At 57.6% G+C, this 54,875-nt stretch carries 61 protein-coding genes (2 of these 61 cut by a window edge); 38 read left to right on the top strand and 23 right to left on the bottom strand.

What is annotated here, in order from left to right; genetic code table 11:
* Positions 1 to 118, top strand: partial view of a MalY/PatB family protein gene (locus MED193_RS15795; protein WP_009810758.1) — the 3' end only. Its footprint begins 1,055 nt before the window's first position; 118 of the gene's 1,173 nt are visible here — the last part of the coding sequence; its start codon lies beyond the left edge, outside the window; it ends in the stop codon at positions 116 to 118.
* A gap of 5 nt (positions 119 to 123) precedes the next feature.
* On the top strand, positions 124 to 660 hold the full coding sequence (locus MED193_RS15790; protein ID WP_009810757.1) for a murein L,D-transpeptidase family protein: 537 nt from the start codon (positions 124 to 126) through the stop codon (positions 658 to 660).
* 128 nt (positions 661 to 788) lie between these two features.
* On the opposite strand, the gene MED193_RS15785 is transcribed toward MED193_RS15790, so the two are convergent.
* On the bottom strand, positions 789 to 1,157 hold the full coding sequence (locus MED193_RS15785; protein ID WP_009810756.1) for a hypothetical protein: 369 nt from the start codon (positions 1,155 to 1,157) through the stop codon (positions 789 to 791).
* 295 nt (positions 1,158 to 1,452) lie between these two features.
* On the opposite strand from MED193_RS15785, the gene MED193_RS15780 reads away from it, so the two are divergent.
* The 4 genes from MED193_RS15780 to MED193_RS15765 all read left to right on the top strand — a co-directional run bounded on the left by MED193_RS15780 (position 1,453) and on the right by MED193_RS15765 (position 5,671).
* Positions 1,453 to 2,427 carry a glutathione S-transferase family protein gene (locus tag MED193_RS15780; RefSeq protein WP_009810754.1) on the top strand — a complete coding sequence of 325 codons (975 nt, stop codon included), beginning with the start codon at positions 1,453 to 1,455 and terminating at the stop codon, positions 2,425 to 2,427.
* Positions 2,428 to 2,578: 151 nt separating this feature from the next.
* Positions 2,579 to 3,553: a threonine-phosphate decarboxylase gene (locus MED193_RS15775; RefSeq protein WP_009810753.1), complete on the top strand. Its 975-nt coding sequence runs from the start codon at positions 2,579 to 2,581 to the stop codon at positions 3,551 to 3,553.
* Positions 3,550 to 4,461, top strand: a complete 912-nt coding sequence (cbiB, locus tag MED193_RS15770) for an adenosylcobinamide-phosphate synthase CbiB (RefSeq protein ID WP_009810752.1) — start codon at positions 3,550 to 3,552, stop codon at positions 4,459 to 4,461. The genes MED193_RS15775 and cbiB overlap by 4 nt, the downstream gene beginning before the upstream one ends.
* A gap of 40 nt (positions 4,462 to 4,501) precedes the next feature.
* On the top strand, positions 4,502 to 5,671 hold the full coding sequence (locus tag MED193_RS15765) for a lytic murein transglycosylase (protein WP_009810751.1): 1,170 nt from the start codon (positions 4,502 to 4,504) through the stop codon (positions 5,669 to 5,671).
* Positions 5,672 to 5,768: 97 nt separating this feature from the next.
* Here the strand turns inward: MED193_RS15765 and MED193_RS15760 are convergent, their stop codons facing one another.
* The 4 genes from MED193_RS15760 to MED193_RS15745 form a co-directional block, all read right to left on the bottom strand.
* Positions 5,769 to 6,236, bottom strand: coding sequence for a YbjN domain-containing protein (locus tag MED193_RS15760; RefSeq protein ID WP_009810750.1), 468 nt, complete (start codon positions 6,234 to 6,236; stop codon positions 5,769 to 5,771).
* 183 nt (positions 6,237 to 6,419) lie between these two features.
* Positions 6,420 to 9,875, bottom strand: a complete 3,456-nt coding sequence (locus MED193_RS15755; protein WP_009810749.1) for a chromosome segregation SMC family protein — start codon at positions 9,873 to 9,875, stop codon at positions 6,420 to 6,422.
* A gap of 247 nt (positions 9,876 to 10,122) precedes the next feature.
* Positions 10,123 to 10,323 carry a hypothetical protein gene (locus MED193_RS15750; protein WP_254655460.1) on the bottom strand — a complete coding sequence of 67 codons (201 nt, stop codon included), beginning with the start codon at positions 10,321 to 10,323 and terminating at the stop codon, positions 10,123 to 10,125.
* A 166-nt stretch (positions 10,324 to 10,489) separates the two neighbouring features.
* A complete protein-coding gene (locus MED193_RS15745; protein WP_009810747.1) occupies positions 10,490 to 11,707 on the bottom strand; it encodes a PLP-dependent aminotransferase family protein in 1,218 nt (405 codons plus the stop codon).
* 206 nt (positions 11,708 to 11,913) lie between these two features.
* Between MED193_RS15745 and MED193_RS15740 the strand changes: the two genes are divergently transcribed.
* The 4 genes from MED193_RS15740 to MED193_RS15730 all read left to right on the top strand — a co-directional run bounded on the left by MED193_RS15740 (position 11,914) and on the right by MED193_RS15730 (position 16,429).
* Complete coding sequence (locus MED193_RS15740) at positions 11,914 to 12,684, top strand: FadR/GntR family transcriptional regulator (protein WP_039966267.1); 771 nt, start codon at positions 11,914 to 11,916, stop codon at positions 12,682 to 12,684.
* Positions 12,685 to 12,887: 203 nt separating this feature from the next.
* Positions 12,888 to 14,396 carry an FAD-binding domain-containing protein gene (locus MED193_RS15735; protein WP_009810745.1) on the top strand — a complete coding sequence of 503 codons (1,509 nt, stop codon included), beginning with the start codon at positions 12,888 to 12,890 and terminating at the stop codon, positions 14,394 to 14,396.
* Positions 14,397 to 14,404: 8 nt separating this feature from the next.
* Positions 14,405 to 14,530, top strand: coding sequence for a DUF2256 domain-containing protein (locus MED193_RS22625; protein ID WP_009810744.1), 126 nt, complete (start codon positions 14,405 to 14,407; stop codon positions 14,528 to 14,530).
* Positions 14,531 to 14,935: 405 nt separating this feature from the next.
* A complete protein-coding gene (locus tag MED193_RS15730; protein WP_009810743.1) occupies positions 14,936 to 16,429 on the top strand; it encodes a cryptochrome/photolyase family protein in 1,494 nt (497 codons plus the stop codon).
* Between the two features lie 201 nt (positions 16,430 to 16,630).
* On the opposite strand, the gene MED193_RS15725 is transcribed toward MED193_RS15730, so the two are convergent.
* The 5 genes from MED193_RS15725 to MED193_RS15705 all read right to left on the bottom strand — a co-directional run bounded on the left by MED193_RS15725 (position 16,631) and on the right by MED193_RS15705 (position 19,316).
* Entirely contained in the window at positions 16,631 to 17,191 is a 561-nt protein-coding gene (locus MED193_RS15725; RefSeq protein WP_009810742.1) for a F0F1 ATP synthase subunit B, read from the bottom strand.
* Between the two features lie 4 nt (positions 17,192 to 17,195).
* Positions 17,196 to 17,732 carry a F0F1 ATP synthase subunit B' gene (locus MED193_RS15720; RefSeq protein ID WP_039966265.1) on the bottom strand — a complete coding sequence of 179 codons (537 nt, stop codon included), beginning with the start codon at positions 17,730 to 17,732 and terminating at the stop codon, positions 17,196 to 17,198.
* Between the two features lie 87 nt (positions 17,733 to 17,819).
* A complete protein-coding gene (locus MED193_RS15715; RefSeq protein ID WP_008205040.1) occupies positions 17,820 to 18,056 on the bottom strand; it encodes a F0F1 ATP synthase subunit C in 237 nt (78 codons plus the stop codon).
* 85 nt (positions 18,057 to 18,141) lie between these two features.
* A complete protein-coding gene (locus tag MED193_RS15710) occupies positions 18,142 to 18,942 on the bottom strand; it encodes a F0F1 ATP synthase subunit A (protein WP_009810740.1) in 801 nt (266 codons plus the stop codon).
* A gap of 38 nt (positions 18,943 to 18,980) precedes the next feature.
* Complete coding sequence (locus tag MED193_RS15705) at positions 18,981 to 19,316, bottom strand: AtpZ/AtpI family protein (RefSeq protein WP_039966956.1); 336 nt, start codon at positions 19,314 to 19,316, stop codon at positions 18,981 to 18,983.
* 328 nt (positions 19,317 to 19,644) lie between these two features.
* On the opposite strand from MED193_RS15705, the gene MED193_RS15700 reads away from it, so the two are divergent.
* Both MED193_RS15700 and MED193_RS15695 read left to right on the top strand, forming a co-directional pair.
* Positions 19,645 to 20,364, top strand: coding sequence for a sulfite exporter TauE/SafE family protein (locus MED193_RS15700; RefSeq protein ID WP_009810738.1), 720 nt, complete (start codon positions 19,645 to 19,647; stop codon positions 20,362 to 20,364).
* A gap of 57 nt (positions 20,365 to 20,421) precedes the next feature.
* On the top strand, positions 20,422 to 20,775 hold the full coding sequence (locus MED193_RS15695) for a helix-turn-helix transcriptional regulator (RefSeq protein WP_009810737.1): 354 nt from the start codon (positions 20,422 to 20,424) through the stop codon (positions 20,773 to 20,775).
* Positions 20,776 to 20,785: 10 nt separating this feature from the next.
* On the opposite strand, the gene MED193_RS15690 is transcribed toward MED193_RS15695, so the two are convergent.
* Together MED193_RS15690 and MED193_RS15685 are read right to left on the bottom strand one after the other, a co-directional pair.
* Positions 20,786 to 21,691: a DMT family transporter gene (locus MED193_RS15690; protein ID WP_009810736.1), complete on the bottom strand. Its 906-nt coding sequence runs from the start codon at positions 21,689 to 21,691 to the stop codon at positions 20,786 to 20,788.
* Positions 21,688 to 22,566, bottom strand: coding sequence for a LysR family transcriptional regulator (locus MED193_RS15685; protein WP_009810735.1), 879 nt, complete (start codon positions 22,564 to 22,566; stop codon positions 21,688 to 21,690). Before MED193_RS15685 ends, MED193_RS15690 begins: the two co-directional genes overlap by 4 nt.
* Positions 22,567 to 22,716: 150 nt before the next feature.
* On the opposite strand from MED193_RS15685, the gene MED193_RS15680 reads away from it, so the two are divergent.
* A complete protein-coding gene (locus tag MED193_RS15680) occupies positions 22,717 to 23,298 on the top strand; it encodes an FMN-dependent NADH-azoreductase (RefSeq protein WP_039966955.1) in 582 nt (193 codons plus the stop codon).
* A 76-nt stretch (positions 23,299 to 23,374) separates the two neighbouring features.
* Here the strand turns inward: MED193_RS15680 and MED193_RS15675 are convergent, their stop codons facing one another.
* Positions 23,375 to 23,905: a prolyl-tRNA synthetase associated domain-containing protein gene (locus MED193_RS15675; protein ID WP_009810732.1), complete on the bottom strand. Its 531-nt coding sequence runs from the start codon at positions 23,903 to 23,905 to the stop codon at positions 23,375 to 23,377.
* Positions 23,906 to 24,108: 203 nt separating this feature from the next.
* Positions 24,109 to 26,079 (bottom strand): elongation factor G, encoded by a 1,971-nt coding sequence (locus MED193_RS15670; RefSeq protein ID WP_009810731.1) that lies wholly within the window; start codon positions 26,077 to 26,079, stop codon positions 24,109 to 24,111.
* A 350-nt stretch (positions 26,080 to 26,429) separates the two neighbouring features.
* Between MED193_RS15670 and MED193_RS15665 the strand changes: the two genes are divergently transcribed.
* The 10 genes from MED193_RS15665 (at position 26,430) to rimM (ending at position 32,219) form a co-directional block, all read left to right on the top strand.
* On the top strand, positions 26,430 to 26,795 hold the full coding sequence (locus MED193_RS15665) for a hypothetical protein (RefSeq protein WP_157041385.1): 366 nt from the start codon (positions 26,430 to 26,432) through the stop codon (positions 26,793 to 26,795).
* Positions 26,796 to 26,957: 162 nt separating this feature from the next.
* Positions 26,958 to 28,487 (top strand): signal recognition particle protein, encoded by a 1,530-nt coding sequence (gene ffh, locus MED193_RS15660; RefSeq protein WP_009810729.1) that lies wholly within the window; start codon positions 26,958 to 26,960, stop codon positions 28,485 to 28,487.
* 1 nt (position 28,488) lies between these two features.
* Entirely contained in the window at positions 28,489 to 29,031 is a 543-nt protein-coding gene (locus MED193_RS15655; RefSeq protein WP_009810728.1) for a GNAT family N-acetyltransferase, read from the top strand.
* Entirely contained in the window at positions 29,028 to 29,555 is a 528-nt protein-coding gene (locus MED193_RS15650; protein ID WP_009810727.1) for a GNAT family N-acetyltransferase, read from the top strand. The genes MED193_RS15655 and MED193_RS15650 overlap by 4 nt, the downstream gene beginning before the upstream one ends.
* Positions 29,552 to 30,154, top strand: a complete 603-nt coding sequence (locus MED193_RS15645; RefSeq protein WP_009810726.1) for a GNAT family N-acetyltransferase — start codon at positions 29,552 to 29,554, stop codon at positions 30,152 to 30,154. The genes MED193_RS15650 and MED193_RS15645 overlap by 4 nt, the downstream gene beginning before the upstream one ends.
* Positions 30,147 to 30,473 (top strand): chorismate mutase, encoded by a 327-nt coding sequence (locus tag MED193_RS15640; protein ID WP_009810725.1) that lies wholly within the window; start codon positions 30,147 to 30,149, stop codon positions 30,471 to 30,473. Before MED193_RS15645 ends, MED193_RS15640 begins: the two co-directional genes overlap by 8 nt.
* A 39-nt stretch (positions 30,474 to 30,512) precedes the next feature.
* Positions 30,513 to 30,872: a 30S ribosomal protein S16 gene (gene rpsP, locus MED193_RS15635; protein ID WP_009810724.1), complete on the top strand. Its 360-nt coding sequence runs from the start codon at positions 30,513 to 30,515 to the stop codon at positions 30,870 to 30,872.
* Positions 30,873 to 30,876: 4 nt separating this feature from the next.
* The gene (gene bluB / locus MED193_RS15630; protein WP_009810723.1) at positions 30,877 to 31,554 is read left to right on the top strand and encodes a 5,6-dimethylbenzimidazole synthase; all 678 of its coding nucleotides are present in this window, start codon (positions 30,877 to 30,879) and stop codon (positions 31,552 to 31,554) included.
* Between the two features lie 4 nt (positions 31,555 to 31,558).
* Positions 31,559 to 31,699 (top strand): hypothetical protein, encoded by a 141-nt coding sequence (locus MED193_RS23105; protein ID WP_009810722.1) that lies wholly within the window; start codon positions 31,559 to 31,561, stop codon positions 31,697 to 31,699.
* A 4-nt stretch (positions 31,700 to 31,703) separates the two neighbouring features.
* Positions 31,704 to 32,219, top strand: a complete 516-nt coding sequence (gene rimM, locus MED193_RS15625; protein WP_009810721.1) for a ribosome maturation factor RimM — start codon at positions 31,704 to 31,706, stop codon at positions 32,217 to 32,219.
* Between the two features lie 9 nt (positions 32,220 to 32,228).
* Here the strand turns inward: rimM and MED193_RS15620 are convergent, their stop codons facing one another.
* A complete protein-coding gene (locus MED193_RS15620; protein WP_157041383.1) occupies positions 32,229 to 33,257 on the bottom strand; it encodes an aminoglycoside phosphotransferase family protein in 1,029 nt (342 codons plus the stop codon).
* A gap of 68 nt (positions 33,258 to 33,325) precedes the next feature.
* Between MED193_RS15620 and trmD the strand changes: the two genes are divergently transcribed.
* The 10 genes from trmD (at position 33,326) to MED193_RS15570 (ending at position 42,040) form a co-directional block, all read left to right on the top strand.
* Positions 33,326 to 34,159 carry a tRNA (guanosine(37)-N1)-methyltransferase TrmD gene (gene trmD, locus MED193_RS15615; RefSeq protein ID WP_039966953.1) on the top strand — a complete coding sequence of 278 codons (834 nt, stop codon included), beginning with the start codon at positions 33,326 to 33,328 and terminating at the stop codon, positions 34,157 to 34,159.
* A gap of 120 nt (positions 34,160 to 34,279) precedes the next feature.
* Positions 34,280 to 35,737 carry a M20 family peptidase gene (locus tag MED193_RS15610; protein ID WP_009810718.1) on the top strand — a complete coding sequence of 486 codons (1,458 nt, stop codon included), beginning with the start codon at positions 34,280 to 34,282 and terminating at the stop codon, positions 35,735 to 35,737.
* Between the two features lie 728 nt (positions 35,738 to 36,465).
* Positions 36,466 to 36,840: a 50S ribosomal protein L19 gene (rplS, locus tag MED193_RS15605; RefSeq protein ID WP_009810717.1), complete on the top strand. Its 375-nt coding sequence runs from the start codon at positions 36,466 to 36,468 to the stop codon at positions 36,838 to 36,840.
* An 11-nt stretch (positions 36,841 to 36,851) separates the two neighbouring features.
* Positions 36,852 to 37,073, top strand: a complete 222-nt coding sequence (rpmE, locus tag MED193_RS15600) for a 50S ribosomal protein L31 (RefSeq protein ID WP_009810716.1) — start codon at positions 36,852 to 36,854, stop codon at positions 37,071 to 37,073.
* A gap of 168 nt (positions 37,074 to 37,241) precedes the next feature.
* On the top strand, positions 37,242 to 37,574 hold the full coding sequence (locus MED193_RS15595; RefSeq protein ID WP_009810715.1) for a hypothetical protein: 333 nt from the start codon (positions 37,242 to 37,244) through the stop codon (positions 37,572 to 37,574).
* Between the two features lie 341 nt (positions 37,575 to 37,915).
* Positions 37,916 to 38,725: a division plane positioning ATPase MipZ gene (locus MED193_RS15590; RefSeq protein ID WP_009810714.1), complete on the top strand. Its 810-nt coding sequence runs from the start codon at positions 37,916 to 37,918 to the stop codon at positions 38,723 to 38,725.
* A gap of 290 nt (positions 38,726 to 39,015) precedes the next feature.
* Positions 39,016 to 39,738, top strand: coding sequence for a molybdopterin-binding protein (locus MED193_RS15585; RefSeq protein ID WP_009810713.1), 723 nt, complete (start codon positions 39,016 to 39,018; stop codon positions 39,736 to 39,738).
* 2 nt (positions 39,739 to 39,740) lie between these two features.
* Complete coding sequence (locus MED193_RS15580) at positions 39,741 to 40,475, top strand: GNAT family N-acetyltransferase (RefSeq protein WP_009810712.1); 735 nt, start codon at positions 39,741 to 39,743, stop codon at positions 40,473 to 40,475.
* A gap of 6 nt (positions 40,476 to 40,481) precedes the next feature.
* Positions 40,482 to 41,054, top strand: a complete 573-nt coding sequence (locus MED193_RS15575) for a peroxidase-related enzyme (RefSeq protein ID WP_009810711.1) — start codon at positions 40,482 to 40,484, stop codon at positions 41,052 to 41,054.
* The gene (locus tag MED193_RS15570; protein WP_009810710.1) at positions 41,051 to 42,040 is read left to right on the top strand and encodes an OmpA family protein; all 990 of its coding nucleotides are present in this window, start codon (positions 41,051 to 41,053) and stop codon (positions 42,038 to 42,040) included. Before MED193_RS15575 ends, MED193_RS15570 begins: the two co-directional genes overlap by 4 nt.
* Positions 42,041 to 42,155: 115 nt before the next feature.
* On the opposite strand, the gene MED193_RS15565 is transcribed toward MED193_RS15570, so the two are convergent.
* Both MED193_RS15565 and MED193_RS15560 read right to left on the bottom strand, forming a co-directional pair.
* Positions 42,156 to 43,073, bottom strand: a complete 918-nt coding sequence (locus MED193_RS15565) for a LysR family transcriptional regulator (protein WP_009810709.1) — start codon at positions 43,071 to 43,073, stop codon at positions 42,156 to 42,158.
* A gap of 144 nt (positions 43,074 to 43,217) precedes the next feature.
* Positions 43,218 to 44,135: an AEC family transporter gene (locus MED193_RS15560; protein WP_009810708.1), complete on the bottom strand. Its 918-nt coding sequence runs from the start codon at positions 44,133 to 44,135 to the stop codon at positions 43,218 to 43,220.
* A 203-nt stretch (positions 44,136 to 44,338) separates the two neighbouring features.
* Here MED193_RS15560 and MED193_RS15555 point away from each other — a divergent pair, with 203 nt between their 5' ends.
* The 3 genes from MED193_RS15555 to MED193_RS15545 all read left to right on the top strand — a co-directional run bounded on the left by MED193_RS15555 (position 44,339) and on the right by MED193_RS15545 (position 45,626).
* Positions 44,339 to 44,794 (top strand): DUF4399 domain-containing protein, encoded by a 456-nt coding sequence (locus tag MED193_RS15555; RefSeq protein WP_009810707.1) that lies wholly within the window; start codon positions 44,339 to 44,341, stop codon positions 44,792 to 44,794.
* A 149-nt stretch (positions 44,795 to 44,943) separates the two neighbouring features.
* Positions 44,944 to 45,279, top strand: a complete 336-nt coding sequence (locus MED193_RS15550) for an NIPSNAP family protein (RefSeq protein WP_009810706.1) — start codon at positions 44,944 to 44,946, stop codon at positions 45,277 to 45,279.
* Complete coding sequence (locus MED193_RS15545; RefSeq protein WP_009810705.1) at positions 45,276 to 45,626, top strand: antibiotic biosynthesis monooxygenase; 351 nt, start codon at positions 45,276 to 45,278, stop codon at positions 45,624 to 45,626. Before MED193_RS15550 ends, MED193_RS15545 begins: the two co-directional genes overlap by 4 nt.
* A 173-nt stretch (positions 45,627 to 45,799) precedes the next feature.
* On the opposite strand, the gene MED193_RS15540 is transcribed toward MED193_RS15545, so the two are convergent.
* A complete protein-coding gene (locus tag MED193_RS15540; RefSeq protein ID WP_009810704.1) occupies positions 45,800 to 47,827 on the bottom strand; it encodes an NADPH-dependent 2,4-dienoyl-CoA reductase in 2,028 nt (675 codons plus the stop codon).
* A 171-nt stretch (positions 47,828 to 47,998) separates the two neighbouring features.
* Between MED193_RS15540 and MED193_RS15535 the strand changes: the two genes are divergently transcribed.
* The gene (locus tag MED193_RS15535; RefSeq protein WP_009810703.1) at positions 47,999 to 48,481 is read left to right on the top strand and encodes an RNA pyrophosphohydrolase; all 483 of its coding nucleotides are present in this window, start codon (positions 47,999 to 48,001) and stop codon (positions 48,479 to 48,481) included.
* 395 nt (positions 48,482 to 48,876) lie between these two features.
* On the opposite strand, the gene tuf is transcribed toward MED193_RS15535, so the two are convergent.
* From tuf to rpsL, 4 genes are all read right to left on the bottom strand, one after another.
* Entirely contained in the window at positions 48,877 to 50,052 is a 1,176-nt protein-coding gene (gene tuf, locus MED193_RS15530; RefSeq protein WP_009810702.1) for an elongation factor Tu, read from the bottom strand.
* A 63-nt stretch (positions 50,053 to 50,115) separates the two neighbouring features.
* Entirely contained in the window at positions 50,116 to 52,233 is a 2,118-nt protein-coding gene (gene fusA / locus MED193_RS15525; protein WP_009810700.1) for an elongation factor G, read from the bottom strand.
* Positions 52,234 to 52,254: 21 nt separating this feature from the next.
* Positions 52,255 to 52,725, bottom strand: coding sequence for a 30S ribosomal protein S7 (gene rpsG, locus MED193_RS15520; protein ID WP_009810699.1), 471 nt, complete (start codon positions 52,723 to 52,725; stop codon positions 52,255 to 52,257).
* A gap of 15 nt (positions 52,726 to 52,740) precedes the next feature.
* The gene (gene rpsL / locus MED193_RS15515) at positions 52,741 to 53,112 is read right to left on the bottom strand and encodes a 30S ribosomal protein S12 (RefSeq protein ID WP_009810698.1); all 372 of its coding nucleotides are present in this window, start codon (positions 53,110 to 53,112) and stop codon (positions 52,741 to 52,743) included.
* A gap of 365 nt (positions 53,113 to 53,477) precedes the next feature.
* Here rpsL and MED193_RS15510 point away from each other — a divergent pair, with 365 nt between their 5' ends.
* On the top strand, positions 53,478 to 54,287 hold the full coding sequence (locus tag MED193_RS15510; RefSeq protein ID WP_009810697.1) for a putative rhamnosyl transferase: 810 nt from the start codon (positions 53,478 to 53,480) through the stop codon (positions 54,285 to 54,287).
* On the opposite strand, the gene MED193_RS15505 is transcribed toward MED193_RS15510, so the two are convergent.
* A protein-coding gene (locus tag MED193_RS15505) for a DMT family transporter (RefSeq protein WP_009810696.1) crosses the window boundary here: on the bottom strand, positions 54,284 to 54,875 show its 3' portion. 275 nt of this gene lie beyond the right edge of the window; the window shows 592 of its 867 coding nt (coding positions 276–867); its start codon lies off the right edge, out of view; the stop codon is at positions 54,284 to 54,286. The two genes, MED193_RS15510 and MED193_RS15505, sit on opposite strands and share 4 nt — an antisense overlap.

Raw genomic sequence — 54,875 nt, 5'->3', positions numbered from 1 at the left:
TGGCACCACCTTTGGCACCGGAGGCGCGAGTTTCCTACGCTTCAACATGGGCACCCAGCGCAGTCGTGTCGTTGAGGCTGGCGAACGCTTGGCCAGAGCCTTTTCTGATCTGCAGTAGACGTCTTGCTGCGTAAATTGAAACGGGTCACGGGCGTCCTGATCGTGGCCTTTGCCCTAGGCTGGGCTTTGTGGGAGACCTATGCCCCCAAGCCCAGCCCTGTCAATCTGGCCGATCAGGTTGACAGGATCGACTATATCCTGATTGAAAAATCAAAACGCCGCCTGAGTGCTCATCGCAAGGGGCAGCAAGTTTTACAATACAGCATCGCGCTCGGTTTTGCGCCGATTGGCGACAAGAGCCGCGAAGGCGATGGGAAAACCCCAGAGGGCCTGTTCAAAATCAATCGCCGCAATTCCAACAGCAGCTTTCATCTCTCATTGGGAATCGACTATCCACGCCCCGAGGATATCGCTCGCGCTGAGGCACTAGGGCTTAATCCGGGTGGCGACATCTTTATCCATGGCCAGCCCAACAGGCTTGGCAATCATTTGATGCTGCCAGGGGACTGGACCGCTGGCTGCATCGCCATCAGCAATAGCGAAATGGTAGCCCTTTGGCGGCTCGCTGATCTGGGCACTGTGGTGGAGATCAGACCCTAGCAAGGGGGAGCAGCATCCAGGCCCACAGCAATCGAACAGACAGGAAGCATAGGAGGCTGGGACTTTGGGATAGATTCATGCTCGCCCCAAGGCTGTTCCACTGGGGATTTCCACTGGTAAGCCTGGCCTCAAAGGCGGCTTTCAGCACCCTCGTTGCCCAGCAGGCCAACCGGCGCGTTGGGCGGGCGGTAGAAGTCCAGCGGTGCAGTGTCGGCAGCGGCCGTTTCACGTTTGAACTCATAGCGCATTTCGCCGCCCTCTGCCTCGGAGGCAACGATCAGGCACTGGGACACATGGCGAGATCCGTCATAGATATCCACCAGCCCGCGCAGCTGTGGTACAAATTCCTCTTCTACTGAGAACCCGTTTTCCCAGGTCCGCAGGACGGGGAAATAGCCATCATCCACAGCCACCCGCAGGCGGCTTTTCTTTTTAAGGCCAGAAACGCGGGCGGCATCCAAGGCCTCTTGAACAGCTTTTGGCACATAGGTGGTCATGGCAGTGGCCCTTCTAGCAATCAATGGCACCGTGAGAATCGCAGGAAGGCAAGACCACAGGCTTTCCCCTTAGGGTGCCCGGTAAAGATATAAAATCAAGTGAACATTTTGAAACACCCCCGCCAGGTAGGGCCTGCAAGAAATCAATGGATACCGCAGACTCGCGCCACCACAAGGACGTGATGTGCAAAGATGCAGAGCAGCTGCGCGACAGCAAGGATAGGACCGGCGGCTCTCTCAGACTATTTACCTCCCAGCCCACAGCCGCCGACCAGCCAGCTAAGGAGAGACTTCAATGGGACTTTTGATTGACGGGATCTGGAAAGATCAATGGTACGACACCAAATCCACTGGCGGTGCATTCAAGCGCTCTGAGGCCCAGTTTCGCAACTGGATCACCGCAGACGGCAGCGCCGGGCCAACAGGTCAGGGCGGGTTCAAGGCCGAAAGCGGTCGATACCATCTCTATGTCTCATTGGCCTGCCCCTGGGCTCACCGGACCCTGATTTTCCGAGCCCTCAAGGGGTTGGAGGACCACATCTCGATTTCGGTGGTACACCCGGACATGTTGGGTGAAGGATGGACCTTTGAGCAAGACGAACATGGCGCCACCGGAGACCATTTGTTTGGCAGCAGCCATGCGCATCAGATCTACACCCGCGCTGATGCATCTTACACCGGCAGGGTCACCGTGCCGATCCTGTGGGATAAGACCCATGAGACCATCGTTTCAAACGAGAGCGCAGATATCATCCGCATGTTCAACTCTGCCTTTGACAGCATCACTGGCAACAGCTTGGATTTCTGGCCTGAGGAACTGCGCGAACCCATTGAGGCCGTGAACACGCGAATCTACGATACGGTCAACAACGGCGTCTACAAATGCGGGTTTGCCACCTCTCAGGAGGCCTATGACACCTCTGTGGGACCCTTGTTTGACTCTTTGGAGTGGCTGGAGGATCTGCTGTCGCAGCATCGCTATCTGATGGGCGCCCAGCTGACCGAGGCTGACTGGCGCCTCTTTACCACGTTGGTGCGGTTTGATCCGGTCTATCACCTGCATTTCAAATGCAACAAAAAGCGGATCATCGACTACCCCAACCTCTGGGGCTATTGCCGTGAGCTGTACCAATATCCCGGTGTTCACGCGAGTGTAGGAATGCAGCACATTGTGCGCCATTACCACTACAGCCATGATACCATTAACCCCTACCGCATTCTGCCGGTGAACCCTGATATCGACTGGATGGAACCCCACGGGCGCGGCTAATACGGCCTGTTGCCGCCTCGCTCTCAGCCTGCGCTGCTCAAGAACTACCACGTCAGAAGGCGAAGCCCGCTTGCCTTATCGCGGCCCCTGTTTCATAGGGGAAGACGCAATGCCCTTGGCATTGTTCGTGATAGCAGGTTGAGGCTTTTCCATGTCGGCAAGTGTTTCTGAAAGCCAGATTGAGACGGGCGCCACTCAGCGCGACCATGGCGGAAATCTAAGTGTGGCCATCCAGGTTTACGGTGGCGATCGCACCGATTGGATCGATCTCTCAACCGGGATCAATCCCGATCCCTATCCCCTACCAGAGTTTGACACTCTGGATTGGACTGCCCTACCGGATACCTCTGCCAATACCCAGCTTGAACAGGCTGCGCGAGAGTTTTGGAACATTCCCGCCGATGCTGCAGTTTTGCCGGCGCCGGGGGCCTCCGCGCTGATTGCGCTGTTGCCGGGGCTGGCGGATCCACGCTGGGTGCGGATCGAAACGCCGACCTATAATGAACATGCTGCCGCCTTTGCCAATCACGGCTGGTCCCTCACCGGCAGTGGCCCCGGCGAGGCCTGCGTTGCCGTGCATCCAAATAACCCAGATGGCCGACTGTGGCGTGCCGATGAGATTACCGCGCCCCTGAGCATCATTGATGAAAGCTTTTGCGATATTTGCCCCGATCAAAGCCTGATGGCTTTGACCTCCAGGCCTGGCGTGATTATCCTCAAAAGCTTTGGCAAGTTCTGGGGGCTGGCGGGGATGCGGTTGGGCTTTGCAATTGGCGATCCAGAGCTGATCCAGAGACTGGCAAATCTCCAGGGCCCCTGGGCGGTCTCTGGCCCCGCCTTAAAAGCCGGGACAGCAGCATTGCAAGATCCAGACTGGGCCAACTCTACCCGCCAGAGCCTTGCCCGCGATGCCCAACGGCTAGACCAATTGGCCATCTCGCGGGGGGCAGCCCTGGTTGGTGGCACCGATTTGTTCCGGCTCTATGAGGTCGACGACGCCGCACAATGGCAGGAGCGTCTCGCCAAGGCGCATATCTGGAGCCGCATCTTCCCCTACTCAAGAACATACATCCGCCTCGGACTGCCACCCCAAACCGGCTGGGAGCGGCTGGAGGCCGCCCTATGAGCACCGCCGAGATCCTGCTGCTCGCCCTCCTGCTAGATGCCACTATGGGAGAGCCAAACTGGCTCTGGTCGCGGCTTCCCCATCCAGCGGTCTTGATGGGCAAAGCCGTATCCTGGCTGGAGCGGCGTCTCAATACAGGCGGCGCCAGACGGGCAAAGGGCGTCCTGGCGATCACCCTGCTGACCTGCATCGGGCTAGGCCTTGGCTGGCTGCTGTCGCTCTTGGGCCCTCTTGCGGAGCTGCTGGTTGCTGCAATTCTTTTGGCCCAGCGCTCGCTGATCGAGCATCTGCGCGCCGTGGCACAGGGGCTGTCACAGTCACTGGAACAAGGACGTCATGCGGTTGCCATGATCGTCAGCCGCGACACTGCGCAAATGACCGGGCCACAGGTTGCCCGTTCCGCTATTGAGAGCGGGTCAGAGAATATGTCGGATGGGGTTGTCGCCCCCGCCTTCTGGTTTCTCGTGGCTGGGCTTCCCGGGCTGCTCGCCTATAAGATGATCAACACAGGCGACAGCATGATCGGCTATCGCACCCCGCGCTATGAGGCCTTTGGCTGGGCCACCGCGCGGCTGGATGACCTGGTCAATCTGATCCCAGCACGGCTGACCGGGCTGATGATTGCTTTGGTGGGGGCTGTGCTGCGCGACTGGCCTGCTATCGCACGGGACGCTGCCAAACACCGCTCGCCCAATGCAGGCTGGCCAGAGGCAGCCATGGCCCGTGCGCTGGAGCTATCGCTGGCCGGACCACGGTCCTATGATGGGGAAATGCGCGATTTTCCCTGGGTGAATGCCTCCGGTTCCAAAAGCAGCACAGGCCCCGCGATCCTGCGTTGCTGTGATGTTCTGTGGAGGGCCTGGAGCCTTGGCTTGGCACTGTTGGTTGCTTTTGCGCTCATCTTTTAGCACATACGATGTTTTAGAGCTTCATTAAGGACCGCCTTCCATGCGCCTATTGCCCCTCGCCTTTGCCGCCCTCATGATGCCAGCAACCGCTTTTGCCCAGTGTGGCGGCAGCTTTTCAGGCTTTGTAAAATCTCTTAAACAAGAAGCCCTGACTGCGGGCTATGACCGCACTACGGTCAACGGGTTTTTCAAGGGCGCGCGCCAGGACCCCAAGGTACTGCGCGCCGACCGCGCCCAGGGTGTGTTCCAAAAACCCTTTATCGAGTTTTCGCGCCGCTTGATCTCGCAGAGCCGCATCAATCGTGGCCGCTCCATGGCCGAGAAATACGACAGTACCTTCCGCCGGATTGAGACCACCTATGGTATTGATCGCGGTGTATTATTGGCATTCTGGGCCTTTGAAACCGACTACGGCAGTTTTCAGGGCGATTTCAACACCCGTGACGCACTGATCACCCTGGCCCACGATTGCCGCCGTCCCGAGCTGTTCCGGCCGCAAATTTTTGCCGCCCTAGAGCTGTACAAGCGCGGTAACTTTGACCCTGCGCGTACCACTGGTGCCTGGGCAGGCGAAATCGGCATGGTCCAGATGCTGCCGCAAGATATCCTCGACAATGGTGTCGATGCCGATGGCGATGGCCATGTCAGCCTCAAAACCTCCGCCCCGGATGCATTGATGTCTGGCGGCAAGATGCTGTCGCATCTGGGCTGGCAGGCCGGGCAGCCCTGGCTGCAGGAGGTCACAATTCCCGCCGGGCTCGACCTGTCCAAATCGGGCACCAATACCAAACTGTCGGTCAAGGACTGGCAGGCCCTGGGTCTGCGCGCCAAAGAGGGCAGGCTTGCTTCCGGCAATCTGAAGGCCTCCTTACTTTTGCCTCAGGGCCACAAGGGGCCCGCCTTCCTCGCCTATCCCAACTTTGATGTCTATTTTGAATGGAACCAGAGCTTTACCTATGTTCTGACCGCCGCCTATTTCGCCAATCGGCTCGAAGGTGCATCGGTCTACACCGCTGGGAAACCTGATCAAGGGCTGGCAGGTGCTCAGATGAAGCAACTGCAGCAGAAACTGCAACGCCTGGGCCATGATGTGGGCAAGATCGACGGCATTCTCGGGGCCAAGACACGGGCGGCAGTCCAACGTGAACAACAGCGCCTGGGCTTGCCCGCTGATGCCTGGCCAACGCCGACACTGCTCAACCGCCTATAGGCCAGACAGATCCTGAGCGCGAACAGAAAAAGGGGCATGATCCGTCATGCCCCTTGTTCAACTCTCTATTGTCCCCTCAGGCCTTGAAGGGCGCTCCTCAATAGTCGATGAGCTCTTCAAAATCCCCCATCAGACGTGACCAAAGGCCCACTGTGGTAGCAAAATCATCAGCGCTGATACCATCCTTACCCATGTAGAGATCCATCTCCAGCTTGGTCGATCCATTGTCAGCCACATAGGCGCGGACCCAGCGCTTTTCAGCATTGAAGTCATTAACGGTCTTCAGCCGGACGGATCCATCGGTGGCGTACCCCGAATAGAACTGGATGGAATCGCAGTTGGTATTGTCCTCACAGCCATAGTAGAAAATCGTGAATTCGCTGCCATAGTGTTCTACGTTCAGCTGCGGGTCACCGACATTATCTACCAGAACTTCAACGCTGGATCCTTCATCCAAGAAGAAACCTTCGATGCTGCTGGAATGTCTGGCGGTCAGGTTTTCCGCCTGCACGGCAACAGGGCTGATCGCAAGAGCGGCAACCGCAAAAAGTTTTGTCAGTTTCATAATTTCCTCCAATTTTTTTGTTCCAATGCTGTTCCGGGCCACACTTCATCATCAGACCCTGATCACCAACACCTAACTACGAAGACGCCCCCCCGGCAAGCAAGAGGAAGATTTTGACCGGTTTTCCCCATAACCTAGAATAGGCTGCGCGAAACACATAGGCTAGTCTTGCGCATTTTTCTCCTATGCCACAAGCGCTTCTGCTTTCTTCAGGTCAACTGAGACCAGCTGGCTGACCCCCTTTTCCTGCATTGTAACTCCAAACAGCCGATCCATTCTTGCCATGGTCACCGCATGGTGGGTGATGATCAAAAACCGTGTGTCCGTTTGGCGACACATCTCGTCCAGCAGGTCACAAAAGCGGGTGACATTGGCATCATCCAGCGGTGCGTCCACCTCATCCAGCACACAGATCGGTGCAGGATTGGACAAAAATACCGCAAAGATCAGCGCCATCGCGGTAAGTGTCTGCTCCCCCCCGGACAGCAGCGAAAGGGTCGAGAGCTTCTTGCCCGGTGGCTGGCACATGATCTCCAGCCCGGCATCCAGCGGATCATCGCTTTCGACCATCACCAGATTGGCCTCGCCGCCGCCAAACAGATGGGTAAAGAGATTGGCAAAGCTGGCATTCACTTCCTCAAACGCGGTCAGCAGCCGTTCACGCCCTTCGCGGTTCAGACTGGCAATACCGCTGCGCAGTGTCTTGATAGCCTCTTCCAGATCAGACTTCTCCGAGACCAGCTCGTCATGCTCAGTCTGGATCTCGCGGGCGTCTTCTTCGGCCCGCAGGTTCACCGCACCCAGGGCATCCCGCTGCCGCTTGTGCCGGTTGACCTCCGCCTCCAACTCTTCGGCTGCGGGCATCTGATCGGGGCTCACCTCCAGCTGTTCCAGTAGCACCTGTGGGCTGCAGTTCTGGTCGTCGCTGATCCGCTCTGCCGCATGGGTCACAGTTTCACGGGCCGCCTCACAAATCGCCTCAGAGCGCGCCCTGGCCTCGCGCCCTTCCGAGGCCAGGCGTTCAGAGTCCCGCTCAATCTGCACCAACTCCCGCAGGGCTGCCTCTGCCGCAATCAGAGCCTCCGAAGCCGTAGTCTTGCGGTTTTCGGCATCTTCAATCGCCTCGTTCAGCTCTTCGCGTTTCTCCGCGATCTCCGTCGGCACCGCATGGGCCTCTTCCAATTCTTCCTGCGAGGCTTCACGGCGTTCCGCCAGTTCTTCAATACGACGTTCGGCGGTTTCCAACCGATGACGCCAGCCCGATAGTTCCTTGGTCACCTGCTGGGCGCGTTTGGTTCGGGCTTCGCCTTCCCGGCGCAACTCATCATGGGCCGAGCGATGGGTGAGCATGGTAATTCGGGCGGCCTCGACCCCCTGTTTGATGTCTTCAACCCCAGCACGCGCGGCATCGAGATCCCCGAGATCCGCCTGAGACTTCTCTGCCTCTGCCAGCTGTAACCGGGCGTTCATCGCATCCTCACTATGACGCGCCACCGCAATGCCCAGGGTTTCCAGTTTTCCCTCAGCCAGGTTGCGTTCGGCCTCGGCGCGACTCAGCGCACGGGCGGCATCCGCCACGCGCTGGTCCGCAAGTCGACGCGCCTGTCGAGCGTTCTGATCCGCCTGTGTCACCTCATCCAGACGACGAACAAGCGTTTCATGGGCCGCCCGCGTCCCTTCTGCCCTGGCGCTTACCCGCTCCAGCTCTTGCTTCAGCGCCTCCAGCCGGTTCAATTGTTCCAGCCGCAACGCTGCTGCACTAGGGGCATCCTCGGCCCAGGCACGATAGCCATCCCAACGCCAGATATCCCCCTCCAGGGTTACCAGCCGCTGTCCTGGTTGCAACTCGGCCTGCAATCCGCGCGCTGTATCACCGTCTACCAGACCAATCTGGCCAATCCGCCGCGCCAAGGCCTCAGGACCGGACACATGTTTTGCCAGGGGTTCCACTCCGTCCGGCAGCGGCACATCACGGGTATAGCCAGGCAGGGTCAGCCAGCCCGTCGGCCCATCCACTGCAGCCAAAGGCGCCCGCAGGTCATCCGCCAGAGCCGCCCCCAGCGCCTTCTCGTAACCCGGCGCCACGCTCAGCTCATCGAGGATCTGGCCACTTTCAGCGGTATCGCGCTCCAGCAGCTTGGCAAGCGCAGTGACTTCAGCGCGGATCGCCCCCAGCTCACCCTCCGCCTCAGAACGCTGTGCCCGTGCAGCGGATTCCAAAGACTGCGTTTCAGTACGAGTCTCATCCGCCGCAGCCAAGGCCTCCTCGGCCATCTCAACCGCCTCGCGGGCCTCTTCCTCGGTCGCCTGTGCGGCCTCAAAAGCTTCTCCGGCCAGCTCAAGCGCTTCGCTGGCTTGATTCTGTGCCAGCTGCGCCGCCTCTCCTTCGCCTTCAGACCGTGCCAGAGTGCGCTTGCAATCCTCAACCAGACGTAGCGCCGATTGATATCGTGCCGAGAGACGTGCCACATCCTCGGTCAACTGGGTCAAGTGGTCTTCGCGGGCCTCCAAGATCTTTGCCGCTTCCCGCGCCAATTCCCCCGCTTCGCTTAATCGATCCTCATGACCATCGCTGGCCTTTGCCAGTTCCTTTTGCTCCCAGTCGAGCCGCTCGATGGTTTCCCCAGCATCCCGGTTAAGCCCCCCTTCACGCTCAATATCATTGCCCAGTTGCTGAATCCGGCTCACCAATTGTTCTATGGCCTGACGCGCCTGGGCTTCTTGATCGCCAAGTGAATCGCGCTGCACCACCAGGCGCTGCAGAACAGCCGCGGCAATGGCCTCTTCTTCACGTAACGGCGGCAGGCCTTCTTCGGCCTCGGCGCGGTTCGCCGCTGCAGCGCGTGACAGAGCCTCGCCTTTGGCCGCCTGGGTCAGACGAATGCTCAGGTCCTGCTCTGCACTCAACCGCGCATCATCGGCCTCGCGCCAGCGCCGATACAGCAGCATCCCCTCCGCCATTCTCAGCTTTTCGCCGATATCACGGTAGCGCTGCGCTTGGCGCGCCTGGCGCGCCAATTGCCCCAACTGCCCTGCCAACTGCTCAACCACATCATCCACCCGAAGCAAATTCTGTTCGGTATTCTTCAGCTTCAGCTCTGCCTCATGGCGCCGCTGATACAGGCCGGAAATACCCGCCGCCTCTTCCAGGATGCGACGGCGCGCCTTGGGCTTGGCGTTGATCAGCTCCGAGATCTGCCCCTGCCGCACCAGTGCCGGAGAATGCGCCCCCGTCGAGGCATCGGCAAAAAGCATCTGCACATCGCGCGCCCGCACATCCTTACCGTTTGATTTATAGGCGCTGCCCACATCCCGGGTGATCCGACGTACAATTTCCAGCTGATCCGCCTCATTGAACCCAGAGGGTGCCAATCGATCTGAGTTATCAATCAGCAGGTTCACCTCGGCGAAATTGCGCGCCGAACGTGAGGTCGTGCCCGCAAAGATCACATCTTCCATGCCGCCACCGCGCATGGCCTTCGCACGGGTTTCTCCCATCACCCAGCGCAACGCCTCCAGCAAATTAGACTTGCCACAGCCATTGGGCCCGACCACGCCGGTCAAACCGTCCCCGATGATCAGATCGGTCGGGTCCACAAAGCTTTTGAAGCCGTTGAGCCTGAGTTTTGAAAAGCGCAAATTCGCCCCTGAGTGATTCTTATTGGGACAGAGTCCAGCAGCTTCCTACAGATTCTGTCAACGCAAACAGCGCCAGCGCGGGCAGCTCACCGCCCCTCCTGAAGCATATCTTGTGGATAACTCACCCAGCTCGCAAATACCGCCAGACCTCGCTTTCACCTTTCCCAAAATATTTCGGGGTGAATGTGTCGTAGACACAGAGGGGCTGGCCCCTCCTCCGCACTCTCCAACAGGGGAAAACTCTCTCTCACCCTCCAAAAGCGGGGCAATTCAACACTCCAATCATCAGCGCCTGATCCCCCAAAACCCCCGTGACCCTGCAACCGCTGACCTCTGCCATGGCCTGTGCCGCCTGCGCCCTCAACGGGCCCAGACGCGGCGCATATTGCGGATTGATCCGGGTGGCTTCAGCCAGGTTTCCCTTCACCCGGACTTCAAAAACACTCATACCAACCGTCACCTGCTCGATCTCAGTCTCAGCAAAATACCCCCGCGAGGCTGTGCAGGCCGAAAGTGGTACAAACAGAGATAAAACCAAATATCGCATAGTCTCGCCAGCATCTCGCAATTCTGACGTGAAATCCAGTTAAACCACCCCCCCCTAAAGGGCAGAACTAAGTCCGCGCACCTTGTTTCAGTAACCGTCCTAACCGTTCAATACCCGTTCTGATCTCGGCTTCATCCAGCACCGAAAAACTCAACCTCAGCGTATTGCAGCCATCGCCATCGGCAAAAAAGGCCTGGCCAGGAACAAAAGCGATGTTTTCTTGTTCCAAGGCCCGCGTCAGGACCTCAGCGGTGTCGACCTGTTTGGGCAACGTCAGCCAAACAAACATGCCGCCCTTGGGTCTGGTCCAGCTCACCCCGTCCGGCATAAACGCCTCCAAGGCAGCAAGCATCGCATCACGACGGGCCCCATAGGCTAGGCGCAGCCCCGCGACATGCTGGTCAAAACAGTCCTGCGCCACCTGATGGACCGCCATCTGGTTGAGGGTCGGCGAATGCAGATCTGCGGCCTGTTTCATCAGAACCATTTGTGCGATCACCGGCTTTGCGGCGACAACCCACCCCATACGCAGCCCCGGCGACAGGGTTTTGGAGAACGATCCGCAATAGATCGTCTGGCAATCCTCAATGCTTCCCTTCCGCGCTATCTCCAGCGCTAGAATGGGCGGGATCGCTTCTCCCTCATAGCGCAACGCTTGATAGGCACCATCCTCGATCACGGCACAGTCCAGCTCCTCCGCAAGGTCAAGCAGTGTCTCGCGGCCCGTCAAGGACAGGGTTTCTCCGGTTGGATTGGAAAAGTCCGGCGAGAGGTAGGCAAATTTTACGCGGCTGTTTGCCTCTGCTGCAGCCTCCCGATAACTCGCAGGGGAGCGGTTGCCTCCTGGGTTCAGCTGGTCATAGCGAGGTTCATAGGCATTAAAGGCCGCCAGCGCACCAAGATAGGTGGGCCAGCCCACAAGTGCCGTGTCGTTCGGGGAGAGGAACAGCTTACCCAGATAGTCGAGCGCCTGCTGTGAACCAGAGGTGATCAGGATGTTGTCCACATCGCAGGCCACGCCCATGCGCGCCATTTCGCCTCTGATCCACTGGCGCAGAGGCAGGTAGCCTTCGCTAATCGAATATTGCAGCGCCTCCGCCTGTTCCTGTGGCCGCAGGGCGGCCTGAAAGGCTGCGGAAAACTCAGCAGCCGGAAACAAATCTGGATCCGGAATGCCCCCGGCAAAGGACAGAAGCCCTGGCCGATTCAGCAGCTTCAACAACTCCCGAATTTCGGAAGCTTTCATACGGTGGGTCCGGGTGGCAAAGAGTTGCTCTAGCAACATCGGCGACCTCCTTTCAGTTCAAGGTTGGATGGGAAGGTAGAAAAGTTGCGATTATAGTCAACACTTCTGACCTATTATTTCAACAGAAGTGATCAACCTTTGCACTTCCTGCTTCAGCCCTTGTGCGCTTGCACCTGGCGCGGTCATATGTTTTTACCAATTGGGCAGATCCTGCGCCCTGTTCAAAGTTCAGTGAAGAGGCCCCCATGCCGTTTCAAAAAGTTCAGCCCGAGAAACTCTCCGCCTCAGTGGTGCGCCAGATCGAACAGCTGATCCTGCGGGGCATCCTCTCCCCTGGTGAGCGCTTGCCCTCAGAGAGGGAGCTGGCGGAACGGCTGGGTGTTTCGCGGCCCTCCCTGCGCGATGCCATTGCTGAGCTGCAAGAGGGCGGCTTGCTCACAGCCAAGGCGGGCTCGGGGATCTTTGTTGCCGACGTACTGGGCTCTGCCTTCTCGCCCGCCCTGATCCGGCTCTTTGCCCGCCATGACGAGGCGGTGTTTGACTACCTCAGTTTCCGCCGCGACATGGAGGGGCTCGCCGCCGAGCGCGCAGCCCAGTTTGGCTCCGATGCCGATCTCAAGCTGATCCAGACGATTTTTGACAAGATGGTCGCGGCGGGTGACCCTTCGGTGTCGGATGAGGCAGCCAGTCTGGACGCGCAGTTCCATTCCGCCATCATGGACGCCAGCCACAATGTGGTGATGCTGCATATGATGCGCTCGATGTTTGACCTGCTGCATGAGGGCGTGTTCTACAACCGCCGCATCATGTTCAGCCGCCACACCACCTATGAAGTGCTTCTCGCCCAACACAGTGCCATCAATGCTGCGCTACAGGCGCGCGATCCCAAGGCTGCCCGCACAGCCGTTGAGGCGCACCTGGACTATGTGAAACAGTCTCTGATCGACCACCAGCGTACAGAACGCAACGCCGAGATCGCGCAGCAGAGGCTGGAGCATGAGAGCGGCAAAAGGTAATACGCCTGACGGCGCTCAATCCCTCATATCGTGCTCCGCAACGCGTATCCGTTTTAAGTCCGCAATAGCGATCACCACGCATCCCATTTAGGACCCCAGTACAGAAATTCTGGCCCTACAGGCCATTGCCAATGGTCCCCTTGTGATCTGTTTCACGTCGGCTGACGTAATCTTCAGGATTAGCGGCTAAAGGTGGATGGGACGTGCAAGTTGTTTGGTTCAAACGAGATCTGCGGTGTTCGGATCATGCGGCCTTGACACGCGCGGCACAAGTAGGGCCGGTTTTGCCGCTCTATGTTGTTGAGCCTGATCTTTGGCAGCAGCCTGACGCATCGCACCGTCAGTGGTGTTTTGTAGCGGAAACCCTGGCAGAACTGCGGGATGATCTCAAGCTGAGGGGCCAACCACTGGTGGTCCGCCAGGGCTCGGTGGTTGAGATCCTAGAAGGCTTGATGCGGCAGGGCAGGCTCTCAGCACTATGGTCGCATGAGGAATCCGGCAATGGCTGGACCTTCCAGCGGGATTGTCGGGTTGCGGCCTGGTGCCGCGACAATGGGATTCCGTGGCACGAGCTTCAGAACCATGGAGTTTGGCGGAGGCTTCAGTCTCGCGACGGTTGGGCTAAGCGTTGGGATCGATTGATGGCGCAACCCTGCGCCTCTGCTCCGCAGCTCGCCCCAGTCGACATCGTGCCAGGGTCCATACCTACAGCGCGGGATCTTGGCCTTGGCTCAGATGTCAGCCCAGGGCGGCAGTCCGGGGGCCGGGGTGCTGGGTTGGAGCGGCTGGAGAGCTTTCTCAACCAACGTGGTGAACACTATCAGCGCGCCATGTCCAGCCCGCTTGAGGGCACCTCCGCCTGTTCGCGGCTCTCGCCCTATTTGGCCTGGGGCGCGGTTTCGATGCGTGAAGTAGCGCAGGCGAATGCGGCACGCCAACGTGCCCTGCTTCCCGCTGAGAAAAGCTGGCGAAAATCCCTACGCTCCTTCTCAGGCCGATTGCACTGGCATTGCCACTTCATCCAGAAGATTGAAGACGAGCCGCGTATCGAGTTCGAAAATCTCCACCGGCTCATGGATGATCTTCGCCCCAAAACGCCGGACGCCGCACGGCTGCAGGCATGGGAAAAAGGTGAAACCGGCTATCCGTTTTTGGATGCCTGCATGCGGTGCCTCCGCTCCACTGGTTGGCTAAATTTCCGCATGCGTGCCATGCTTATGGCTGTAGCGGCTTATCACCTGTGGCTCGACTGGCGCGCACCCGGTCAGCATTTGGCCCGCATGTTCACCGACTATGAACCTGGTATTCACTGGAGCCAGGTACAGATGCAATCCGGCACCACGGGCATCAACACAGTACGGATCTATAACCCGGTCAAGCAGGGATTTGATCAAGATCCAACGGGTATTTTCATACGTATTTGGCTACCGGAACTGGCGCAGATACCCGATAGGCACCTCCATGAACCATGGGCGGCGGACAACTCCGCAGAGGTGATCGGCCGCCATTACCCAGAGCGCATTTTTGATCATATGGCAGCCGCAAAAGCTGCACGCGAAAAGATATGGGAGGTTCGGCGTCGCCCAGATTTTCGCACCCAGGCTGATGTGATCGCGGCCAAACATGCCAGCCGGAAAAACCGATCCAGACGTAAGACGCCTTCACCAAAGGGCTCCGCCCAACTGGACCTGCCATTTGGAGAGACCTCGTGAAACACAAAATGAAATCGGATTTGCCGCAAAAAATCTGTCCCGTTTGTCGTCGCCCCTTTGTCTGGCGCAAGAAGTGGTCAAAGGTCTGGGACGAGGTGAAATATTGCTCTCGGCGCTGCAGCGGCGGCGCATGACAGAACCGTTTCCTGATTTCAAAGATCCAGTTGAACCTATTGGTCTAGCGCCACACCGAACCGGGGGGCTTCATCGGTTGGGGCGCTTCGCCTCTCGCACTGGGCGACATTATGCACGGACAAGGAACCACAATTTCGGCGCGGAGCGGCGGAGCAATGTCTCCGCACTCATACCAGGGCTGCAGCATCGGCTGGCCTCATTCGAGAGACTGGAACGCGATCCAGCGAAGAATGCCCGCCACCGCGACGCAATAGCGGGCAATGCGGGGATCACTCAAAAGAGGGTCATCCGCCCTTATGGCCGACTGACCTGCCCCCATGCCAAGGATGGTTTTTGGGGGCTCAAGAAAACGACCCCTGCCATCCTTTGGGACCTAAATCTGACCCGAGCAGAGGGAACTCCCCATGGTTAAAGCCGCCCTTGTGTTGCCAAATCAGCTATTTGCCGACCACCCAGCTCTTCTGGACCCTGTAAGGGATGTTGTTCTCTTCGAAGACCCGCTCTTCTTTGGTGACCCACAATATCCGGCGAGGATGCACCGTCAGAAGCTGTGGCTTCACCGGGCCAGCATGGCGCATTATCAACAAGCACTGGTGAAACTGGGGCTGAACGCAAAAATCATACCCTATGACCCGCAAAATGGTGCCTGCCAGCGACTGTTCCAAAATCTGAAGGAGCAAGGGATTACAACTATGGTCATGGCCGATCCAGTCGATTTTATTGCTGAACAGCGCATTCAGGAGTCAGCCGATGCCACAGGCATCAAACTTGAAGTCCTGCCCTCTCCCGGATTTCTGAACAGCCCGGAGCATAATCATGAATGGTACAGAGGCCGCAAACGTTGGCTCATGGCAGAGTTCTACAAAGCCCAACGCCGCCGCTTAGATGTGTTGATGGAGAATGACAAACCCCTAGGTGGAAAATGGAGCCTCGACACAGAGAACCGTAAGAAGGTGCCAAAGGCATTGTTAGAGAACTTGCCCTTGATCGAATGGCCCGTTCATGACGACATCGATGCGGTTGCGAAGGCGCGTGTTCTTTCCGAATTTCCACACACGATAGGCAGCTTGGAACAGCTCTATTATCCGACCACACAGGCCTCTGCTGCGGCTTGGTTTGATCAGTTCCTCAGGCAGCGATTTGACCGATTTGGCGATTTTGAGGATGCCATTGTCGCGGGTGAAAGTTGGCTCTGGCATGCCATGCTAACCCCAGTGTTGAATATCGGGTTGCTCACCCCGCGTCAGGTGTTGGATACCACTCTGGCTTATGCAGAACGCAAGGATATTCCTCTGAATTCGCTGGAGGGTTTTCTCCGTCAAATCATCGGTTGGCGGGAATTCATGCGCGCCACCTACGCAGACCTTGGGGTCACCATGCGGCAAACAAACCACTGGGGTCACCACCGCCCCATGCCCAAGTCCTTCTATAGCGGCACAACCGGCATTGCCCCCCTAGACGACACCATCCAACGCGTGCTCGCGACCGGCTATTGCCACCATATTGAGCGGTTGATGGTGCTCGGGGGCTTCATGTTCCTGTGCGAAATTGACCCCGACGCGGTTTACCGCTGGTTCATGGAGATGTTCGTGGACAGTTATGATTGGGTCATGGTTCCCAATGTTTACGCCATGAGCCAGCATGCCGATGGCGGGTTAATCACCACCAAACCTTATTTCTCCGGCTCAAACTATATCCGAAAAATGAGCCATTGGGACAAAGGGCCTTGGGCAGAGGTCTGGGACGGGTTGTATTGGCGGTTCATCTTCAAGCATTCTGGCGCACTCGCGACGAACCCGCGTTGGGCCATGATGTGCCGGACCGCTGCGCGCATGACGCCTGAAAGCAAAAACCACCATCTAACGATCGCCGAAGACTTTCTGAAACACCTGAGCTGAGCAATGCCAAAACTCAAAGGACTGCGCGCTCCCCGACCCAAAGGCTGAGCTAAACCTGAGCGAAGTACAATATCCTTAGCCCCGCCACAGTTCAGCAATCTCTCCCAATGAGCTTGCGAAACGAAAGCTTCAACTTTGCACAAAAAACCCGGCCACTGGGGCCGGGTTCTTTAACTTTAACATACAGAGATCTGTATTCGATCAGTGCAGCTTGTCATTGACGTCGGTGATCGCGGCGTCGATCAGCTTGTTGGCCTCAGTTGCAGTCATCTGCTTGGCGATCACTTGATCTGCCGCAGCAACCGCGATGGAGATCGCCTGATCGCGGACTTCTTTCACAGCCGAAGCTTCAGCAGAGGCGATCTGCTCTTCCGCAGCGGCCAAACGACGGGCAATGGATTGCTCCAATTCCGATTTGGCCTCTTCGGCAGCGGCAGCTGCATCTTCACGGGCCGAAGCCACGATGCGATCCGCCTGAGCCTGAACTTCCTGCTGCTTGCGCTCATAAGAGGCCAGAATGGTCTGGGCTTCTTCCCGCAGGGCGCGGGCTTCGTCCAGCTCTTTCTGGATACCTTCGGCGCGGGCGTCCAACTGGCCACCCAGCAGGCTTGGTACTTTTACGAAGAGCAAAATACCAACGAACAGAAGGAAGCCGAGCAGAACAACAAAGTTGGTGTTGCTCATCGAAAAGAAAGGACCAGAAGCGGCGAAGGCCGGGCTTGTGGCTCCAAGGGTGAGGGCAATTGCCAGAACTGTGCGCATGTCCTTAACCTTTCATCCGGTCGGCAACCGCGGCTGCGACTGCTTTTGCATCTGCCTTGCCACCCAGCGCTGTTACCAGGGCTTCGGCGGTGTCGGCGGCCACAACTTTCACGCTTTCCAGCGCGCCAGCTTTGATCTCGCCAATGGCTTTTTCAGATTCAGCCGCTTTGGCAGCAATCTGTTCATCCGCCTTGGCAATGGCTTCGTCCAGGCCTACCTGGATTTCGGCGCGTGTTTCGGCGGCGATACGCTGTGCCTCGGCGCGGGCGTCTGCCAGGGCCTTGTTATAAGCGTCTTCGGCCTCAACTGCCTTGGCTTTCAGATCTTCAGCCGCGGCGAGGTCGTTGGTGATGGTCCCCTGACGCTCTGCCAGAACCGCAGCAATGCGGGGCAGCGCGACACGCGACAAAATGAGATAGATCGCGACCAGCGCGATTGCCAGCCAGAAGATCTGGTTCCCGAAGGTCGAGAAATCCAGCTGCGGCATGCCCGGAGCAGATTCGGCGGCGCCGTGAGCTGCGTCTTGTGTATTAGATGCCATGTCGTCCTCCTAGGGAACTTGCCGTTACATCGGGCGGTGGGCCGTTGGGCCTACCGCCCGACCGTAAGGATAAAGTGTCCTAAGGTCTTAGACTGCGAACATCAGCAGCAGAGCAACCAGGAACGAGAAGATGCCCAGGGCTTCTGCAAAGGCGATGCCGATGAAGAGAGTAGCTGTCTGGCCGGCTGCTGCCGATGGGTTGCGCAGTGCGCCTGCCAGGAAGTTGCCGGCTACGTGGCCAACACCGATCGCGGCTGCGCCGGAACCGATTGCTGCGAGGCCTGCGCCGATGAACTGACCGAGTTGTGCGATATCGCCTTCCATGGGTATTCTCCTTACGATGGAATGTGGTGATTTGGGATCCGGATGATCCAGAAGCGGATCACCCGGTAACTTGTTGATCTAGACCTTAGTGGCTCGGATGCAGGGCATCTTTCAGATACACGCAGGTCAGGATGGTAAAGACGTAGGCCTGGATAAAGGCCACCAGAACTTCGAGGGCGTAGACTGCGGTGATGGCAAAGATCGGCAGGAAGCTGAACAGGCCCAGCGCGCCTGCAAACCCTGCGAATACCTTCAGAACCGCGTGGCCCGCCATGACGTTGCCTGCCAGACGAATGCTGTGGCTCACGGGGCGTACGAAGTAGGAAATCAGTTCGATGATGGCCAGGATGGGGCGCAGTGCCAGAGGCGCGCTCGACACCCAGAAGAGGCCAAGGAAGCCAACACCGTTTTTGACAAAGCCAACGATGGTGACGGTAAAGAACACCAGACCAGCCAGGATCGCGGTGACAGCGATATGCGAGGTGGTGGTGAAGGACATCGGGATCAGGCCGAGGAAGTTGGCCATCAGGATGAACATGAACAGGGTCATGATATAGGGGAAGAACTTTACGCCATCTTTGCCAGCGACGTCTTCAACCATTTTGTAGATGAAGCCGTAGGTCAGTTCTGCGATCGACTGGGCCCGGCTGGGCACGATGGCGCGGCGCGAAGAGCCAACAACCATCAGCAAGAAGACGCAGACAACGGCCAGAGCCAGCCAGAGTGTGACATTGGTGATTGCGAAGGTGCTCACCGCGCCGCCCGTTAGCGAGGCCACGTTGAACTGATCCATCGGGTGGATCGCCAGAGCCGCATGCTCGGGTGCAAAAAGCACGCCAGACACTACTACCAGTGCCAATGCTACGTAAAAGAACAGCTTGCCCATCGTTCCGCTTCTCCTGTCGTCAGGTGTTGATCACGCGATCAGTCCTGAGCCTTTGCATTTTCATCGGCCTGTTCGGCCAGTTTCTGTTCCTGGATCTCCTGCGCGGTGCGAAGCATTGTCTTCACCCCAGCCGCAAGGCCCAGCAGTATGAACAGCACCATAAAGATCGGCAGGGTCCCAAAGAGCAGGTCCAGCCCGTATCCGATGCCAAAGCCGATCCCGAGACCGGCTACCAATTCAATCACCATCCGCCAGGCCTGATTGGCCAGAGAGTAGTGTTCATCCGCGCGCGGCTTGGGCTCTTGGGCCTTACGCGCCGCTGCCAGTTTCGCCTCCAGCTGCGCCATGCGCTGCTTTTGGTCATCATCTGTCACGGGCGCCATCCTCACGCGATTTCTATGAGAGGTGCTAAGGTGCTGGGGCTTCAGAGTCAATTGTTCAAGCGTCGCAGGGGAAATTTATTTAAGTGGCTGAAAAATATACATTTAGTGCATTCACCCAGAGTCCACCACGGCATCGCACTGGGGCTGGTGGCGGGTTGAGAGGCCCATTCCGCTTATTCAACCATTCGGTTGATTTTGAGTTCATCGCCAATCCCACGCGCCCAGAGCCCGAAATCCTGTTCCCGCTTGCCATTCCACCGTGACCTGCGGAAGGTGGCGCTTGTGAGCAGGGAGCAGTCCGATCGAAATTCAGTTACTCTTGGCCTTGTCGGCGGGCGCAGCGGCGGCTGGCTTTATCAATGGCTTTGCCGGTTTTGGCACTGCACTTGTAGCCTCCGGCTTCTGGTTCCTCGCCTTACCAGCCCATATAGTCCCGCCGCTCATTATCATCTCGGCTTTGGTTGGGCAGCTTATCGGGGTGTTGAAATTGTCGGTTGAACTGAACTGGCGCAAAAGCAGCTACCTGCTATCCGGGGGAATTCTCGGCGTCCCAATTGGCGCGGCCATCCTGACCCAGATGGAGCCGACTTTGGTCAAAACCATTATCGGAGGCTTTTTGGTGGTCTACACCCTTTTGCAATTTGCAGGATGGCCCCGGCCAGCCGCCACTGCCTCTCCCGAAGGGGTGGCCGATAGAGCCGTCGGGTTTGCCAGCGGCGTGTTGGGCGGGTTTGCCGGGCTTTCCGGTGTCTTACCGCTCGTCTGGTTGCAGCTCAGAGGGTTTTCCGCGCGTCAACAGCGAGCCCGGTATCAGCCCTTCAATCTTCTGGTTCTAGCCTTCGCCAGCGTCGCCATGCTTGTGATCGGCAAGCTGGACGGCGAGTTGATGATCTATGCAGCAATCTCTGCTCCATTTACAATCATCGGGACCCTTGTTGGTGTCAGGGCCTTCAAAGGCGTCAGTGACCTGCGTTTCCGCCAGGCCGTCTTGCTGTTGCTTCTGATTTCCGGCGGTATCATCCTAGCCCAGAGTCTGTAATAGCGCCCAGCGATCCCCGCTTTCCTTCAAGCGCGGTGCAGCATAATGTGCCCCAAGATGTCTAGTGAACTTGATACCGTCTTTGCCGCCCTGGCCGATCCGACCCGCCGGTCGATCCTCACTATGTTGTTGGAAGACGACATGGCGGTGACCGATGTGGCCGAACCCTTCGAGATGTCTCTGGCTGCCATCTCCAAACATCTGACCATCCTGACCCGCGCCGGGCTGATCGCGCAGGAGAAACGCGGCAGGGTTAAGTGGTGCAAGTTACAGCCTGATGCCATGCGCGCGGCTTCCGTCTGGATGCAAGGGTTTGGCCAGTTTGAGCCCGTGAACCTGGATGCATTCGAGCGCTTTTTGGCCAGCGAATTGGACGACGTGCCATCCGCCACGCGAAATAGCGAGGTCTGAGACAGCGCGCTCAGGCTTTGGCAGAGCGCACTGGCTTGGCGGCATCTTCGAGCAGCAACACCAGCGCCAACACCGTCAGAACAATCCCGACCAGGATCAGCCCTGTTGGCGCCGGATTGCCCAACGCCACTTGCCAGACAATCACCCAGCTTGGAGTCAGATAGGTATAGGCCATCACCTTGGCCGCGGGCAGATGCAGGCTGGCAAATTGCAACAACACAAAAGTCATCGCACTGGCAAAGATTGCCACATAAAAGATGCCGACCCAAACCAACATCGGCAAGGCGTTCCACTGGGTCGTGCGGATGTCCCCCCATCCCACCACCAATAACACCAGCGCTCCTGCAATCAGGGTGCCAAAGGTAAAGGCAATCGCAGGCTCCCCCCGGTTCATACGTCGCACCATCGGCGTGTAGATCGCATGCGCAATGCAGCCGACAAAGTAGATCATCTCGCCCTGACCAATATCAAAGGCCCGCAAAGCCGCCAGGTCGGCGCGAAAAATCACCCAGAGGGCGCCAGACGCACCGATACCCAGCGCCAACGCCATGCGCCGGTTCGTAACCTGGCGTAGGAGCAGATAACCAAAGACCCCGCTCAGCACCGGAGTCAGAGTGAAGACCGCCGCAGCGCTGACGGGAGCCGCAGTCTGCAATCCGTAGAACATCAATACAAAGTAGCTCGCAAACAGCGCCCCCAACACCAGGTAACGCCAGGGAGCTCGGAAATGACTACGCTGGAGCCTGCCAGTCATCGCCGCGACGGCGCCGATTACCACCGCCGCAATGACAAAGCGCACCGCATTCAACGCCATTGGCGCGATGTCATTTGCGATCAATACCCCCAGCGAAAACGACCCCGCCACCAGGATCGAAAACAGCAGCATGGCACCGTGGGCGCGCTGAACCGGGTTCATTGCTGCCAGGCCTTGGAGCGCTCTTTCAAAAAGCTGAGGAAACTCTGTACCTTGTTGGTGCGATGCAGATCAACATGGGTCACCAGCCACAGGCTTCCCTCCCACTCTTCCCGAGGCTCCATCATTTTCACCAGGTCGGGACGACGAGAGGCCTCCCAGGTGGACATGAAGCCGATGCCCGCCCCGGCCATAATGGCCTCTTGCATTGCGACCCCGTCCGAGCAGCGAAAAATGATCGTCTCTTCATTGGTGTGCTCGCGCAGCCATTTGTTAAAAGGGGCCCGGCTGTTTTCGTTATCCGTACCGACAAACTGATGGTTCTTCAGGTCGTCAATGCCCTCCAGTACACCGTGCCGGTCAACGTAGCTTTGGGACGCAAACAGGCCAATACGCTGCCTTGCAAAAGGCTGCACCACATTGTCCGGCTGATCAGGCGCATTGCCCGCCCGCAGCGCCACATGGGCCTCGCCGTATTCCAGCCGGAACAAGCGTTCCCCCGTGAGATAGCGAATAACCAGACCAGGATGCATCTGCTGAAACTCCGTCAGCACCGGCACCAAAAGATGCGACATCGACGACAGAGACGTCACCACCAATTCGCCCGAAACCTCATCCCCCTGACCTTTCAACCGGCCCACCAACTGGCTAAACTGATCATCCGTGGCCTGGGCCACCCGCAGCAAATCCTGCCCCGATTCCGTCGGCGTGTAGCCACGCGCGTGGCGCTGAAACAGCTTGACCCCCAAACGGGCCTCAATTGCCTCAATGTGCCGGATCACCGTGGCATGATGCACCCCCAGAACCTCGGCCGCGCCGCTAACGGTTCCCATACGCGCCACCTGGTAGGCTGTGCGAACTTCGTCCCAGTTTTCCATGACACTACCCTTGCTCTAAATCCGCTTTTTAAAACCCGATCCCAACGCCTGCGCAAAAATGCACATCACCTGCGCCATCAGCGCAATTGAGTTCATTTTTGCTATACCCCATTTGTAAAGCAGACGAAACATCAAATGGGAAATCAGATCATGTCCTCCACCGTTTTGCATATTGACTCTTCCGCCCGCGCTGAAAATTCCGTCACCCGCTCGCTGAGTGCCGAAATCACCGCCCGCCTGTCGCCTGACCATGTTATTCGCCGCGACCTCGCAACGCCCCTGCCATTGCTGGATGAAGCCTGGGTAGGTGCCAACTTTACCCCTGCCGATCAGCGCAGCGATGAGCAAAAGGCACTGCTTGCCCAGTCTGACGCCCTGATCGCTGAACTGAAACAGGCTGACACTATTGTTATTGGCACGCCGATCTACAACTTCTCTGTTCCCTCGACCCTGAAGGCCTGGATTGATCTGGTTGCCCGCGCTGGCGTTACCTTTAGCTACAGCGAGGCTGGCCCCAAAGGCCTGCTGGAAGGCAAACGCGCCATCATTGCCGTGGCCTCTGGCGGTACTCAAGCCGGCTCAGATATCGATTTCGCGACAACCTACCTGCGCCATGTTCTGGGCTTTATCGGCATCACAAATGTCGAACTGGTCGCCGCAGATCAGCTCTCCATGGATGCGGAAGGCTCTATGGCCCGCGCCAAGTCAGCCATTGAAGAGCTGGCGGCCTAACTCGCGTGCACAAGCCAGACAGTGCAAACCTAAATGCCGCCTTCCCCAAGGGAGGGCGGCATTTTGCTTGCCACGGCTAAACCCAGTTTATTTCGCAGCCGATCCGCTCCAGAAATGCAAGGAAATCCCCCCGCGCCATCATCACGGTGCGGTCATTTACCAAGGGATGCATATAGATCACATCCACATCCCGCGCCGCAGCATCCATGTAGAAACGCACGCCTTGGCCAACCCCGGTGATCATTGCCAACGGGCTCACCGCGCCGGGAAGAATACCCAAGTTCTGCATCAGGCGGTCGCTGGAGCCAAAGCTCAGGCCCCCAGCGCCAATTTCCTTGCTCAGCGCTTTAAGGTCGATCTCCCGGTCCTGCTCGACGGAAATCAGATAGTTTCGCTTTTTGCGATCCCGCAGATAGAGGTTCTTGATTTTCAAGCTACTGAGGCCGGGCTGCTGCATCTCAGCTTCTACCTGTTTGGCCTCCTCCACAGTGCGCAAAGGCACATGGGTAAACAATGTATAGGGCAGCCCCCATTCCGTGAGCTGCGCCAGGAGCGCATCAGAGCCGATTGGCTGGGCAGTGTGCTGAGCAGGGGAGGCAGCGTTCATATAATTAATCTCTCCAAAGACTGTGGAATTTATATCTCCTGATCAAATCGCGCAAAATACCCTGTGGACGCAAGTGGAGATACGTCTCCTGCGGGTCGCTCTGCGATACAGGCAGCACGATCAAGTCCGGACAGGTCATTGCGCAGCCAGATCACCCCTCCCGGTCAGCCAATCTTCTTGCCATTGCCTACTTGCCATTGCGCTTACGCGGGCGCTGGGTCTTCGTGGCGGGCCTCCTCATAATGGTCAAAAGCTGTCTCAAACCAGCCCGTGCCACGGGTGGCACTGGCAAGGCTGTGGCACAGTGTATCCTGCGCCGCCAAGGGCAACAGCACCTCCAAAACATCCCAGCCTGCAGCCTGCTCTTCGGCCGCAAGGCCCAGCACCTGCCCCTTCAAACTGCTCACCAAAGGTATCAAACCGCCGGAAAACACTGAGGGCGCATGGATGTTCAACCGCATGATCGGCTGCAAAAGAACAACCTCTGCCTGATCCAAAGCATTCCGCACTGCGTTTCTCCCCGCAATACGGAACGCAAAATCAGAGCTGTCCACCGCGTGGTGTTTGCCATCTTTCAAGGTCACCTCAACATCCACCACCGGATGTCCATTCTGGCCCAGGTCCAGCGCCTCACGCACGCCGGCCTCGACCGAAGTGATATAGGCCTTCGGCACTGCGCCGCCCTTGACTTGTTCCTGAAATTTGAAGCCTGCGCCACGCGGCAACGGCTGGATTTCGATCCATACATCCGCAAACTGGCCCGCCCCACCAGACTGTTTTCTATGCCGGTACTGTTGCTCCACCGGCTTTTTAAGAGTTTTACAAAAGGTCGGCGGCACCCTTTCGCTATGCGCTTCAACGCCGAATTCCTTTTCCAGCGTCGCCAGAACCCGTCGCAGATGCAGCGGGCCCTGCAAATGCAACAGTGCACGCCCGGAAATCGCATCCTGTTCCAGCCCCACAGCCGGGTCGAGCCCGAGTAACCGGTCCAGGGCCGTCGCGAGCCGCGCTTCGTCGCGGTCATGCACCGGGACCACCAAACGTCGGTAGGTTGAAGGCTTTGGCTGCGCCCAGCTCGGCAGCCCAGCGCTGCTATCGGCAGTATAGCAATATCCAAGGTTGAGATGATCCGACTTCACCGCCTGGCCAATATCGCCGGCCAAAAGCCCCCCTCTCTGGGCGGCAACGCTGCTCTCTCCATTCCCGTTTTCGCCACCATGACCTGGGCTCGCCGCAGACAACCCGGTCAGCCCCCCAAGAGTGCTGCCGCCCACCGGGAGCCCTGGCTCCAAGCCGCTATCCAGAGCACGCAACAGAACAGTTTTACCAAGATGCTTGACCTGATCCGCCATGCAGCCAACGGCAACCACATCCCCCAAGCCCTCATGCGCCCCGGCCAACCGCGCCCGCGTTGCCGCCACCTGAGGCACCTCGTGACGCAGTGACTTCATCAATCGCAGGACCCCATTGCGGTGTTCCGCCGCCCCCAGAAACGCCGGAAAAACCTCACCATGCTGCAGCACCTGTGTCGCCACATCATAGGCCTCTGCTGCCAAGACTTCGCGATCTTCGATCAGCTCTTCCAGTAAATGGTCGTCAAAATCTGCCAGGGCCTCCAGCATCTCGCTACGGGCTTGCTTCTCGCGCAGCTGCATCTCTTCGGGCAGCTCAATCAAGGCCGAGGGCTGGTCTTCAATGTACTTCCAAGCGCGCTCAGAAATCAGATCAACCGCCCCTACCACTTGGCCATCTTGGCGGATCGGCACCTGGCGTAGCACAATACTGTGCTGACTGTAGGTTTGCAGAGCCGCAATGATATCGGCAATGCGCCCTGTGGCCTGATCCATGCGGTTGACAAACAGGAAAACGGGGATCCCTGCCTCCTCCAGCTGGCGCAGATAGGGCGCGGCCAGAACTGCGGCCTCTGGATCCGCAGGCACACAGAGTACCGCTGCATCACTGGCTGTCAGAGCTGGCCCAACCTGCGCCCGGTTCTCTGCTCCCCCAGAAATTTCGATGGCGGCCCAGTCCTCTCCCATAAAAGAAAACGGCTGCATAGCTGCAACCGTTGCCGTTTCCCGCCGTTTTCCCATGGCCCCGTCCAGACCCGCCAGCGCCCTTGCCAGGGTCGTTTTGCCGGATTGCGATGGCCCCAAAATGGTAAATACACGCATATCTCTTGATCCTCCCTCAGCTAAATGGCTGCCCGAAGAGGATTACGACCTGTCACGTCGCTCTACGCCTGTACGCTTGCTGCTGTCGCCACCGTCTGTCCATTCACTCCCGGCCAGACCTTGATGCCAATGGTGTCTACCCACCCCCCAACGTGTCAAGGGCAACAGACCAGATGCCTCTCGCTCCATGTCCAAAATATTGGTAAGTTTTTGATATGAAAATTACCCGTGAAACGCCATAGCATCTCATTTTGGAATACCAAGACAGGCTGGCCCCGGTTTTCCTTACCGCTGCCGCCCTGCTGCCTATCTACTACAGCCTAGCCTGGCTGTGGGATGGTGACATCTTTATGGCGGCGGTTGTTGCCTGCGGCGCGGTGATTTTGCTTTTCCTGGCCGCAATGAGCCTGGACCGCAGTCAGCTGATCTTCGACAGACAAAAGGCTGAGTTGACCTACCGCAGAAAAGGCGGGTTCTATTTCCAGGAACACTGCATCCCATTACAAAATATCAAAGAGTACACCCTGAGCCCGCAACCCGTGGAGTTCGGAAAGCAAGAATTCCTGCCTGCACTCCTTCTACACTGCGATGGCGATCTCCTTATGGAACATCTGACTGAACGGCCTTCGACGGAAAAAGACCAGATGGAAATTGCGGACCGGGTGAATGCATGGCTCAAAGCTGCCAGGGTTGACTCTGTCGGCCAATCCACGTAACGCAGGGCCAATATCCGGAAGCAGCTTGAGTCTTCCGGTCCCTGACTTGTCGGGGATCGCCCTCCACCAGCGTGTTACGCCCGTGGGGGCAATTGCGCATGGACCTCCTGCTTACTAGGTAGGAAGTGTCTGATTTTGGAACCGGCGAAGGAGGCCGTAAGCATGTTTGAAAATTTATCCGAACGGCTTTCCGGGGTCTTTGACCGGCTAACCAAACAGGGCGCCCTGTCCGAGGAAGACGTCAAAACCGCTCTGCGCGAAGTCCGCGTTGCCCTGCTAGAGGCGGATGTGTCGCTGCCAGTGGCACGTGATTTCGTCAAGAAGGTACAGGAACAGGCCACTGGCCAATCGGTTACCAAATCGGTGACGCCGGGCCAGCAGGTCGTCAAGATCGTGCACGACGCACTGGTGGAGGTGCTGCGCGGCAATGAGGACCTCGGCACGCTCAAGGTCGACAACCCGCCTGCGCCGATCCTGATGGTAGGTTTGCAGGGCTCTGGTAAGACCACCACCACCGGTAAGCTGGCCAAACGGCTGAAAGACAAAGAAGGCAAGCGGGTGCTTATGGCATCGCTCGATGTCTATCGCCCGGCCGCGATGGATCAGTTGGCGGTTCTGGGGGCCCAGATTGGCGTCGACACCCTGCCGATCGTTGCCGGCCAGAAACCTGTTGATATCGCCAAGCGCGCCAAACAGCAGGCTGCGCTGGGTGGCTATGACGTCTATATGCTCGACACGGCTGGCCGCCTGCAGATTGACGAAGTCCTGATGCAGGAAGTCGAAGACGTCCGCGATGTGGTCTCTCCGCGTGAGACCCTCTTGGTGGTTGACGGCTTGACCGGTCAGGTTGCGGTTGAGGTTGCAGAAGAATTTGACGCCAAGATCGGCATCTCCGGCGTGGTGCTCACCCGGATGGATGGTGACGGCCGTGGCGGTGCTGCCCTGTCGATGCGCGCAGTCACCGGTAAGCCGATCCGCTTTGTCGGCCTCGGCGAAAAGATGGACGCCATCGAGACCTTTGAGCCCGAGCGCGTAGCCGGCCGTATTCTCGGCATGGGCGACATCGTGGCCCTGGTTGAAAAGGCGCAAGACACCATCGAGGCCGAACAGGCCGAGCGCATGATGAAGCGCATGATGAAGGGTCAGTTCAACATGAACGACCTGAAGATGCAGCTAGAACAGATGCAGCAGATGGGCGGCATGGAAGGCATGATGTCGATGATGCCCGGCATGGGTAAAATGGCCAAGCAGGTGCAGGATGCCGGCATGGACGACAAAGTTATCAAGCGCCAGATCGCCATGATCCAGTCAATGACCAAGAAAGAGCGTGCCAACCCCGGCCTTCTGCAGGCCAGCCGCAAAAAGCGTATCGTGGCCGGCGCTGGTATGCAGGTCTCTGATCTGAACAAGCTTCTGAAAATGCACCGTCAGATGTCGGACATGATGAAGAAGATGGGCAAGATGGGCAAAGGTAAGATGCTGAAGCAGGCCATGAAAGGCATGCTCGGTAAGGGCGGCGGCATGGGCGATATGGCCGGCATGGACCCCAGCCAGATGGACCCCAAGGCGCTGGAAGCCGCGGCCAAGGCCATGGGTGGCGGCAAGGGGATGCCCGGCGGATTGCCCGGTCTGGGTGGCATGGGTGGAATGGGTCTGCCCGGCGGCCTCTCTGGTTTTGGCAAAAAGAAATAACATGATCCAGGTTCCCACCATAGAGACCGAACGCCTTTTGATGCGCGTGCCAGAGTTGAGCGATTTCGAGCCGCTGTGCGCCTTCTATGCCTCGGAGCGGGCCGCGTTTGTCGGTGGACAGATGGAGCGCGACAAGGTCTGGCGCCATCTGGCGCTGGAAATCGGCCACTGGCAATTGCTGGGCTATGGTCGTTGGACCCTGGTGGAAAAAGAGACCGGCAAACCCGCTGGTATAATCGGCTTGTGGAATCCCGAGGGCTGGCCCGAGCCAGAAATCGGCTGGGACCTGTTCGAGGGCTTTGGCGGTAAGGGCTACGCCACCGAGGCCGCCACCGCTGCGCGTACCTATGCCTATGAGACTCTAGGCTGGACAACAGCGATCAGTCTGGTTGACCCAAACAATCACGCCTCGCGCGCCGTTGCGCAACGCATGGGGGCAAGCCGCGATGGTGATTTCACCCATGTACGCATGGGCACCCTGGAAGTCTGGCGTCACATGAGTCCCGATGATCTCGCCGCTGGCGGCATGGAGGGCTACGCATGACCGCAATGCCCCTGCCAATCCTGGTGATCGAGACCGCGCGACTGATCCTGCGCGCGCCGCATAGCACGGATCTGAAACCCCTGGCTGATTTCTTCACCACTGAACGGAGCCACACGGTTGGCGGTCCGCGCGACGCGGCCGGTGCCTGGGACTCGCTTGTGGCCCGGCTGGGGCATTGGTCCCTGAATGGCTATGGCCTGTGGCATATCACCGACAAGGCAACCAGGGCCTTTGTCGGCTGGACTGGCATTATCTTTGCCCCAGGTTGGCAAGAACCAGAGCTGGGCTGGGCGGTGTTTGAACAGGCCGAGGGCAAGGGCATCGCCGCTGAGGCCGCCAGCGCGGCCCGTCGCTATGCTGCACTGCATCAGGGTCATGATGGCGTTATCAGCTATATCCGCCCCACCAACGCCCGCTCAAGAGCGTTGGCGCACCGGCTAGGCGCCACGATGGAAGATCTTGGCGAGCTGCGCGGCACCCCTTGTGAAATCTGGCGCCACCCAAAGGTGGAGGAGGCCGCATGAGCCACAGTATTCCAGTGATTGAGACCGAACGCCTGGTGCTGCGTGGCCCCGAGGCCGAGGACTATCCAAATTTCGAGGCAACCTTTTCCTCTTATCGGGCACGCTTCATGGGCGGGCCGTTGAACGCTTATGAATCCTGGATGCTCTATGCGGCTGAGATCGGCCATTGGCAGATTCACGGCTTTGGCATGTGGATGATCCACGACAAGCAAACGGATGAGACCTACGGCATGGCCGGCGGCTGGATGCCTGCGGGTTGGCCAGAACGGGAAATCGCCTGGATCATCTGGCCAGACGCGGCCGGGCATGGCTATGCGCTGGAAGCCACCAACGCGGCCCGCAGCTATTTCTACGAGACCATGGGCTGGGAGACCGCCGTCAGCTACCTTGACCCCAAGAACCTGGATTCGATCCGCCTGGCCGAACGGCTTGGCGCCGTGAAAGATCACGATGCCACAACCATCGACGGCAATGACGCGGTTTACCGCCATCCCAGCCCGCAAGCGTTGCAGGGCAGTCAGATCGCCCATGGCATTGAGATGGAAATCAGCCACTACGCTGACCCACTGTTCAAACCAAAAGGATGGGCTCTTGACTGATACGACCAACACTCCCGCGCCCGATCTGGACGATGTAGCCCGCGCCGCCGAGATCCTTATGGGACACCGTGAAAGCATCGACCGGCTGGACGCCATCCTTGTCTATACGCTGGGCGAGCGGTTCAAACACACACAGGCCGTTGGTCAGCTGAAAGCTGAACATGACCTGCCGCCCTCGGACCCCACCCGAGAGGCAAAGCAGATCGCGCGGCTCGAAGATTTGGCGAGACGGGCCAACCTGGACCCCGATTTTGCCAAGGCTTTCCTGAACTTCATCATTCAGGAAGTCATCAGACACCACAAGAAACACCAGGAATAACAGGGCAATCCCTGTAAACGCCATCAAAGGAGACTACCCATGGCTATCAAACTTCGTCTGGCCCGTGGCGGCTCGAAAAAACGCCCCTTCTACCGCATCGTGGCTGCTGACAGCCGCATGCCACGTGACGGCCGTTTTGTTGAAAAGCTCGGCACCTATAACCCTCTGCTGCCCAAAGACAGCGAAGAGCGCGTGAAAATGGACATGGAGCGCGTTCAGTACTGGCTCGACCAGGGCGCACAGGTTACCGACCGTATTGCTCGTATGCTGGAAGCCGCTGGCGTTCGTGAAAAAACAGAGCGCAACAACCCCAAGAAGGGCACCCCTGGCAAGAAAGCCCAGGAACGCGCCGAAGAAAAAGCAGCCAAGGCCGCCGAGCCAGCCGCAGACGCGGAATAAGGCAATGGGGTCGTGGGACCTGCCCCCTTTGGGGCGTGATGGGGAGGTGCCTGATGGTGCCTTTCCAGAGGCGTTCCGCGCCCAGCTTGACCATCTGATGCGGATGCGGCGCGATGTGCGTCGCTTCCGCAAGGATCCGGTGGATGAGGCAGTGCTCGCGCGCTGCCTCAACACCATCCAGCTGGCCCCCTCAGTGGGGTTGAGCGAACCCTGGCGCATCCTGCGCATCACCAGTGATGCCGCGCGGAGTACCGCCCTGAAAAATTTTGAAACCGCCAATGCTGAGGCGCTTGCCGGCTATTCGGGTGAGCGCGCTACGCGCTATGCCGACCTGAAACTGTCGGGCATGCGTGAGGCCCCTGTTCAATTGGCGATCTACTGCGATGACGAGACAGCGCAGGGCCATGGTCTGGGTGCCGGTACCATGCCCGAGATGCGACGCTATTCGGTGGTCACAGCCATCACATTGTTCTGGCTTTCCCTGCGCGCCGAAGGACTGGGACTGGGCTGGGTCTCAGTGCTGGACCCTGATCAGCTCAGCCGTGACCTGCAAGTGCCAAAGAACTGGCAACTGGTCGGCTATTTCTGCATTGGCCTCCCCGAGGCGCTACACGACAGCCCGGAACTGGAGCGCCAGGGCTGGGAAAAGCGTCAGCCGTCGTTGTCAATCGAGACACGGTAGACCGATGGGACGTCTGATCCGCCTTGTAATTTTTGTTGCGATCGCCTTTACCTCTGGCATTCTATTCGAGCGCAGCCATCAAAAGGACCTATGCGCACAGTCTGGCGGGCAGTGGATGCGCGCCGGGTTCTGCGCCGGAGAGTGAACCCATGAGTGCCCCCCAAAGTGATCTGATTTGTGTCGGCGCCATTGCTGGATCTTATGGCGTGCGTGGCGAAGTCCGGCTCAAGAGCTTCTGCGCCCAGCCGGAAGAAATCGAAACCTATTCACCGCTCACCAATGAAGACGGCAGTCAGAGTTTCAGTCTCACCCTGGGCCGCGCGGTAAAGGGCGGCTTTACTGGTCGCATCAGCACTGTGGAAACCAAAGAACAGGCCGATGCGCTCAAAGGTATCCGCCTGTTCACCACCCGTGATAAATTGCCCACGCTGCCCAGCGACGAATATTACCACGCCGACCTGATCGGGGTCGAGGTCTTTGACACCGGCGGCGCCCTGTTAGGCACGGTGAAATCTGTACAGAACCACGGTGCCAGCGATCTGCTGGAACTGACAGGCGCGGGGCTGAAAGGAACTGTGTTTTTGCCATTTACCCTGGCAGCTGTACCCACGGTTGATCTGGAACAGGGTCGCATAATCGCAGATCCACCAGAGGGCTTGTTTTAGACCGAGAGGTCAGCCAGCTTCATCTGCGAGCAATGCATCCAGAACCCGGACGACCGATACGGCCGTCTGCGAGTTTCGTTGCAACTCTGGCAGCTTCCGGCCCAGGCTGACCCAAAACCTGAACAGGCGCCAAGCAAACAGAAACCGGAATACCGGGTCATCCGTCAAACTGGCACCATAGCCCTCTTCAAAGGCCACCCAATCCGCCTGAGAGACCAAGCCGAATCCAGGTGTGTTACCATCAGAGGCAAGGTGCTCCGGGCAGTTTGCCAGCCAAATATCGGCAATATCACGCTGCGGAAAAATGGCGTTGTGATTCAGAAAATCAATAAACGAAACGCCCCTTTCCGACATGATGATGTTGCGCAGATGTAAGTCACCATGTGCCAAAGCGCTGCGGAACTCATTGCCCCGCGCCCCCCGGGCGGCGCGATGCAAATGCGCGCACAACCCAAGAAACCTGTTGGGTTTGGGCAACCAGAGCTGTCCTTCGCGCACCTCTAGGGCCCGGTTAGAGACCATTTTCAGAAACGGTTTTGGCCAAAACTGCCTCACTCCTGCATCCGATACCCTGTGCAGTTCACCCACAGCCTTGCCGATCCGACGCAAGACGTCGTCTCTAGCTCCAAAGCCATAGTCCGTCAGTGCCAAGGTGCGGTAAGCTGTGTCGCCTTGGACAAAAGCCATTAAAGCATAGGGATGTTGTGGATCCTTCCACAACATCTCGGGAGCAGACACACCAGGCACTGGCCTAAGGCTTTGGGCGGCCTTGCTTTGCCGTTCCAGCTGTCGGTTCAACGCCCGAGGGTTCACCCTATCGAAATCAGCCCGCAACACAAAGCTCTGTCCATCGACTGTCTTGACCTCCAGCACACAGCGGCGATGCTCTAGCAACCGGTTGGACCCTAGCCTGCGAAAAACGGCCCCCTCCTCGGCAAGGCCAGCTGCCTCTGCAGCACGGGGCCAAAGTGCCTGTGTGCGGGCCTGAACCTCCTCACGGACCGTATCTGGATCAAGGTTTGGTGCTTTGGGTCGCATTTCTGAATTCATCCAAACACCAATGCTTTCTATTGCGCAAAAACCTGATTGCACTAAACAGCAACTTTATGACGACTCCAAACAAATCCCATGGCCGCAAGGCTATCCGCCCCTCTTTCAAGCCGCGTGAGTTGATGACGCCAACGCCAGAGCTGGTTGGCGTGTGGAAGGCCAAGATCCTGACGCTGTTCCCCACTGCCTTTCCCGGTGTGTTGGGTGAGAGCCTCACAGGCAAGGCGCTACAGGAAGGGCTGTGGCAGCTGGAGACAGTGGATCTGCGCGAATTTGGTATCGGCAAGCATCGCAACGTCGATGACACCCCAGCCGGTGGCGGCGCTGGCATGGTGCTGCGGGCAGATGTCCTAGGCAATGCCATCGACAAGGCCATGCAAGACACCACCGCAGCACGCGGCGGCAACTGGCCACTGATCTATCTCACCCCGCGCGGGCGGCGCATGGATCAGGCCCTGATGCAAGACCTGGCACGGTGCGATGGCGTGACGCTGCTTTGTGGGCGCTTTGAGGGCGTCGATGAGCGAGTTTTGGAACACTACAATATCCAGGAGGTCTCTCTGGGGGACTTTGTCATGACAGGCGGCGAACTGGCCGCGCAGGCGCTGATTGACGCCACCGTGCGGCTGATCCCCGGCGTGCTGGGCAATCAGGCCTCAACTGAGGAAGAGAGTTTCTCCTCCGGTCTGCTGGAACACCCGCAATATACCCGCCCCACGGAATGGCAGGGGCGCAAAATCCCCGATGTGTTGATGTCCGGACACCACGGCAAGGTGGCACAATGGCGCCAGGATATGTCAGAAGAGATCACACAGGAGCGTCGCCCCGATCTATGGCAAGAATATGAGGCCAACAGGCCCGCGCCCAAGGCCAAACCGAAGAAAAAGTGACGCATAGTCAACCACGACAGCGCCCCCGCTTCTATGCATCATACCACTAACCATTTGGTATTTTGACTGCAGCTGCGCCCCGACAGGATCAGAGCCCAGCTCAGACTGGGGAGAGAATTGATGGGTCGATTTTTGCTGCGTCTCTTAGCGGGAGTGGTTGTGGTCCTCACCGTTTTGTTGGGCGTGCTGCTCTTTAACACCCTGCGCTACACCCCAGAAGAGACCTCCAGCACCGGCGAGACCTATGATCTGAAAGCCAATATCGAGCAGGCAACTCAGGATCTGTCAGAGGCGGTGAAGTTCCGTACTGTCTCAACCGATTTGAAACACCCAGATTTTGCGGCCTTTCTGACCTTCCTGGAAGAGACTTACCCGCTGGTGCACAACACCATGAGCCGCGAAGTTTTGGCACGCCAGACGCCGCTCTATAAGTGGCAAGGCAGCGATGAAAGCCTGGCTCCGATTCTGTTGGCGGGTCATTACGACGTCGTACCCATCGCACCCGGCTCCCATGATCTGTGGGAGCATGAGCCCTTTGCCGGAGTGATCGACGAAGAATTCGTTTGGGGCCGTGGCACATTGGATGACAAGGGGGCAGTCATCGCCATGCTGACCGCTGCCGAAAAGATGATTGCAGATGGATTCACCCCCAAGCGCACGGTCTATTTCAGCTTTGGCGGCGATGAGGAAATCGGTGGTCTGGGCGCCATGGCGGTCGCAGTACACCTCAACCAATTGGGCATTGAGCTGGACTGGATGCTGGATGAGGGGTCTTTTGTGCTGGACAAGGTTATCCCCGGTCTGGATCAACCTGTGGCCAGCATCAACCTGTCGGAAAAAGGTTATGTGACGCTAGAACTGGTGGCTAAATCCGCTGGCGGGCATTCCTCGATGCCACCACGCGTCACCGCAGTGGGCCGCATCGCGAGGGCCGTGACCCGGCTAGAAGACAATCCGGTGCCTGGCGGACTGAATGGGTTGTCAGAGGAATTCTTTGACTCGCTGGGGCGGCATTTCTCCTTTGGGCAGCGGGTGGTTTTTGCCAATCGCTGGCTGTTTAAGCCGCTGCTGGAATCCATTCTGGCGAGTTCCCCCACCACAGATGCCATGTTGCGCAGCACGACGGCCCCCACGATGCTGACGGGATCGAGCAAAGACAACGTGCTGGCGGCTGAGGCCTCGGCCAAGATCAACTTCCGCATCCACCCGCGCGACTCCGTTCAAGATATCGTTGCGCATGTGCGCCAAACGATCGACGACCCTGAAATCGAAATCCGATACGATGAAAAACAGGCCAACCCGGCCTCGCCGGTCTCCTCTTCCGAGGCCACAGGCTATCTGGATATTAAGACCTCGATCCTGGATACCTTTGGTCCGCTGGCCACGGTGCCCGGTTTGACCATTGCGGCAACTGACGCGCGGCACTACGGCAAGGCCGCCAAGAATGCTTATCGCATCAACCCCTTCAAAATCGAAGGCTCAGATCTTGCGCGCTTCCATGGCACCAATGAGCGGCTGTCGATCGAGAACCTAGAGCGCGGCATCAATTTCTTTGGCGCCCTACTGCAAAAGCAATAACCGATTGCACTGGCTGCAATCGCTCTCCCTGCTTTGGAGGGCTTACCAGAGCAGGGAACATGCTTAGGCTGCAAGCATCCGATACTCTAAGCGTATTATGCTAATGCCCAATCTCAATCAAAGCGGCGCGAACAATGAAATTTGCCATATTCCGGGCTGTCCTGGTTTAGCCACTCACCTCCCCCCTGACATCCACTTCCCTTGAGGCAAATACGCAAGACAGTGTCAAATGTATCCACAGCAACTGAAATTATCCGGCTTTGCCGCCGGGCCGGTTGACGGACAGTTTGGCAGGCGCACAACGCAAGGGCAGCCACTCCAAACAACAGTATTCAGGGGGGATCCTATCAAGCTAGGCGACAGCCGATGCAAGGTGGAAAACAATGGGGGAGCCTGGACCTCCCCTTTGATCTCAAAGCACCCAAATCCCCGCAACAGAAGCCACCATCCCAGTTCTACCAACAGCTCATTTGCCCTTGACCGACCGGCGCAACCCTCCTAATTAACGCCAGTCTGGAATCGCTTGCTCGATTGCGGGCAGTTTGACGTTGGGACAATGTTTCGGAAACTTTCTTCGGTTTTTCTGCTGCACCCCGACGCCACACCAAAATGAACGGACGACCTGACCTCTGGCGGGCTGCATCATGCGGGACCCGGTGAAGACCAAGAGCTATCGGGACGCGCAAATACTTCGTGGAACAACCACGAGCAAAATAGGAGAAGATCAGATGGACCTGATCGCACAGCTGGAGGCGGAACAAGTTGCCGCCCTGGGGAAAGACATCCCCGATTTCAAAGCCGGTGACACCATCCGTGTTGGCTATAAAGTAACCGAAGGTTCGCGTTCGCGCGTTCAGAACTACGAAGGCGTATGCATCAGCCGTAAAAATGGCGCTGGCATTGCGGGTTCCTTCACCGTTCGCAAGATTTCTTTTGGTGAAGGCGTGGAACGTGTGTTCCCACTGCATTCCACCAATATCGACAGCATCACCGTTGTGCGTCGTGGCCGCGTTCGTCGCGCCAAACTGTACTACCTGCGCGCCCTGCGCGGTAAGTCCGCACGTATCCGTGAAGATGCAAACTACAAAGCCAAAAAAGCCTAAGGAGCGGTATCATGAAAAAAGATATTCACCCCGATTACCACTTCATCGACGTCAAAATGACCGATGGTACCGTTCTGAAAATGCGCTCCACCTGGGGTAAAGAAGGCGACCAGATGGCGCTGGACATCGACCCCACAGTGCACCCTGCCTGGACCGGTGGTAACACCCGTCTGATGGATGCCGGCGGTCGCGTTTCCAAGTTCAAAAAGAAATACGAAGGCCTGGGCTTCTAAGCCACCCGACCTTTTGCTTTCAAAGATGCCGCTCCCTTTGGGGGGCGGTTTTTTTTGGCCATGCCTGTAAATCACGTTGGCCTGTTTTGCGGACGAAGTGGTCGTCCGCGTTGGTACAGGCCCCTTAGGCTGTGATAGGCTATAGACTGAAGGGCGAAGGACCAGAAAATGATAGAGCCAGGCAAAAATATTGCGATCAAAGTTCCGTTGCACAAATGGGACGAGACAGTGGCATTCTATCGTGATCGGGCAAAGCTTTCCGTAATCAACGAGCTTCCGAACAGTGTCGCATTTTCCTTTGGAAGCATGACGTTATGGATCGACAAGGTTGAGAAGCAGAGCCAAGTCGATGTCTGGCTGGAACTCCTCACGGATGAGCCCGACAAGGCACTGCAAACGCTTGAAAGTCCGATGCGTGATGAATTGGAGCCGCTCGATGACGTGAACGGTCACTGGACTTCCGATCCGGCAGGCGTCGTCCTTTTAGTTCGCAAAGACTAGTTTCAGTTTGCTAGGTCTGGGCTCGCAGTGCACCAAAGCTCATGTAGACTTCTGTGGATTGACTTGGTCAGAGATTTGTTTGCGTTCCGAATGCCAGACAAATTCGGTCCTCACCACTTCGGCTTTTCAGATCCGGAAGGCAATCTATCAGCAGAAGTCGCCTGAATGGAAGCCGTCCCAAGCCTGGCTGGCGCCGATAAGTGATCTCTTTTCAGATACAGCCGACTGAAATTTTTCACGAATCCCCCCCATCGGGACTGCGGAATCTTTTCCTTGCGGAAAAGACGATGTAGGGTCTGCCAAATGGCATCCAGCCAAGATATGGGATACAAGGGACAGCAATGGCACATATTATTGTCGTCGGTAACGAAAAGGGCGGCGCAGGCAAATCTACCGTCTCGATCCATGTGGCCACAACGCTGGCTCGACTGGGCCATAAGGTCGCTGCTCTGGACCTTGATCTGCGGCAACGCTCTTTGGGGCGCTATATTGAGAACCGCAAAGAGTTCATGGCAAAGGCCGCGCTCGATCTTCCCTTGGTCGAACTGCATGAACTGCCCGAAATCGATGCGGATAGCCTGCAACCTGGCGAAAACATCTATGATCACCGTCTCTCTGCTGCTGTCTCCAGCCTGGAGCCGGATAATGATTTCATCCTGATTGATTGCCCTGGATCACACACCCGGCTGAGCCAGGTGGCACATTCCCTGGCTGATACCCTAATCACACCGCTGAATGACAGCTTTGTTGATTTCGACCTCCTGGCGCATACCGACCAGAAGGGTGAAAAGATCACCGGTCCCTCGGTCTATTCCGAAATGGTTTGGAACGCCCGCCAGCTGCGCGCCCAGGCCGGTTTGAAGCCCATCGACTGGGTAGTGATCCGCAACCGTGTCGGCACCCAGCGAATGGTCAATAAGGAAAAGATGGAACGCGCCATCAACATGCTGTCCAAACGCATCGGCTTTCGCGTTGCACCCGGCTTTTCTGAGCGAGTCATTTTTCGCGAACTGTTTCCCCGTGGCCTGACCCTGCTGGATCTCAAGGACATCGGCATCAAACAGCTGAACATCTCCAACATTGCTGCCCGCCAAGAGCTGCGCGACATGATGAAGGCCGTCAATTTGCCTGGTGTCGAGATCGATATCTAAGGCGTTTTCTCCGTCCCCTAGTAAGATCTCGCCCTACTGGACAGCTCCAGCTGTCCTCTCGCTTTCTTTTGGTAAGTCGAAACCAACAGGCTGCGCACCCCCGTCACAAAGCGGTCCGAAACCAGCCGGTCGGCATGGTTTCCAAGCGCCATGGCAGCTAGAATTCTGTTCGACCAGATCAGAAACCTTTCGCAAGCGCCAACCTGAGACGGGATGCCTGCTTGCTCTCATAGCAGGAGTGGCTATCTTGCAGCGAGGATCGAATTTACCGCCGAAATAGGAGAGAGAAGATGCCCAACCCCAGTGCCGCAATGTTGGTCATCGGAGATGAAATCCTATCTGGACGCACCCGTGATACCAATACGCATTTTCTGGCCGGAGAACTGACCAAACACGGCATTGACCTCAAGGAGGTCCGCGTGGTCAGCGATGATGCCCCAGTGATTATCGCAGCCGTTCAGGCACTGAGCGCGGGTTTTGACCATGTCTTTACCAGTGGCGGCATTGGTCCCACACATGACGATATTACCGCAGATTGCATTGCGCAGGCCTTTGACAGACATTTGGGTATCCGCGATGACGCCCGCGCCATTCTGGCCGCGCACTACGCCAATTCGGGGCAAGAGCTAAACGCAGCCCGCCTACGCATGGCGCGGATCCCCGACGGGGCAACCCTCATCGACAATCCGGTCTCCTCGGCGCCTGGGTTCACTCTGGACAACGTACATGTGATGGCCGGGGTGCCAATGGTATTTCAGGCGATGGTGGCAAGCGTCCTGCCCGGCTTGACCGGTGGGGAGCCGCTGTTGTCACAAAGCCTGCGCCTGATGCGCGGTGAAGGTGATATTGCCGCTTTTCTGTCGGATCTAGCGGCACGCCATAGCGAGCTCTCCATTGGCTGCTATCCATTTCAACACAACGGAGCCTATGGCGCCAATGTGGTGATACGAGGCCACAATGGCGCAGCAGTCGACGCAGCGATGCGCGAACTGGCACAGGAAATGGGGCTATAGCCATGAGTACCACTCTGACAGATCCCAAATACTATGCGGTGGTTGAAGCCACATGGCCCACAGCTGCAAAACGCCAGCTGGGCTCAATCACTCTGCGCGAAGGCCAGGGCGGCGGCAGTCGGGTTTCGGCAGCCAGCGTCGAAGGCAGCGCCACAGAGGCCGAAATCGAAACGGCAGAACAGGCCATGCGGGCAATGGGGCAGGATTGTCTATTTATGATCCGGGACGGGCAGGATGATCTGGACGCCCAGCTTGGCGCGCGTGGTTACCTTGTGAAAGACCCGGTCAACCTCTGGGTTTGCCCTATCGAAAAGCTGATGGATGTCGAAATCCCCCGCGTCACCACCTTTGCGCTTTGGTCGCCATTGGAAATTCAGCGTGAGATCTGGATTGCAGGGGGCATCGGTATGGCGCGCCAGGCCATCATGGAACGCGTTTCGGGCCCAAAGGCGGCCTTGCTGGGGCGCTATGACGATAAGCCAGCTGGCGCGGGATTCGTTGCAGTGCATGATGGCGTGGCCATGGTGCATGCCTTGGAAATCCTGCCACATCAGCGTCGCCGTGGCATGGGCGTCTGGATGATGCGCCAAGCCGCATTTTGGGCAGCGGAAAACGGTGCCACAGAAATGGCGGTCCTCTGTACCAAGGAAAATGCGGGAGCAAACGGACTATATGCCTCATTGGGAATGACCAACGGCGGACAATATCATTATCGCCAATTGCCTTCAGGAGCTTAATTCATCATGACAGATCAAACACCACCCACCGCACTCGACCTCCCTGCTTTGGATCCACTGCCAGCGGGCATGAAAAAGTACTTTGACATCTGTCAGGAAAAGCTGGGGATGGTGCCCAACGTGCTGCGCGCCCATGCCTTTGATGAGAATAAGCTCAACACCTTTAGCGCGCTTTACAACGAGCTGATGCTGGGCGACAGCGCCCTAAGCAAGCTGGACCGGGAGATGATCGCCGTTGTGGTCTCTGCTGTGAACAGCTGCTTTTATTGCCTCGCCTCCCATGGCGCCGCGGTCCGTCAGCTGTCCGGTGATCCCAAATTGGGCGAGATGCTGGTGATGAACTACCGTGTGGCACCGCTGGACGCACGTCAGCGCGCAATGCTGGATTTTGCCATCAAAGTCACTAAGGCCAGCACCGAGATTGAGGAAACCGACCGGGAAACCCTACGCCAGGTTGGCTTTACAGATCGCGATATCTGGGACATTGCCAATGTCACCGGCTTTTACAATATGTCCAATCGCGTCGCCTCGGCTACGGGCATGGTGCCAAACGACGAATACCACGCGCAGTTCAGATGATCCGCCAACTTGCTGTTTGGGCGCTTGGCAGCTGTCTGATACTGCCGCCTTTGCCCCTCTGGGCCCAGGCGCAATCTGGGGAAGCGGCGCCGCTGCGGCTGCCTGACGGGGCTATCGAACGGTCGCAGCGGGAAACAGCACTGGGCACCTATGCCCTGCCGGTTGGCGCCTTCGGCGCGGGCGGTATTCCCTTGCGCCTACAAGAAGGTCATATCCTGCGACGTACCTGGCATCTGTCGGGCGATGCCACTGTTTTGCAGGTGCTCGATGTCCTGCGGAGCCAGTTGGTGCAGCAGGGCTACGAGATTCTGTTTCAATGCGAAACCCGCCAATGCGGCGGTTTTGACTTTCGCTTTGGCATCGAGGTGGTGCCTGCGCCTGACATGGTCGTCAGCCTGTCTGACTACCATTTCCTGGCCGCGCAAAAACCGGTGATCACAGAAATCGAATCTGATGCCGTTCAGACGGTGTCACTGCTGGTGTCTCGCAGCGGATCAGCGACCTATATTCAGATGATTGAGGTCGGTCCGCAAAGACAACCCCAGCTCGCCCTTGCCCCCGCAGAGACGCCCTCTGCCGGATCCCCGCCTGTACAAAAATCAAATCCAGCCTCAGATCTGAAAGACCTGTTGGAACAGCAAGGCCATGTGGTGTTGGACGGCGTGGTTTTTGAAACTGGCGCTGAAACACTGTCGCCAGAGGCCATAACCAGCCTGAGGGGGCTGGCAGGGTTCATGGAAGAGCAGTCTAAAGCTCAGGTGCTGATCGTTGGTCACACCGACAGCGTTGGCGGTCTTGAAGATAACACCAGTCTTTCGCTGCGGCGCGCTCAGATGGTCAAAGATGCTCTGGTGTCAGCCCTTGGCGTCGCTGAAGGGCGCATTTCAATAGCCGGCGCCGGCTATATGGCTCCCATCGCCAGCAATCTCACCGCTGCCGGAAGAGAGAAAAACCGTCGGGTCGAAGTGGTGCTTCTGGCAAGATGATGATCCTCTAAGTCGCTCCAATAAGGTCTGCCCCCCGCAAGACGGCAGCAAAAAACTGCTCCGCCAAAGCAAGAGCAGTTCTGAGCAGATAAAACGAGGAGACGTGCAGCGCCAATTAGGCGGACTGTCGCCAATCTTCGCTGTCTTTGCCGGCAAAGGAATGCGCCAGAAAATCGATAAAGGCGCGCACTTTGGGCTGGGTGAATTTACCCGGAGGGTAGACCGCATAGATGCCCTGGGTCTCCATTGGCAGGTTGGGCATGACGTCTTCGACCAGGCCTTCCTCCATGGCTTCGGAATAGAGATAGCTAGGCAGATAGGCAATGCCGAGCCCCGAGATCGCGGCGTTCAGAAGAGATTGACCGTCATTCACCGACAGCCAGCCGGTGGTGCGCACCTGGCGTTTCTCACCAGAGGGGGCAGTGATCTTCCAGACATTGCCACTGGATTGATTGGAATAGTGCAGCAATTTGTGGCTATTCAGATCGTCGATCTTTTGCGGGCGGCCAAATTGCTCCAGATAGCTGGGCGAAGCAATCATCCGCTTGGTGGTCTCGGTGAGCTTTCGCGCCTTCAGCGAGCTGTCTTCCAGCTCCCCAATACGCAGGGCCATATCAAAGCCTTCAGAAATCAGCTCAACGTAGCGATTGTTCAAGACCATATTGACAGTGATATCGGGGAAATCTCGTAGGAAATCAGACAGCACTGGCGACAGATGATTGACACCAAAATCAGTTGCCACCGAAATGCGAAGCAAACCCGAAGGCGCAGACTGCATTGATGAGACCAGCGCGTCAGCTTCGCCCGCATCATTCAGCACCCGGCGGGCGCGGTCATAATAGGCTAGGCCAATCTCCGTCGGCGAGACGCGGCGGGTCGTCCGGTTGAGCAGCCGGGCACCCAGCCGGGTCTCCAGGCTGGAAACATGTTTTGATACGGCGGATTTGGAAATCCCCATCTTCTTTGCGGCATCAGTAAACCCGCCTTGGTCTACGACATTGGCAAAGGCCTCCATTTCGGTCAGTCGATCCATCAACAGGTCCTCTAATTGTCTCGTCTGGACCTGTGTTTGGCGCTGAATTCGGGCAAGAACGGGGCGGTGGTGGGATAATTGCAGGGTTTTCACAACATCGTTCCACGAGCGGAAACACTTACACAATGGGGCCAAATTTGACCTTTAGTTCAGGAAAACCAGTTTGGTCGCCAAGATCCACAGAGGCAATGTCACCGCAGCTAGCAAAGTAGATTGCGCGATCAAGGTCGCCACCAACCTGCGATCCGCTCCAAAACCAGAAGCCAGCACATGCGCCGCCGAAGCGGTAGGCAAAGCGGCAAACAGGATGAAGACAGCCGACAGCGCGCCTCCGAGTTGCCAGGTCAGACAGAGGCCAAACACAATTGCAGGGGCCAGGACCAGTCGGACCAGACACAGAGCGCCGTTGAATCTGTCGAGCCGCGTCAACGCCTGCCAATTCATCGTGGCACCAATTGAGAGCAGGGCAATCGGAATGGCGGCCTTTGCCAGCATTTCGGCCGGGGCGAGAAGTGACGATGGGATCTTGTAACCGGAAACCCCGACCGCAACCCCAGCAACCGAGGCAATCAAGAATGGGTTGCCCATGACTTTTTTAAGGGTAGAGACAAAGGACAGGCTACCGCCGCGCGACAGGGCGGTGACCGCCAGGATATTGGCCACGGGAACAGCCATGCCCACGGCAATGGCCATTTGCCCAATCAGAGCGGGATCCAGGGTAGGTATGGCCACAAAGGCAATGGCAGTGTTAAAACGCCAGCTTGTCTGCCAGGCCCCGGCGAAATCAAGAAAACTGTCCGGCCCCAGGCGCCGGGCCAGATAGCCCAAGGCAAGGGCCAGCAACATGATCGTCCAGACGGCCGGGCCGATGCGCAGGATTTCAACCGGAGCAATAGGGCGTCCGCAGGCCGCAAAGAACAGCAAAGCCGGAAACAGGACTTCAAAGTTGAGCCGATCCAGTCCCTGCCAGGCTTCGGGACTGAGGCGATTACGAACCAGCCCACCGATGGCAACCATCAAAAAGCTTGGGATAAGGCCCAGAAGAATTGTGGCAAAGATCATTGGAGCCTCGATGGGGTATGATGCCTCGCACCTTGATAGGGGGCAGGCGCAACGGCAAGTGCATTTTCCGACCTAGCGTCGCAAAGATCAGTCTTGAAATCAGGGCTATGCAGCAGACTGGATAAAACGTGAATGACACTGGCTTTGATTTTGCATCCAATCGGCTAAGCTGGCTGGGTTTAATTGGTTTGGGAGGAATAAGTATGAAACGTTTCACAACACTCGGTGTCGGCCTCTTTTCTGCGGCCCTTTTGGCCTCACCCCTATGGGCAGGCGGCGAGACCGCTGCAAATCCGGAGGCCAGGGTCTATATCGTCAATCTGGAAGATGGGGCCCAGGTCAGCTCGCCCGTGAAGGTGGTTTTTGGCCTGAACGGCATGGGAGTTGCGCCAGCAGGGACAGAAAAGGAAAACACCGGTCACCATCATTTGCTGATCGATCGCGCGCCTTTGGGGCAAGGCGAAGATGGCGCAGATGAGTTGTCCTATGGTATTCCGGCCGATGAGAACCACCTGCATTTCGGCGGCGGTCAGACCGAAACCACGGTGGAACTGGCGCCAGGTGCGCATACTTTGCAGCTGGTGATGGGGGATCTGGGACATGTCCCCCATAGCACTCCGATCGTTTCGGAGGTGATCACCATTACCGTAACAGACTAGAGCAGAGATAGGGGTCTTGTTGCAGCGCGGCTGACGTCGCGCTGCATAGCAAAGAGGACAGGCTGTGCTGCGAAGAGTTCGCTCCGGACCGAAGCGTTTTGTTTGCTCAGAGGGCTATGAACAGGGTCCCAAGCACAAAGGACCTCAGAATGCTCACCTGTATTATCCGCTATCAGATCGATCCGACCAAGACGGAGGATTTTCGTCGCTACGCGCAGAATTGGGGGCAGGCTATTCCGCGCAACGGTGCCGATTTGATCGGCTATTTTGCCCCACATGAAGGATCCGCAACCCAGGCTTATGGGATTTACAATATTGCGGACCTGGCCAGCTACGAGGCCTATCGGGCGCGGTTGGCCGCCGACCCTCTGGGACAGGAAAACTACGCCTTTGCCCAGAAAGAGCGATTTATCCTGCGCGAGGAACGCAGTTTTTTGAAACTGGCCTCTGCGCCGCATGGCCCCAACACAGGAGCGCGCAAGTGATAGCTGTCATTTTTGAGGTTGAGATCGCCGAGGGGCAACAAGCCAGCTATCTGGAGGCCGCAAGCGAGCTGAAACCCCTGCTGGAACAGGTGGATGGGTTTCTTTCCGTGGAACGGTTCCAGAGCCTCAGTCAGCCAAACAAGCTGCTGTCCCTGTCTTTTTTCCGAGATGAGGCGGCGGTGTTGCAATGGCGGCAATTGGCCGAACATCGCAGTGCACAAACCAAAGGCCGCGCAGGCATCTTTGCCAACTATCGGCTCAGAGTGGCTGAAGTCCTGCGCGATTATGGCATGCACGACCGGCAGGAGGCCCCTGCAGATAGCAGAGCCTCCCATGCTGTGGATTGACCCGCCAAGGGGCGGCTCCCGCCCGTCGTTGGCTTTGGGCAAAGCCGCCTTCCGTTGGGGGCAGCGCCCCGCTTTGCGCGGGGCGCTGCCCTCTTGCCCGCAAAGACGGTGGCCTGGCATAGCCAGGATATTGACCATCGCGGGAGAGGCGCTAATGGGTCCAGGGGCGCAATCTAAAGAGAGGCCGCCAGACGGGTGCCCTGGTTGATGGCGCGTTTTGCATCCAGTTCAGCCGCCACATCGGCGCCACCAATGACGTGACAGGACACGCCCTTAGCCTCTAGCGCATCGGCCAGGCTACGATCCGAGACTTGTCCGGCACACAGAACAATTGTCTCTGCGGCAATCACCGTCGGGTTCTCGCGGGCCTCGCCAAAGCTGACATGCAGGCCTTCGTCGTCAATACGCTCGTAGTTCACACCACCAACAAAGTTCACGCCCTTCATCTTTAGCGTTGCCCGGTGAATCCAGCCAGTTGTCTTGCCCAGACCCTTACCATGGGCCTGTTTCTTGCGCTGCAACAGGGTGATCTCTCGGGCTGGAGCTTCGGGCTGGGGTCCTTCAGGCGCGAGGCCAGAGCGATGCTCTGCCGGGTCTGTGACCCCCCATTCCTTCATCCAGAGCGGCAGGTCCACGGTGGGGCTGGTGCCTTCGTGCAGCAGGTATTCGCTGACATCAAAACCGATACCACCAGCTCCGATCACAGCAACAGTCTTGCCAACGGGCTTTTTGTGGCGCAGCACGTCAATGTAGCTAAGCACCTCGGGGCGGTCTTGCCCGGGGATCTGGGGATCACGCGGGGTGACACCGGTCGCAATGATCACCTCGTCATACCCCGTCAGGTCATCAGAGGAGACTTCGCGTCCCAGCTCAAGCGTGATGCCTGCCTCGGCCACCATGGTGCGATACCAATCGACAAACCCCCAGAACTCTTCCTTGCCAGGCACCTGCTTGGCCATATTGAGCTGGCCACCGATCTCATCCGCCTTGTCAAAGATGGTCACACGATGGCCGCGCTCGGCTGCAGCCAAGGCGGTAGACAGCCCCGCAGGGCCCGCCCCGACAATGGCCACGGATTTAGGGGTCCCGGTCTTGCCGATCTCCAGCACGGTTTCGTGGCAGGCCATAGGGTTGACCAGGCAGGAGGTGAGTTTGCCGCCAAAAGTATGGTCCAGACAGGCCTGGTTACAGCCAATACAAGGCGCGATCTGATCTGCCTTTCCCGCCTTTGCCTTGGCCACAAAATGCGCATCTGCCAGCATAGGCCGCGCCATCGAAACCATGTCGGCGCAACCTGTGGCCAGCACCTCTTCGCCCACTTCAGGCGTGTTGATCCGGTTCGAAGTGATCACCGGAATCGAGACCTTGCCCATCAGCTTTTTTGTCACCCAGGCAAAGGCGGCACGCGGCACGGATGTTGCGATGGTGGGGATACGCGCCTCGTGCCAGCCAATTCCGGTGTTGATGATGGTGGCGCCTGCCTTTTCGATCTCCTGAGCCAGCTGCACCACCTCGTCATGAGTGGAGCCATTGGGCACCAGGTCAATCATTGACAGCCGGTAGATGATGATAAAATCCGTGCCGACGGCTTCGCGGGTGCGACGCACCACCTCAATGGGCAGACGCATGCGATTTTCATAAGATCCGCCCCAGCGATCGGTCCGCTTGTTGGTATGGGTGACCAAGAACTGGTTGAGGAAATAGCCCTCTGAGCCCATGATCTCAACGCCGTCATAGCCCGCTTTCTGCGCCAAGGCCGCGGCATTGACGATATCGGCGATCTGCTTTTCAATCCCCGCCTCGTCCAGCTCATTTGGAGGGAACGGAGAGATCGGAGATTTCACCGGGCTGGGGGCGACACATTTTGGCCCGTAAGAATAGCGTCCTGCATGCAGGATCTGCATGGCGATCTTGCCCCCTGCCTCATGCACACGATCGGTGACGATGCGATGACTGGCAACCTCTTCATCATTGGTCATCATTGACGCGCCTGGAAGGACCGAACCTTCCAGATTGGGACCAATGCCGCCGGTCACCATCAGGCCCACATCGCCCCGGGCCCGCTCAGCATAGAACTCTGCCACCCGGTTCCAATCTTTGGTTTCTTCAAGACCGGTGTGCATCGACCCCATCAGCACGCGGTTCTTCAATGTAGTAAATCCGAGATCCAGCGGCGCCAGAAGATTTGGGTACGCAGTCATGACACTCTCCCTTGCAGTTGGCCGCAAAGTTGCCCTGCACGTCAGCGTTTGTCACGCCTCAACGCGGCGTCACCCCCTTGCCTGCCCCGACGACACGAGGTCTAAGGGAAGAATATGTGTGACTGTATAGATGCTGCGGCTGCCTGACCCCGACCGCGCAAGGAGACCAACATGACGCCTGAAGAGATTGCTAAGCTGCCCTATCGTCCCAATGTAGGGATCATGCTGGTAAATTCCGCCAACCACGTCTTTGTGGCACAGCGCAAGGATCGCTTTCAGGATGCCTGGCAGATGCCCCAGGGGGGGATTGACCGGGGGGAGGACGCCCAGGTTGCCGCCCTAAGAGAGCTGGAAGAAGAAACCGGTGTGACGCAAAACCTAGTCAGCATCGTTGCCGAAAGCGATGGCTGGCTTCCATATGATTTACCCCATGATGTGGTTCCCAAATTCTGGGGTGGGAAGTATCGCGGTCAGGAACAAAAGTGGTTCCTCATGCGTTTCCTTGGCCAGGATCATCAGGTCAATATCGAAACCGAACACCCCGAATTTTCGGATTGGTGCTGGCAGCCCGTAGACCAGTTGGTTGAGAAAATTGTCCCGTTCAAACGCGAGGTATATGCCCGCGTGGTTCAGGAGTTTCAGTCACACTTTTGACCCCTCTTGCCAGGAGTTCTGACGCATTAATGGACCGCGGGATCGATCCTACAAGCACAGACAGTCGCAGACATTCAGTCAAAAGACCTATTCAGACCACCCCCAAATCCTAGCCGATATCCACCCAACTGCCTAAACCTTAGAATAATCCGCTTAAAGTCTCTGGGCCATCCCTCCTGTAGTTCCCGGAGTAGTTCCCGGCCACTTTCTGTCCTGTGCGCCCCCTCCCCCATCATCTTTCCCCAATATTCCGGAGCGCGAGGCAGAGCCTCGCAAATTCCCTACCCTGCACAGAAAAAGGGCGCCCCTAGGGACGCCCTTTCTTTCTTTTCACCGGTGTGGCTCTCGGTGATTTCCCCCGCTGGGGAAGATCACCTGTCACCGCTGTTTCAAAATCACTCGGTGATTTTGGAAACGACGCCGGCGCCAACGGTGCGGCCGCCTTCGCGGATCGCAAAGCGCAGACCGTTTTCCATCGCGATCGGGGCGATCAGTTCAACGTCGAACTTCAGGTTGTCGCCTGGCATAACCATCTCGGTGCCCTCGGGCAGAGTAACGGTGCCGGTGACATCTGTGGTCCGGAAGTAGAACTGTGGACGGTAGTTCGCGAAGAACGGCGTGTGACGGCCACCTTCATCCTTGGTCAGGATATAGGCTTCAGCTTCGAACTTGGTGTGAGGCTGAACCGACTTAGGTGCGCACAGAACCTGGCCACGCTCAACAGCTTCACGGTCGATGCCGCGCAGCAGGGCGCCGATGTTGTCGCCAGCTTCACCGCGATCCAGCAGCTTGCGGAACATTTCAACACCGGTACAGGTGGTGGTCTGAGTGTCTTTGATGCCAACGATTTCAATGCTGTCACCAACATTGATCACGCCACGCTCAACACGGCCAGTCACAACGGTACCACGACCAGAGATCGAGAACACGTCTTCAACAGGCATCAGGAAGGGCTGGTCAACCGCACGCGCAGGCGTGGGGATATACTCGTCAACCGCTGCCATCAGCTCTTTGATTTTCTCTTCGCCGATTTCAGGGGTGGTGCCTTCCATCGCCGCCAGAGCGGAACCTGCGATGATTGGAATATCGTCGCCAGGGTACTCATAGGAGGACAGCAGCTCACGGATTTCCATTTCAACCAGCTCGAGCAGCTCTTCGTCGTCGACCTGGTCAACTTTGTTCATGAAGACAACCATGTAAGGGATGCCAACCTGGCGACCCAGCAGGATGTGCTCACGAGTCTGAGGCATAGGGCCGTCAGCCGCGTTCACAACCAGGATGGCGCCATCCATCTGCGCCGCACCGGTGATCATGTTTTTCACATAGTCAGCGTGGCCGGGGCAGTCGACGTGCGCGTAGTGGCGGGTCTCGGTTTCATACTCAACGTGAGCAGTCGAGATGGTGATGCCGCGCGCTTTTTCTTCTGGTGCGCCGTCGATCTGGTCGTAGGCTTTGAAGTCACCAAAGTATTTGGTGATCGCTGCGGTCAGAGTGGTTTTACCGTGGTCAACGTGGCCGATGGTGCCGATGTTGACGTGCGGCTTATTACGTTCAAACTTTTCCTTAGCCATGATGGCCTCCTTTGTGATTGAGGAAGGTCCGCGCAATTCGCGAACCTTCCAATGTCTTGTCGCTTAAGCGAATTTTGCCTGGATTTCGTCCGAGATGTTCTGCGGTACGGGATCGTAATGCGAGAACTGCATGGTGAACTGGGCGCGGCCCGAGCTCATCGAACGAAGGGTGTTGATGTAACCAAACATGTTGGCCAGCGGCACGTTTGCGTCGATCGCAATCGCGTTGCCGCGTGGCTCCTGGCCGGAAACCTGACCACGACGGGAGGTCAGATCGCCAATGATACCACCGGTATATTCTTCCGGCGTGATCACTTCCACTTTCATGATTGGCTCAAGCAGCTTGGCGCCAGCTTTGCGCATGCCTTCACGCATACACATACGTGCCGCGATTTCAAAGGCCAGAACCGAGGAGTCCACGTCGTGGAACTTACCGTCGATCAGAGCAACTTTGAAGTCGATCACGGGGAAGCCAGCAAGCGGGCCAGAATCCATCACCGAGTTGATGCCTTTTTCGACACCTGGGATGTATTCTTTTGGAACCGAACCACCAACGATGCGGGATTCGAAGGAATATCCTTCGCCTGCTTCGGTGGGGGAGATGATCATCTTCACTTCGCCAAACTGACCCGAACCACCCGACTGTTTCTTGTGGGTGTAGGTATGTTCAACTTCGTGACCGATGGTCTCACGGTAGGCAACCTGAGGCGCACCAATGTTGGCTTCAACCTTGAATTCCCGCTTGAGACGGTCAACCAGGATGTCCAGGTGAAGTTCGCCCATGCCCTTCATGATGGTCTGACCGGACTCAATGTCGGTCTCCACACGGAAGGATGGATCTTCAGCCGCCAGACGACCCAGACCCTGAGACATTTTCTCTTGGTCCGCTTTGGTCTTGGGCTCAACCGCGATCTCGATGACCGGATCGGGGAAGGTCATGGTTTCCAGAACCACCGGCTCGTTGGCAGCACAGAGGGTGTCACCTGTGGTGGTGTCTTTCAGACCCGCCAGCGCGATGATGTCGCCCGCAAATGCTTCCGTGATCTCTTCACGGTCATTCGAGTGCATCATCATCATCCGGCCAACACGCTCTTTACGACCTTTGGTCGAGTTCAGCAGGGTGTCGCCCTTGTTCAGGACACCGGAGTAGATCCGGGTGAAGGTCAGCGAGCCAACAAAGGGGTCGTTCATGATTTTGAACGCCAGGCCAGAGAACGCCATTTCATCATCCGCGCGGCGGGCAATGTTACGGGTTTCTGTTTCGTCACCTGGTGCAAAGCCCATGTAATCAACAACGTCCAGCGGGCTGGGCAGATAGTCGATCACAGCGTTGAGCAGCGGCTGAACACCTTTGTTTTTGAAGGCAGAACCACCAAGAACAGGAACAAAGGCCATCTCGAGAGTACCTTTGCGCAGCAGTTTGCGCAGGGTCTCAACGTCGGGCTCTTCGCCTTCCAGGTAGGCTTCCATGGCGTCGTCGTCCATTTCGACGGCGGCCTCGACCATTTTGGAGCGCCATTCGTCAGCCAGCTCTTTCAAGCTGTCACGGATAGGCGCTTTGATCCAGGATGCACCAAGGTCTTCACCCTGCCACAGCCATTCTTCCATGGTGACCAGGTCAACCTGACCTTCCAGCTCGGTTTCGGCACCGATTGGGAAAGCAACGGGAACAGCGGTTGCCCCTGTACGGTCTTCGATCATGTGAACGCAGTTGAAGAAGTCCGCGCCGATTTTGTCCATCTTGTTGACAAAAACCATACGTGGAACCTTGTAGCGATCAGCCTGACGCCACACGGTTTCGGTCTGGGGTTCAACACCAGCGTTGGCGTCCAGAACACAGACAGCACCATCGAGAACCGCCAGCGAACGCTCAACTTCAATGGTGAAGTCCACGTGGCCAGGGGTGTCGATGATGTTCAGACGGTGCTTGGGCGTGTCAGCCGTGGCGCCATCTTCGGTGCGTTCCCAGAAAGTGGTGGTCGCAGCCGAAGTAATGGTAATACCGCGTTCCTGCTCCTGCTCCATCCAGTCCATGGTGGCCGCACCGTCGTGCACCTCACCAATGTTGTGGGACTTGCCTGTATAGTACAGGATGCGCTCGGAGCAGGTGGTTTTACCTGCATCGATGTGCGCCATGATGCCGAAGTTACGGTAATGGTTGAGTGTATACTCGCGTGCCATTGGTCTAATGTCCTTTGGAAATTACCAACGATAGTGGCTGAACGCTTTGTTCGCTTCGGCCATCTTGTGGGTGTCTTCACGTTTCTTGACAGCAGTACCGCGCGACTGAACAGCATCCATCAGCTCGCCTGCCAGGCGCTCTTCCATGGTGTTCTCGTTGCGCTTGCGCGCTGCGGTGATCAACCAGCGGATGGCCAGGGCTTCGCGACGCTCGGGACGAACTTCGACGGGAACCTGGTAAGTCGCACCACCCACACGGCGGGAGCGAACTTCGACCGAAGGTTTGATGTTATCAAGAGCTTCGTGGAACACTTCCACAGGAGCGCGCTTGATCTTGCCTTCAACGCGGTCAAATGCGTTGTAAACAATTTTCTCTGCAACCGACTTTTTACCGTCGATCATCAGGTTGTTCATGAATTTGGTCAGAACGCGGTCACCAAACTTTGCGTCTGGCAGTACTTCGCGTTTTTCAGCGGCGTGACGACGTGACATATCAGCCTCTCCTTCTTACTTAGGACGCTTCGCGCCGTACTTCGAACGACGTTGTTTACGGTCTTTGACGCCCTGGGTATCCAGAACACCGCGCAGGATGTGGTAACGGACACCGGGAAGGTCTTTTACACGACCGCCACGGATCAGAACCACGGAGTGCTCCTGAAGGTTGTGGCTTTCACCTGGGATGTAGGAGATCACTTCGAAACCGTTGGTCAGGCGAACCTTGGCAACTTTCCGCATAGCGGAGTTTGGTTTCTTAGGTGTGGTGGTGTAAACACGTGTGCATACGCCGCGTTTCTGCGGGCACTGCTCCAGGTGCATCGACTTGGAGCGTTTGATTTTTGGCTGGCGCGGCTTGCGGATCAGCTGTTGGATCGTTGGCATTCCGGTTCTTTCCCCGTTTCGCAACTTTGGTCATGCATGCTCGGATGAGCATACGGCTAGGTCTTCATGCGCTTGAGCGTCCGCAAGCGCAAAAACCGCAATCGCTTCCATTCCGAGGTAAGCGACGCGGTGGTTTTTCAGAGGATCCGGGTGATAAAAGTTCCCGAACCTTGGTCCACAACAATATAGATTTCGGCTATCGGGGCGACCCCCGAGTTGCCGGATAGGCGCGCGTATATGGGGAGTCGCGGGGCTTGTCAACTGCAGCGCGGCAAGTCCGCAAAGGCAGAGCGGCTTGCGTGTCCCTCGCCGCCATGCATAGTTGTGCAGGCAGTTCCCCTATACAGCTTTTCAGGACGTCGTACATGCAGGTTATTGGTCTTTGCCGCTTCTCCTATCCCGCCATCGGCGGCTTTCAGGTGGAACACAGCTCTATTGAAGAGCGCATTGCCTTCCTCTACGCCGAAAAGCGCCTGGAAGAGCGGTTTCAGCTGATGGAGGCTATCGCCCTCCCCTGCCTGCGCGAACAAACGGATCAGGACTTTGAGCTGATCATAGTTATCGGGGACAGCCTACCCGCGCACCACGTTTCGCGGCTGCGCGATCTTTGCGCTGATATTCCCCAGATCACCATCCATGCAGAACCGCCCCGCAAGCAGCGCGAAGTCATGAAGGAAATCCTAAACCGAGCTCGGCGCGATCCCAAAGCCCCCTGCCTACAGTTTCGCCATGACGACGATGACGCCATCTCGGTGGATTTCATTGCGCGATTTCGACAGACGCTAGCCGACTGTCCTGGGCTCGTGGCGAAAAACAAAACTCTGGCGGTGGATTTCAACCGCGGTTACATCGCCGAACTGGGGCCTGATGGTATCGCCGCCACCGAGATCCACCGGCCCTATTATGTCGCCTCTTTGGGGATGTATGTGCGCGGGAACTGTCCGTTGACGATCATGAACTTTGCCCACGAAAAGATCCTGCGCTTTATGCCCACGGTCACCATCAGCGATGCGCCGATGTTTGTACGCAGCCACAATGGCTATAATGATTCACGGCAGAAAAAGGTGAAACCCGTGCCTGTCACCCCGATTGATGACGCGCTTGCGGCGGATTTTGAGGCGCGGTTTGCCCTGCGTCAGAACGATGTGCGTCGGATCTTTGCTCCAAAGGCCTAGCCGCTGGCCTGTTGGCGTTCGCGGTACAGGGTAAACAGGCCGGCCCCCACCACTAAGCTGCCGCCCATCAGGGTGAGCATATCCGGCCAGTCGCCAAAAACCAACCAGCCCAGGATCAGTGCCCAGAGCAAACCAGTGTAACGAAAGGGTGAAACGACGGCCACATCGCCGACACGCATGGCCATCACTGAACACAGATAGCCCAGCAAGATTATGCAGGCCGCCCCAGCGAGCAGGCTCAGCTGCACAGCCGAAACCGGCGCCCAATCCTGGAAGAAACTATAACCAATGCCAAACATCAGCACTGATAGGGAGGCCAGAACTGTCACCGTCATCGAAGGCACAGCCGCCGACATGCGGCGCGTCACCAGATCTCGTAGGGTGACACAGGCCACGGCTCCCAGCGCATAGAACGAAGCCGCGTCAAAGCCCTCGGGGCCGGGGCGCACAATCAACAGCATGCCACAGAAACCGACCAGGATCGCCAGCATCCGCCGCCATCCCACGGCCTCCTGAAATAGCAGGGCTGCGCCCAGGGTCACGGTCAGGGGCAGCATCTGCAAGACAGCTGTGATATTGGCAATGGGC

It is taken from the genome of Roseobacter sp. MED193, from assembly GCF_000152965.1.
Taxonomy (GTDB): Bacteria; Pseudomonadota; Alphaproteobacteria; order Rhodobacterales; family Rhodobacteraceae; genus Pseudophaeobacter.
This window is presented reverse-complemented; position numbering and strand designations above follow the sequence as displayed.

What these genes read in the sequence shown, in the direction of transcription:
- MED193_RS15720 (WP_039966265.1), bottom strand. Translation starts at nt 17,732, where the DNA reads ATGGCATCTAATACACAAGACGCAGCTCACGGCGCCGCCGAATCTGCT.
- cbiB (WP_009810752.1), top strand. Translation starts at nt 3,550, where the DNA reads ATGAGCACCGCCGAGATCCTGCTGCTCGCCCTCCTGCTAGATGCCACT.
- MED193_RS15540 (WP_009810704.1), bottom strand. Translation starts at nt 47,827, where the DNA reads ATGACTGCGTACCCAAATCTTCTGGCGCCGCTGGATCTCGGATTTACT.
- MED193_RS15610 (WP_009810718.1), top strand. Translation starts at nt 34,280, where the DNA reads ATGGGTCGATTTTTGCTGCGTCTCTTAGCGGGAGTGGTTGTGGTCCTC.
- MED193_RS15550 (WP_009810706.1), top strand. Translation starts at nt 44,944, where the DNA reads ATGCTCACCTGTATTATCCGCTATCAGATCGATCCGACCAAGACGGAG.
- MED193_RS15785 (WP_009810756.1), bottom strand. Translation starts at nt 1,157, where the DNA reads ATGACCACCTATGTGCCAAAAGCTGTTCAAGAGGCCTTGGATGCCGCC.
- ffh (WP_009810729.1), top strand. Translation starts at nt 26,958, where the DNA reads ATGTTTGAAAATTTATCCGAACGGCTTTCCGGGGTCTTTGACCGGCTA.
- rpsG (WP_009810699.1), bottom strand. Translation starts at nt 52,725, where the DNA reads ATGTCACGTCGTCACGCCGCTGAAAAACGCGAAGTACTGCCAGACGCA.
- MED193_RS15685 (WP_009810735.1), bottom strand. Translation starts at nt 22,566, where the DNA reads ATGGAAAACTGGGACGAAGTTCGCACAGCCTACCAGGTGGCGCGTATG.
- MED193_RS15565 (WP_009810709.1), bottom strand. Translation starts at nt 43,073, where the DNA reads ATGGATCGACTGACCGAAATGGAGGCCTTTGCCAATGTCGTAGACCAA.
- MED193_RS15780 (WP_009810754.1), top strand. Translation starts at nt 1,453, where the DNA reads ATGGGACTTTTGATTGACGGGATCTGGAAAGATCAATGGTACGACACC.
- MED193_RS15595 (WP_009810715.1), top strand. Translation starts at nt 37,242, where the DNA reads ATGATAGAGCCAGGCAAAAATATTGCGATCAAAGTTCCGTTGCACAAA.
- fusA (WP_009810700.1), bottom strand. Translation starts at nt 52,233, where the DNA reads ATGGCACGCGAGTATACACTCAACCATTACCGTAACTTCGGCATCATG.
- rimM (WP_009810721.1), top strand. Translation starts at nt 31,704, where the DNA reads ATGAGTGCCCCCCAAAGTGATCTGATTTGTGTCGGCGCCATTGCTGGA.
- trmD (WP_039966953.1), top strand. Translation starts at nt 33,326, where the DNA reads ATGACGACTCCAAACAAATCCCATGGCCGCAAGGCTATCCGCCCCTCT.
- tuf (WP_009810702.1), bottom strand. Translation starts at nt 50,052, where the DNA reads ATGGCTAAGGAAAAGTTTGAACGTAATAAGCCGCACGTCAACATCGGC.
- MED193_RS15725 (WP_009810742.1), bottom strand. Translation starts at nt 17,191, where the DNA reads ATGCGCACAGTTCTGGCAATTGCCCTCACCCTTGGAGCCACAAGCCCG.
- MED193_RS15730 (WP_009810743.1), top strand. Translation starts at nt 14,936, where the DNA reads ATGGTTAAAGCCGCCCTTGTGTTGCCAAATCAGCTATTTGCCGACCAC.
- MED193_RS15690 (WP_009810736.1), bottom strand. Translation starts at nt 21,691, where the DNA reads ATGAACCCGGTTCAGCGCGCCCACGGTGCCATGCTGCTGTTTTCGATC.
- rpsL (WP_009810698.1), bottom strand. Translation starts at nt 53,112, where the DNA reads ATGCCAACGATCCAACAGCTGATCCGCAAGCCGCGCCAGCCAAAAATC.
- MED193_RS15765 (WP_009810751.1), top strand. Translation starts at nt 4,502, where the DNA reads ATGCGCCTATTGCCCCTCGCCTTTGCCGCCCTCATGATGCCAGCAACC.
- rpmE (WP_009810716.1), top strand. Translation starts at nt 36,852, where the DNA reads ATGAAAAAAGATATTCACCCCGATTACCACTTCATCGACGTCAAAATG.
- MED193_RS15620 (WP_157041383.1), bottom strand. Translation starts at nt 33,257, where the DNA reads ATGCGACCCAAAGCACCAAACCTTGATCCAGATACGGTCCGTGAGGAG.
- MED193_RS15650 (WP_009810727.1), top strand. Translation starts at nt 29,028, where the DNA reads ATGACCGCAATGCCCCTGCCAATCCTGGTGATCGAGACCGCGCGACTG.
- MED193_RS15740 (WP_039966267.1), top strand. Translation starts at nt 11,914, where the DNA reads ATGCCGTTTCAAAAAGTTCAGCCCGAGAAACTCTCCGCCTCAGTGGTG.
- MED193_RS15745 (WP_009810747.1), bottom strand. Translation starts at nt 11,707, where the DNA reads ATGTTGCTAGAGCAACTCTTTGCCACCCGGACCCACCGTATGAAAGCT.
- MED193_RS15575 (WP_009810711.1), top strand. Translation starts at nt 40,482, where the DNA reads ATGACAGATCAAACACCACCCACCGCACTCGACCTCCCTGCTTTGGAT.
- MED193_RS15580 (WP_009810712.1), top strand. Translation starts at nt 39,741, where the DNA reads ATGAGTACCACTCTGACAGATCCCAAATACTATGCGGTGGTTGAAGCC.
- MED193_RS15560 (WP_009810708.1), bottom strand. Translation starts at nt 44,135, where the DNA reads ATGATCTTTGCCACAATTCTTCTGGGCCTTATCCCAAGCTTTTTGATG.
- MED193_RS15775 (WP_009810753.1), top strand. Translation starts at nt 2,579, where the DNA reads ATGTCGGCAAGTGTTTCTGAAAGCCAGATTGAGACGGGCGCCACTCAG.
- MED193_RS22625 (WP_009810744.1), top strand. Translation starts at nt 14,405, where the DNA reads ATGAAATCGGATTTGCCGCAAAAAATCTGTCCCGTTTGTCGTCGCCCC.
- MED193_RS15570 (WP_009810710.1), top strand. Translation starts at nt 41,051, where the DNA reads ATGATCCGCCAACTTGCTGTTTGGGCGCTTGGCAGCTGTCTGATACTG.
- rpsP (WP_009810724.1), top strand. Translation starts at nt 30,513, where the DNA reads ATGGCTATCAAACTTCGTCTGGCCCGTGGCGGCTCGAAAAAACGCCCC.
- MED193_RS15710 (WP_009810740.1), bottom strand. Translation starts at nt 18,942, where the DNA reads ATGGGCAAGCTGTTCTTTTACGTAGCATTGGCACTGGTAGTAGTGTCT.
- MED193_RS15680 (WP_039966955.1), top strand. Translation starts at nt 22,717, where the DNA reads ATGTCCTCCACCGTTTTGCATATTGACTCTTCCGCCCGCGCTGAAAAT.
- rplS (WP_009810717.1), top strand. Translation starts at nt 36,466, where the DNA reads ATGGACCTGATCGCACAGCTGGAGGCGGAACAAGTTGCCGCCCTGGGG.
- MED193_RS15585 (WP_009810713.1), top strand. Translation starts at nt 39,016, where the DNA reads ATGCCCAACCCCAGTGCCGCAATGTTGGTCATCGGAGATGAAATCCTA.
- MED193_RS15675 (WP_009810732.1), bottom strand. Translation starts at nt 23,905, where the DNA reads ATGAACGCTGCCTCCCCTGCTCAGCACACTGCCCAGCCAATCGGCTCT.
- MED193_RS15760 (WP_009810750.1), bottom strand. Translation starts at nt 6,236, where the DNA reads ATGAAACTGACAAAACTTTTTGCGGTTGCCGCTCTTGCGATCAGCCCT.
- MED193_RS15535 (WP_009810703.1), top strand. Translation starts at nt 47,999, where the DNA reads ATGACGCCTGAAGAGATTGCTAAGCTGCCCTATCGTCCCAATGTAGGG.
- MED193_RS15695 (WP_009810737.1), top strand. Translation starts at nt 20,422, where the DNA reads ATGTCTAGTGAACTTGATACCGTCTTTGCCGCCCTGGCCGATCCGACC.
- MED193_RS15555 (WP_009810707.1), top strand. Translation starts at nt 44,339, where the DNA reads ATGAAACGTTTCACAACACTCGGTGTCGGCCTCTTTTCTGCGGCCCTT.
- MED193_RS15655 (WP_009810728.1), top strand. Translation starts at nt 28,489, where the DNA reads ATGATCCAGGTTCCCACCATAGAGACCGAACGCCTTTTGATGCGCGTG.
- bluB (WP_009810723.1), top strand. Translation starts at nt 30,877, where the DNA reads ATGGGGTCGTGGGACCTGCCCCCTTTGGGGCGTGATGGGGAGGTGCCT.
- MED193_RS23105 (WP_009810722.1), top strand. Translation starts at nt 31,559, where the DNA reads ATGGGACGTCTGATCCGCCTTGTAATTTTTGTTGCGATCGCCTTTACC.
- MED193_RS15665 (WP_157041385.1), top strand. Translation starts at nt 26,430, where the DNA reads ATGGCGGCGGTTGTTGCCTGCGGCGCGGTGATTTTGCTTTTCCTGGCC.
- MED193_RS15510 (WP_009810697.1), top strand. Translation starts at nt 53,478, where the DNA reads ATGCAGGTTATTGGTCTTTGCCGCTTCTCCTATCCCGCCATCGGCGGC.
- MED193_RS15590 (WP_009810714.1), top strand. Translation starts at nt 37,916, where the DNA reads ATGGCACATATTATTGTCGTCGGTAACGAAAAGGGCGGCGCAGGCAAA.
- MED193_RS15750 (WP_254655460.1), bottom strand. Translation starts at nt 10,323, where the DNA reads ATGAGTGTTTTTGAAGTCCGGGTGAAGGGAAACCTGGCTGAAGCCACC.
- MED193_RS15670 (WP_009810731.1), bottom strand. Translation starts at nt 26,079, where the DNA reads ATGCGTGTATTTACCATTTTGGGGCCATCGCAATCCGGCAAAACGACC.
- MED193_RS15645 (WP_009810726.1), top strand. Translation starts at nt 29,552, where the DNA reads ATGAGCCACAGTATTCCAGTGATTGAGACCGAACGCCTGGTGCTGCGT.
- MED193_RS15715 (WP_008205040.1), bottom strand. Translation starts at nt 18,056, where the DNA reads ATGGAAGGCGATATCGCACAACTCGGTCAGTTCATCGGCGCAGGCCTC.